The sequence below is a fragment of the Hydrogenophaga sp. 5NK40-0174 genome, from assembly GCF_040372165.1.
Classification (GTDB): Bacteria; Pseudomonadota; Gammaproteobacteria; order Burkholderiales; family Burkholderiaceae_C; genus Hydrogenophaga.
Window position 1 is genome coordinate 461,374 of the sequence record NZ_BAABWG010000001.1, and the last position, 56,482, is coordinate 517,855.

Consider the following 56,482-nt stretch of genomic DNA (forward strand, 5'->3'; position numbering starts at 1 on the left):
CCAGCCGGCATCGGCCTGATCGTGGTGGGTGACGAGATCCTGTCGGGCAAACGCCAGGACAAGCACATGCCCAAGGTCATTGAGCTGTTGCAGACGCGGGGCATGAGCCTTGACTGGTCCCGGTGCATTGGCGACGACCCTGCGCGCCTGGTGGCTGCACTGGCTGATGCCTTTGCCTCTGCCGATCTGGTGTTTTGCTGCGGTGGTATTGGCGCCACGCCTGACGACCACACCCGGCAGAGTGCGGCTGCCGCGCTGGGTGTTGATCTGGTGCTCCACCCTGAAGCAAAGGCGCTGATCGAGCAGCGGATGAGGGACATGGCGGCAGAGAAAGGCGAGGTCTACGACCCGAACCGTCCGGACAACGTACACCGGTTCAACATGGGCGTGTTCCCGGCGGGCGCAGCCATCATTGCCAACCCGTACAACCGGATTCCGGGGTTTACCGCGCAGTCTCCCAGTGGCGCCACCATTCACTTTGTGCCGGGTTTCCCGGTGATGGCCTGGCCCATGATCGAAAGCGTCCTGGACAACCAGTACGGGTATTTGCACACGACCGGGCAATGGAGCGAACGGTCGGTGATCGTGCTGGGCGCCATTGAGGCACAGCTCACACCGCTGATGCAACGCATGGAGCAGGGATTTGGTGTTCGGGTTTTCAGCCTGCCCAGCGTCGATCACCCTGAGTTCGGACGACATATTGAGCTGGGTGTGAAGGGGAGTCCTGCTCTGGTGGACCAAGCCTTTGCAGCCATGCGAGACGCCCTGAAGGAAGATGGCGTGCCATTGGGCCCCGAATTGGTGCGCGGAGAGGCTGCACCGAAATAGTGCACTTCGGTGTGATGCATTATATTGGTGCGTCGCGCCGTGTGTCCCAACGACGCCCGTCAGCCTCGAAGGCTTGTCGCGTCAGGCGACTCGGCGATAATGTGCGCGCCGAAGGCAGAAAGAGGGAACCCGATGGGGCCTTGTCAACGTGGCATGAAACCTGCTCTACCTCGGTGTTATCACGTTTTTCACCTATCCAGAAAACAGGAGCATTTGATGGCCAAGACCGTCGCTGACGTAATGAACCTGGTGAAGGAAAACGAAGTCCGTTTTGTGGACTTCCGCTTCACCGATACCCGTGGCAAAGAGCAGCACGTGACCGTGCCGGTTTCTCACTTCGATGAGGACAAGTTCGAGTCTGGCCACGCATTTGACGGCTCTTCTGTCGCAGGCTGGAAAGGCATTGAAGCATCTGACATGCTGCTCATGCCCGATCCTTCTTCCGCCAACATCGACCCATTCTTCGAAGAAACCACGCTGTTCCTGCAGTGTGATGTGATCGAGCCAGGCGATGGCAAGTCTTACGACCGCGACCCACGCTCCATCGCCAAGCGCGCTGAAGCCTACCTGAAGGCTTCCGGTCTGGGCGACACCGCTTACTTCGGCCCCGAGCCAGAGTTCTTCTTGTTCGATGGCGTTCGCTGGAGCACATCCATGGGCAAGATGAGCTTCGAACTCGAAGAGTACGAGGCTTCCTGGAGCACCGATGCCAAGCTCGAAGGCGGCAACCGCGGCCACCGTCCAACCGTCAAGGGCGGCTACTTCCCAGTGCCTCCCGTTGACAGCAACCAGGACATCCGCGCTGAAATGGTGCTGATCCTGGAAGCCCTGGGTATCCCAGTGGAAGTGTTCCACCACGAAGTGGCTGGCGCTGGCCAGAACGAAATCGGTACCAGGTTCTCCACCCTGACCGAGCGCGCCGACTGGACGCAGGTCCTGAAGTACGTGGTGTGGAACGTGGCCAATGCCTATGGCAAAACCGCGACCTTCATGCCCAAGCCTCTGGCTGGCGACAACGGTTCCGGCATGCACGTTCACCAGTCCGTCTGGAAAGACGGCAAGAACCTGTTCGCAGGCGACGGCTATGCTGGTCTGAGCGACTTCGCTCTGCACTACATCGGCGGCATCATCAAGCACGCCCGTGCCCTGAACGCCATCACCAACCCCACCACCAACTCCTACAAGCGTCTGGTGCCTGGCTTCGAAGCTCCGGTCAAGCTGGCCTACTCCAGCCGCAACCGTTCTGCTTCCATCCGTATTCCTTACGTGGCCAACCCCAAGGGTCGTCGTATCGAAGCTCGCTTCCCAGATCCAATGGCCAACCCATACCTGGCGTTCTCCGCCATGCTCATGGCCGGTCTGGACGGTGTCGAGAACAAGATCGATCCGGGCGAAGCAGCGACCAAGGACCTGTACCACCTGCCGCCGGAAGAGGACGCACTGATCCCGACCGTCTGCCACAGCCTGGATCAGGCTCTGGAGTGTCTGGACCAGGACCGCGCCTTCCTGACCAAGGGTGGCGTGTTCACCGACACCATGCTCGACGCCTACATCGAGCTGAAGATGCAGGAAGTGACCCGCTTCCGCCAGTCGCCACACCCGGTCGAGTACGACATGTACTACAGCCTGTGATGTGTTTGCTCCGGTTTCCCTCGGAGGCCGGGCAAAAGCTGGAAACGGTGCAAAAGGGGCGGTTCATACCGCCCCTTTTGTCTTGTCTGCGCCGCAATGACATGTTTCGGACTGTGCGCCCGGGCACTTGTGCACCGTTTTTGGGTCATACTTGGGAAGGCAGCAAGATCTGGGCTTGTTGCGGGACAACGAAACTTCTGGATTCGATAATGAAGCTCTCTACCTTGACATCAGGTTCGCTCGTTGGTTTGGCTCTGCTGGCGGGTGTTGGCTCTGCACATGCAGGCGACACGGTCTACCGTTGTGGAAACGAGTATCTCAACGACGCGCAGGAAGCCAAGCGTCGGGGGTGCAAGGTCATGGAAGGGGGCAACCTGACAGTGATCGAGGGTACGAGCCCGCGATCGTCCTCGTCTTCATCGAGCAGCTCCTCCTCCCGTCGCAGCCCCGCTTCGGCGCCGAAGGTGAGTTCTTCCGAACAGAAGAAACGCGATAGCGACGCCAAGGCGATTCTGGACAAGGAACTGGCCAGTGCACAGGAGCGACTGGAAAAGGCGAAGCAGGAATACGCCAATGGAGAGCCAGAGAAAGTCGGTCCCGAGCATCGCAATCACCAGATGTACCTCGATCGTGTTGAGCAGCTCAAGCAGAGAGTCGAGCGCGCTGAAAGCGATGTGTCCAGCATTCAGCGCGAGCTCGATCGCCTGAACTGATTCTTCAACCCAGGGAGGCTGGCTTTTGGCGGAGCTGCCGGCCAGCCGCACCTGTGCTTGCCCTTTTTATCTGACTGAACAGCGCTGCAAGGCTTTCAGCGCGGGTGTCTGCGCTGAGCTTGCGCTGGCGTTGCCGGTTCATATGCAATGGTGGTCTGACCATGCCAATCAATAAAGCCGCCGTGCGTTACAACGCTCTGGACATGCTGGCCACGCTGGTGGCCGTGGTGGATCTCGAGGGCATCGTCCGGTTTGCCAACGCCTCGCTCGAGGATCATCTGGGTGTTTCCAGGCGACAGATCACCGGTGCGCGTTTGCATGACTGTTTTGCCGAGCCACTGCAGCTCGAGAGTGCGCTTGCGGGTGCACAAGGCCAGGAGTATGCGGCGCTGCGGTATGACGCCTGGCTCAAACGCCCGTTGGGCGATGCCTTGCCCGTTCATGTGGTGGTGGCACCGGTAGACGGAAGCGACGAGCTGATCGTCGAACTGTTGCCGCTGGAGCAGCAGGCCCGCCAGGAGCGGGAGGAGCGTCTGGCCGATCAGGCGCAGGTCAACAAGGAGCTGGTGCGCAACCTGGCCCACGAAATCAAGAACCCGCTGGGTGGCATTCGCGGTGCAGCGCAGCTGCTGCAGATGGAGCTCGAGACCAAGGAGCTGATCGAATACACCCAGGTCATCATTCATGAGGCAGACCGCCTGCAGGCACTCGTCGACCGGCTGCTGGCGCCTCATCGACGGCCACACGTGGTCGGTGACGTCAACATTCATGAGGTATGCGAGCGCGTGCGGGCGCTCATCCTGGCCGAGTTTCCCAAGGGCCTGAAAGTGATCCGGGACTACGACACGTCCATTCCGGAGTTCAGGGGTGATCGCGAACAGCTGATTCAGGCCGTACTGAACATCACCCACAATGCCGCGCATGCATTGTCGGCTCAGGTGGCCGAGGGCAAGGGCGAAATCATCTTTCGCACGCGTGTTGGCCGCCAGCTCACTTTCAGCAAGCAGCGCTACAGGTTGGCATTGGAATTGCATGTCATCGATAACGGGCCCGGTGTGCCGGACTCGATCAAGGACCGGATCTTCTACCCCCTGGTTTCAGGCAGGGAAGGAGGCTCAGGTCTGGGGCTTACGTTGGCCCAGACGTTCGTGCAGCAGCACCACGGCCTGATCGAGTGTGACAGCGAGCCGGGAAGAACGGATTTCAAGATCCTGATCCCGTTGCCCTGACCTACACACGCCTCAAGACATACTGTCGCTGAAAGGGAATAGAAGCACATGAAGCCGATTTGGATCGTGGACGATGACCAGTCGATTCGTTTCGTGCTGGAGAAGGCACTCACACGTGAGGACTTCCCGGTCCGGAGCTTCACCAACCCTCGCGAAGTATTGGATGCACTTGAAGGTGCTGACGGCCAGGACGGGCCGCAGGTTCTTGTCAGCGATATCCGCATGCCCGGTGGCTCGGGTCTGGATTTGCTCGAGAAAGTCAAGGAAGCGCTGCCCGATTTGCCGGTCATCATCATGACGGCTTTCTCGGATCTTGATAGCGCGGTATCAGCGTTTCAGGGTGGGGCGTTCGAGTATTTGCCCAAACCATTTGACCTGCCCAAGGCGGTCGAGCTGATCCGTCGTGCGGTGGAAGAGAGCCAGCGCGAGGAAGTACTGGAAGAACGAATGTCTGTCACGCCCGAGATGCTGGGGCAGGCACCTGCGATGCAGGACGTTTTCCGTGCGATCGGGCGTTTGTCGCAGAGCAACGTGACGGTCCTCATCACGGGTGAGTCTGGCTCCGGCAAGGAGCTGGTGGCCAGAGCGCTTCACAAGCACTCGCCGCGAGCCAAAGGGCCTTTCGTGGCGATCAACACTGCGGCGATTCCCAAAGACCTGCTCGAGTCAGAGCTCTTCGGGCATGAGCGTGGCGCCTTTACCGGCGCCCAGGCCATGCGCCGGGGCCGCTTCGAGCAGGCGGAGGGCGGCACCCTGTTCCTCGACGAGATTGGCGACATGCCATTTGACTTGCAGACCCGCCTGTTGCGTGTCCTGTCTGACGGCAACTTCTACCGGGTGGGGGGGCACAGCGCTGTCCGCTCCGACGTGCGCGTGATCGCTGCCACCCACCAGAACCTGGAAGAGCGGGTCAAGCAGGGAGAATTCAGGGAAGACCTGTTTCACCGTCTGAACGTGATTCGCCTGCGTCTGCCTGCATTGCGTGAGCGGCTGGAGGATGTGCCGATGCTCACACGGAATTTCCTGCAGGCCAGTGCCAAGCAACTGGGCGTCGAGCCGAAGAGGATATCCGACGCTGCACTGGCTGCCCTGGGGCGCTTCAATTACCCCGGCAACGTCCGCCAGCTCGAGAACGTCTGCCATTGGCTCACCGTCATGGCGCCAGCCCAGGTGATCGAGGTCAAAGACCTGCCGCCAGAGGTTCTGGAGGGGCTGAAGGCCTCAGGCGGTGCCGCATCGGCTGCGACTGCGCCTGAGGCGACGGGCGCCACTGATTCGGTGGCTGCTGCCGAACCTGTCTCCAGGGTGGGTGCACCCTCCGGACTGGTGGGTGGCGATGTGATTGTTCACCCGCCTGCGACGGTGTCCGCTCAATCTGCCTCGACCGAGTCAGTGACCGGGACAGGGGCAGGCTGGGAAGCAGGGCTGCAGGCCGAAGCGCAGGCCTTGCTGGAAGAAGGGCGTCACGATGTGTGGGATGTCTTGACCCGCCGCGTTGAAACCCGGCTTATCGAGACGGCATTGGCCAACACCCGTGGCCGCCGTATAGAGGCCGCCAATCGGCTGGGAATCGGTCGCAACACCATCACGCGCAAGATTCAGGAGCTCGGGCTGGACGCCTGATCTGCTTCATTCTCCGCACAGTGCTCAGGCGCCCGAGAGGGTCAGCACCACCGGTGCATGATCGCTCGGGCGTTCGTTCTTGCGGGGCAGCTTGTCCACTGCACAGGCTTCGGCGCGGGTCTTGAGTGCATCGGTGATCAGGATGTGATCGATGCGCATGCCGTTGTTGCGGCGGAACGCAAAATTGCGATAGTCCCACCAGCTGTAGTTCTTCTCGGGCTGTGGAAAGAGGCGAACCGCATCGTGAAGGCCGAGGCCGATCAAAGCTTGCAGGTGTGTGCGCTCTTCCGTCGTGCAATGAATGGTCTCGCGCAGGCCCTCCGGGTCCCAGACGTCGAGGTCGTCAAAGGTGATGTTGTAGTCGCCCATGAGCACCAGCTGGGGGTGTGCGGTCATCTCCTGGCGCACCCATTCGCGCAGCGCTTCGAGCCAGCGCATTTTGTAGGCGAACTTGTCGGAGTCTGGCGCCTGCCCGTTGGGGAAGTAGGCGCCGATGACACGTACACCGTCGATGGTCGCGCACAGCACCCGCGACTGCTCGTCTTCAAATCCGGGGATGTTCTTGATGACGCCCTCGGCGGGGGTTTTGCTGATCAGCGCCACACCGTTATAGGTCTTCTGTCCGAACCACTGCGCCTGGTAGCCCGCTTCGGTGAAGGCATCCACCGGGAACTTGTCGTCGGTGAGCTTGAGTTCTTGGAGTGCCAGTACGTCTACCGGGTTGGCTGCCAGCCAGTCGATGACCTGCGGCAAACGAACGTTGAGTGAATTGATGTTCCAGGTGGCAAGTTGCATGGGGTGGTCGGGTTTCAGTGGCGGCGCTCGTAGGTGACGAAGGCGAACGGAAGCCCGTCGCCCGATGTGTGAGACTCGCGGGAGACGGCAGTCCATTCGCTCCCCAGCACGGGCGCGTGAGCGTCACCTTCAAAGTCGCGAGCAATTTCGGTAACGACGACGACGTCCGCCTGTGGCAATGCGAGAGCATAAATCTGTGCGCCGCCGATGACCCATGCTGTGTCGGCCTCGCCCGTTGCGGCAAGGGCGGAGGAAAAGTCGTTGGCCCGTACGGCCCCTTCTGCGGCCCAGTTGTTGTCCCGTGTGATCACGATGTTGGTGCGGCCGGGCAGGGGGCGAAAGCGGGGGGGCAGCGAGTCCCAGGTCTTGCGTCCCATGATGACCGGGCTGCCCAGTGTGGTGCGCTTGAAGTGGGCCAGATCTTCCGGCAGGTGCCAGGGCAACTGGTTGTCCTTGCCAATGACGCCATTGGCGGCACGGGCGTAAATCAGTCCAAGGCGGGGGCGGTGGGTCGTCATATTGGCTATTGTGCCTTGCGAGGTCAGGTGGCTTCAGAGCCAATCCAGGCGTTGGAGCCATGGTGCCAGGGCATGGGCCTGTTCGGCGGGCGATACGGCGAACTCATCCACACCAATGTGGTCGCGAATGTGGCCAGAGCGAGGAGGATTGGGCCAGGGCAAAGCACCGGCAGGCGCAAAGCACCGATCATGCACACACACCGAAGACCGGATCAGGGGCCAGACGCAATCGCGCAGGAAGATCTGGTCGATGTTGGGCGTCTCCATGGTGCCACTGTTGTAGCGTGCGAGCAGCTGGCGCACGGGTGGCAGTACGCCTGCCACGCCGCCCCACATGCCGGCCAGAACGAGATCGGTGTGGGTCCACCAGTCGCGCATGGCGTGGAAATGCCTGTCTCCTGCCAGCCATTCGTGAACGGCCATGGCTTCGCGCGAGGAAACCACGGAATCCGTGTCGCGCACCAGAAAGTAGCCCACTGTCGGATCATTGGCCACCTCAAAGCGCCAGCATAGGCGCTCGCGCAGCGAGTGCTGGCCCTGATGAACGATCACCGTCGCACCCAGCGCCTTCAGCTCGTCGAGAAAGGCCGCCGGCACACTGTTGTCCACATGGAAGCAGGCTTGCCAGCCCGGGTACACGCCGGGAATGGCCTGGGCGTTGCGCAAGGCGCCCCGCAGATAGCGTTTGCCGTCACCCCACAGGCTGAATGACACGACATTGGTCTTGCCGTCGATGGCATGCTGGCCTGCGTGCGGGCGCTTGGCTGGCAGGCTCCATTGCGAGATGCCAGCGGGCAATTGGCCGGCAACATGGGCGTCTTTTCGCTGCAACGCCTGTGTGCCGGCTGCTGAAGCTTCCTCCAGTCGCCCGAGACGGTACAGAGCCGCGCAAAGGGCGTCGTGTGCCAGGAAGTTGTCTGGCTGCGCGTTCAGGACTTCTTGCGAAAGCTGTGCTGCCTGGTCGTCCTGCTGCAGGCGACCGTGCAACACGGCAAGGTTGAGAGTGTTCTGGAGGTTGCTCGGATCGAGCTTGTGGGCATGCTGCAATGATGCGAGGGCAGACGGGTACTGCTGGCGCAGGAACATGTAGTAGCCCATCTGCTCATACAGGCGGGCCGAGGCCGGGGTGTTTTTCTTCACCAGTCCATTGATGTGCTGGACCAGGCTTTGCAGCGCCTGCGCCTGCTGCCCTTTCAGCCACAGCTGGTGGCTCGGGCTGTGCCAGGCCTCGGGCAGGCTCATACCGCGACGGGAGCTTTGATGGGCTCGTGGTGCTGGTAGTCCACCACTTCAAAGTCCTCGTAGGCGTAGTCGAAAATGGAATCCGGCTTGCGCTTGATGTTGAGGGTGGGGTAGGCGAAAGGCTTGCGTGTCAGCTGTAGCTCGACCTGCTCGTGGTGATTGCTGTAGATGTGGCAGTCACCGCCCGTCCAGATGAAGTCGCCCACGTCCAGGTCGCATTGCTGGGCCAGCATGTGGGTCAGCAGGGCGTAGCTCGCAATGTTGAACGGAACGCCCAGGAAGATGTCGGCGCTGCGCTGGTAGAGCTGGCAGCTGAGTTTGCCGCGCTCGCCGGGGGCCTGCGGTGGCGCCACATAGAACTGGAAGAATGCATGGCAGGGCATGAGCGCCATGTTGGGCAGGTCGGCCACGTTCCAGGCGCTGACGATGATGCGGCGGCTGTCCGGGTTGTTCTTGAGTTGGTCCACGACCTGCGAGATCTGGTCGATGTGGCCACCACCCGGTGTGGGCCAGCTGCGCCATTGCACGCCGTACACAGGGCCGAGGTCACCGTCTTCTCGTGCCCATTCGTCCCAGATGGTGCAGCCGCGTTCCTGTAGCCATTTCACGTTGCTGTCGCCACGGAGAAACCACAGCAATTCGATGATGATGGCCTTGAGGAACACCTTCTTGGTGGTGACCAGGGGGAAGCCCTCGCTCAGGTCGAAGCGCATCTGATGCCCGAACACGCTGCGCGTGCCGGTGCCCGTGCGATCCGTTTTCTCCACGCCGTTTTCGTAGACGTGGCGCATGAAGTCTTCGTATTGGGAGCGCACCGGGCGCTGGGGGGCTTGGCTTCCTGGCATGGGTCGATAGGGGGTACAGTTCGAAGGACCAACCCCCATTTTGCCCTAGCCCCGATCGGCGTGCTCTGCGCACCGCCATTCCCGCGATCGGCAACTTCTGAAGGAGTGACCATGCCGGCTTTGACCCTGTACACCAACCCCATGTCGCGCGGCACCATTGCCCACTGGATGATGGAAGAGGTGGCTGAACCATACGAAACCGTATGGCTGGATTTGGCGACCACAGCCAAGACGCCCGACTATTTGGCCATCAATCCCATGGGCAAAGTGCCGGCCTTGGTCTGCGATGGACAAGTGGTGACGGAGGCTGCCGCCATTTGCGCATTCATGGGGGACCGCTTCCCGGAAAAGGGGCTGGCGCCGGCTTTCGACGCACCTGGACGGGCGGCGTATGTGCGCTGGCTGTTCTTTGCCGCCGGGCCGCTTGAGCAAGCGATCACCGCCAAGGCCATGGGCTGGGAAGTGCCGCCCGGGCGAGAAGGCACGGTGGGGTTTGGCACCCATCAGCGCACGATCGATGCTTTGCAGACGGCTCTGGAGCCGGGGCCTTTTGTCTGCGGGGAGCAATTCACGGCGGCCGATGTGTATGTGGGCTCAGCGGTGTTGTGGGGCCTGCAGTTCGGCACCATCGAAAAGCGACCTGTGTTCGAAGCCTATGCCCAGAGGCTGAGCGCCAGGCCTGCCTACCAGCGTTATGCAGCCATCTGTGCGGATCGCCGTGCAGCCGGCTAAGGCTGAGTTACCGGTCAGGCCAGCACGCGGCCCGGGTTGAGAATGCCTTGCGGGTCCAGCGACTGCTTGATGGCCCGCATCAGGTCGAGGGCCACTTTGTCCTTGTAGCGGGGCAGGGTGCTCGCTTTGAGGCTGCCGATGCCGTGCTCGGCGCTGATGGAGCCGCCGAATTGCACCACCGCATTGAACACCAGCTCGTTGATGCGCTTTTCGTGGCTGATGAGGAAGTCCGCTGCGTCGCCGCCTTCGGGTGCCTGCACGTTGTAATGCAGGTTGCCATCTCCCAGGTGGCCGAAGTTGACCAGCCGGATGCCCGCCATATAGGTTTGAAGAGCGCGGTCGGTGGCGGCACAGAAATCAGCGATGGCGGACACCGGCACGCTGATGTCGTGCTTGATGTTCAGGCCTTCTTCGGCCTGCGCCAACGGAATGCTCTCACGAATGTGCCAGAACTGTCGCGCGTGCGCGATGTTCTGGGCCACCACGGCATCGGTCAGGACTTCGGCTGCCAAAGCGGACTCCAGCAGATGCTCGAAGCGCTCGCGGGCGTGGGTCTCAGACTCCGCATCGCTGATCTCGAGCAAGACGCACCATGGCGTTTGCTGCCAGAACGGGACGTGCAGCTGCGGGAAATGCTTGTCGACCAGGCTGAGGGAGAACTGGTTCATGACCTCAAAGCCGGTGAGGCTGGCGCTCAGGTTCTGGTGGGCCATGCCGAGCAGTTCTGAGGCCTTCTCCAGTCCGGGAACGGCGGCCCAGGCCGTGAGGCGGGCAACAGGCTGTGGGTAGAGCTTGAGCGTGGCCCCGGTGATCACGCCCAGGGTGCCTTCGCTGCCAATGAACAGGTCACGCAGGTCGTAGCCGGTGTTGTCTTTGCGCAGGCCCGACAGACCATTCCAGATCTCGCCTTGTGCGGTCACCACTTCCAGCCCCAGGCACAGATCCCGGGCATTGCCATAGCGCAGCACTTGCGTGCCACCAGCATTGGTGGAGAGGTTGCCGCCAATCGTGCAACTGCCTTCGGCTGCCAGCGAAAGAGGAAAGAGCAAGCCTGCTTCGGCAGCCGCCTCCTGCACGTTCTGGAGAATGCATCCAGCGTCCACGGTGCAGGTGAGGTTGGCGGCGTCGATCGCCCGGATCTTGTTGAGCCGCTTGAGACTGAGAACCACCTGCTGGCCCGACGTATCAGGCACGGAGCCCACCACGAGGCCGGTGTTGCCGCCTTGAGGAACAACGCTGGCACGGTGCGTCTGGCAGGCCCTCAGAACTGCCGCGACCTCATCCACGCTGGCAGGGCAAACGACGGCAAGGGCTTCGCCTTTGGCTCGCTTGCGCCAGTCCTGCTCGAAAGCTGCCATGTCGTTCGCATGGCGGTCACGGGTCAGGACGTGGGTGTCGCCCACGCAGGCACGCAGGGCAGTCAGCAGGTCTCGGTTGTCTTGGCTCATGGACGATGGCCAGTCATTGTTTGCCTGGCGGAACGGGATCTTTTGCGGCGCCAAATTGTTCAGCATAGGCCGCAGCATCGGCAGCAATGGCTTCTTTGCCCGCGCTGCGCAGGCGGATGCGCACATGCAGCGCGCAGGCGACGAACAGCTCAACGCACAGAACGACCTGCACAAATGCCAGCACGGCCGACAGGCCCGTGTCGCTGTAGGCTCGGACAGCACCCTCGGTGAAATACAGCCAGACCAGCAGACTCACCCATCGGTAGGTGTACATCCGGTTCTTGAGCAGGCCACCCAGAGGCAGGGTCAGGGGCAGCACTTTGAGCGCCCACCAGGACCCCCCGGGCCGCAATGGTGCCAGCCACAATTCCCATGCCAGTCCCAGCAGAATGAGGCTGACCAATGCCGTGACGGCCATCAGTCGCGTGATCGCAATGGCCTTGCGGGGAGGGAGGGGGGAAGCAGGTGTGTTGTCGGGAGCAGTCATGTGTCTCGGATGGGGACTGGGCTTGAGGCCCGGCAGTGGCATGATACTGGCATGAACGATAGTGACCGTTTTGATCAGGTCAAAACCTTTTTGTCGGCCTTGTGGCAGGCGCTGCTCAAGTTTCCGTGGCGCAATACTGCAGATACGCTGCAGGAGCGTTTTCGCGAGGACCGGCTGGGCCTGACCGCGAGCAGCCTGACGTTCACCACCACCATCTCTCTGGTGCCGCTGTTTACCTTGGCGCTGGCGGTATTCAGCGCGTTTCCGATGTTTGCGCGCATGCAGGCGGACTTGCAGTCATGGCTGGTCAGGGGCCTGGTGCCGGACAACATTGCCAAGCAAGTCATCAGCTACCTGGGGCAGTTTTCCTCCAAGGCAGGGCAGATGGGCTGGGTGGGCGCCGCAGCCTTGCTGGTCACTGCGCTGGCCCTGATTCTCACCATTGACCGCAAACTCAACGACATCTGGCGCGTGCGCAAGACCCGGGGTTTTACGCAACGGGTGCTGGTGTACTGGGCGGTCTTGACGCTGGGGCCGTTGTTGCTGGCGGGCAGCCTGTCCATCACTTCCTATGCCATTTCCGCCTCAGCAGGTCTGATTGCCTCCAAAGGGGCGATTGGTGTGGTGCTCGATACGGTTCAGTTCAGTCTGGCGGTGCTGGGCATGGCAGCGCTGTTCAAGTACGTGCCGAACACCAAGGTGCGCTGGACCCATGCCCTGACTGGGGGCTTGTTCGTGGCCACAGGTCTGGAGCTGGCCAAGAAGCTGCTGGCCTTGTACCTGAGTTCCGTGCCCACGTATTCCGTGGTGTATGGCACTTTTGCCACCGTGCCCATTCTGCTGGTCTGGATTTACCTGGTGTGGGTGATCGTGCTGCTGGGGGCGGTGGTCACGGCTTATCTGCCCAGCCTGCTCGCCGGCATTGCGCGGCGGGGTGGGTCGCCCGGCTGGAACGTTCAGCTGGCACTGGAAGTGGTGGGGCAGTTGGTGTCAGTCAAGGATGCGCCGCAGCGTGGCTTCAGTTTGCAGGAGCTGGCACAGCGCCTGAGGGTGGACCCGCTGCAGCTGGAGGAGCCCATGGGCGCCCTGTCGGACCTCGACTGGGTGGGGCGGCTCGACGAGGACGACGAGCGCTACGTACTGCTCGCAGACCCATCGATCACAGTGGCCGCGCCGCTGCTGGAGAAGCTCCTGCTCGACTACAACGCCAGCACGGCGGCACTGTGGAACGCCTCAGGCCTTTCCGGCCTGAGTCTGCAGCAGGTACTGGCTCGGCACCCGGCCATGATGCCGCTGCCACTGGAAGAGTTCAACTAACCGGTTGCGCAGGCGGAGCATCAGCCCTGCAGGAATTCCCGCAAATGCTGCAGGGTGGCGTCCGGTGCTTCCGTCATTTCGTGGTGTCCCACAGGCACGGTGTTCACGCTGAAACGCTTGCCGTGCTCTTTGGCCGCACCGATGAGGCCCTTGGCCGCCTTGGGATGGGTCATCTGGTCACGATCGCCCAGCAGGAACAACACAGGGCAAGTGACCTGGGCCATGGCCTCCAGGCCGTTCGCATAGCTGTCGCAGGCCTTGAAGCCGCGATGAAAGACGTTGACGCTGCTGTTGCTGCGCAGGACCTTGCGGCCAAGCGCCATGCTGGCGCCGTAGATCCAGGTGCCAGGGCCGAGCGCGGAAGGTGGCGGCGCCAATGTGGACCACGAGAACACGTTGATCATCTTGAGTGCTTTTTCGGGCTCGTTCTGCGATGCGTCGAGCAAGGCTTCTGACACTTTCATGGGGTAGGCCGTGCCGACCATGCCCAGGTGCGTGGCGCGATTGCCCAGGCGGGCGGCAGCCTCCAGTGCGATGAGTGATCCCCAGCTGTGGCCCACCAAGGCTGCCCGCTCAATGCCGGCAGCGTCCAGCAGCGCGACAACGAAATCGGCAGCTTCTTCCACGGAGGCAGGTGCTTCGCCTTCGCTGCGGCAATGGCCGGGCAGGTCGACCGCCAGCACGTTCCAGCCGTGGTTGGCGAGGAAACGGCTTTGCAGAATCCAGACGCTGTGGTCATTGAGCACTCCGTGGATGAAGACCACGGAGGGCTTGGCCGGATCGATCGTTTTGCCACCGGTGTAGCAGTAGGTGTTGGCGCCGTTGACGGTCAGTTGCATGGGTGTGTGCCTCCAATACGTGAATCGGGCGTCAGAGTGTTGTTGTTCATGCTGCCTTCTCCGCTGCTTTGAGTGCACGCTTGAGGTCATCGATCAGGTCGGCCGGATCTTCCAGACCGATGGACAGGCGGATGGTGCCAGGCCCGATGCCGCCCGCCGCCAGCGCCTCGTCCGTCATGCGGAAGTGCGTGGTGGACGCCGGGTGAATCACCAGCGAACGGGCATCGCCCACGTTGGCCAGGTGGCTGAAAATTCTCAAGGCCTCGATGAAGGCTTTGCCTTGCTCGCGCGAACCTTTGATGTCAAAGCTGAACACGGCGCCTGCTCCCTTGGCGCCATGGCGGAACAGGCGTTCGGCCAGTGCATGGCTGGGGTGGCTTTCCAGCAATGGGTGGCCCACCCGCGAGACCATGGGATGTGCGGCCAGAAACTCCACCACCTTCTCGGTGTTGGACAAGTGACGCTCCATGCGCAGGGAAAGTGTCTCCAGGCCTTGCAGGATCAGCCAGGCGCTGTGAGGTGAGAGGCAAGCGCCGAAGTCGCGCAGGCCTTCGCGGCGCGCCCGCAGCAGAAATGCGCCCACGGTGCTTTCCTCGGTGAACACCATGCCATGGAAGCCGTCGTAGGGATCGCTCAGCTCGGGGAAATGGCCACTGGCGTCCCAGTCGAACGATCCGCCGTCCACCACCACACCACCGATGACGGTGCCGTGGCCTGAGAGAAATTTGGTGGCGGAGTGGTAGACAAGATCGGCGCCTTGCGAGAGCGGCTGCGTGATGTAAGGGGTGGTGAGAGTGGAATCCACCAGCAACGGCACTTTGGCTGCGTGGGCAATTTCGGCGATGGCGGGTACGTCCAGCACGTCCAGGCCGGGGTTGCCGACGGTTTCCCCAAACAGCAGTCGTGTATTGGGCCGGATGGCGCTGCGCCAGGCGTCCAGATCGCCAGGGGGCACAAAGGTGGTCTCGATGCCGAATCGGCGCAAGGTGAAGTGCAAGAGGTTGTGGCTGCCTCCGTAGAGCGCAGTGGAGGCCACGATGTGCCCGCCTGCACCCATGAGGGTGGAAATCACGAGGTGCAAGGCGGCCTGGCCGCTGGCGGTGGCAATGGCGCCGATGCCGCCGTCCAGCGCTGCCACGCGCTGCTCCAGCACGGCGTTGGTGGGGTTGCTGATGCGGCTGTACACATGGCCCGCACGCTCCTGGTTGAACAGGGCAGCTGCCTGCTCGCTCGACTCGAACACAAAGGAGGTGCTCAGGTGAATGGGCACGGCTCGGGCGCCGGTAGTGGGATCAGGCGCGGCGCCTGCGTGCAGTTGCAGTGTGGAAAAGCCGGGGTCGGAATAGCCGGACATGGTGAATGTGTCTCCTGGTAGCCTGTCTCACCCTGGGGCGCCGCCATTAAGCGGTACGGGTATGTCTGTAGGACATGGAAAACATGTCTCCTGGCCCATTGTGGGCTATATTTGCATTCAAGAGCACGGTCATAGGTGACAGTGCTGCTGAGCATTTGAGGAGAACAGCCATGAAAGTGAGTGACATCCTGCGCGTCAAGGGCGGAACGCTCTACACCATCTCGCCCGAGGAGTCCCTGATTCGGGCCATCGAGACCATGGCCGAGTTCGACATCGGCTCACTGGCCGTGATGGACCACGGTGATCTGGTGGGCATGCTGACGTTTCGCGAGGTCATGCATACCATCGCCAAGAATGGCGGCAGCACGGGAGGCGTACGCGTGCGCTCTGTGATGGATGACCACCCCATGAGCTGCACCCCCGAGACCGAGCTGGATCAGGTGCGCCCCATGATGCTGGAGAAGCACACCCGCTACATGCCGGTCATGGACAAGAAAATGCTCATGGGCGTGATCAGCTTCTACGACGTGGCCAAGGCCGTGGTGGATAGCCAGAACTTTGAGAACAAGATGCTCAAGGCCTATATCCGCGACTGGCCGGAAGAGGAAACAGGCGAGGCTGGCAAGGCCTGAGCCGCACCGGAGCTCTTCAGCGGCTGCATTCGTTTGCCTGGTGACGGAAGCAGCCCGCCGGTCTGGGATAATCTCGTCCCATGAGCGGTAATACATTCGGCACCCTTTTTCGCGTCACCAACTTCGGTGAGTCCCACGGCCCGGCCATTGGCTGTGTGATCGACGGCTGCCCGCCGGGCATGCCGCTGTCAGAGGGTGATATCCAGACCGATCTGGACCGTCGCCGCCCTGGCACCAGCAAGTTCGTGACCCAGCGCAACGAGCCCGATACGGTGGAAATTCTCTCCGGCGTGTACGAGGGGAAAACCACGGGCACGCCGATCGCACTGGTGATCCGCAACACCAACCAGCGCAGCAAGGACTACGGGGACATTCTGCAGACGTTCCGCCCTGGCCATGCCGACTACACCATGTGGCAAAAGTTCGGCATCCGCGACCCGCGTGGAGGTGGCCGCAGCTCGGCCCGCCTGACGGCACCAACCGTGGCCGCTGGCGCTGTGGCCAAGAAGTGGCTCAAGCAGAAGTTCGGCACCGACTTCCGTGGCTGCATGACGCAGATCGGCACCGAGACCATTGGCTTTGAGAGCTGGGACCATGTGCCCGACAATCCTTTCTTTGCACCGGTGGCCGACGTGTCTGCACTGGAGGCCTACATGGATGCATTGCGCAAGAGCGGTGATTCCTGCGGCGCCAGGCTGCGTGTGACCGCTTCAGGCATGCCGGTGGGCCTGGGTCAGCCGATTTATGACAAGCTCGATGCCGATATCGCCTACGCCATGATGGGGCTCAACGCCGTCAAGGGGGTGGAGATCGGTGCTGGTTTTGGCAGCGTGACCCAACTGGGCAGTGAGCACGGCGACGCGCTCAGGCCGAACGGCTTCGCCACCAACAATGCGGGTGGCGTGTTGGGAGGCATCAGCTCCGGGCAAGACCTGGAGGTGAGCCTGGCCATCAAACCCACCAGTTCCATCCTGGTGCCACGCCCGTCCATCGACGTCAACGGCGAACCCACCGAGCTGATCACCAAGGGCCGTCACGACCCCTGCGTGGGCATCCGCGCCACTCCGATTGCCGAAGCCTTGCTGGCTTTGGTGGTGATGGACCATGCGCTCCTGCACCGTGCCCAGTGTGGTGACGTGCAGACCGGAACGCCAGACATCGCTGCTGCCGGCCGGGGCTGATGCCGTCGGAGGGCAAGGCGGGCGATGCTGCGCCCCGGCACCACCTGCTCAGCTTTGCCGCGCTGTCTGCGAGCTATTTCGCCCACATCGGGTTTTTCAATCCCTACCTGTCCCTCTGGTTGAAAGACCTGGGTTTTGGCCTGCTGGCGATCAGCGTGCTGGGCTCGGTGCAATCGGCCACGCGGCTGTTTGCGCCTTATGCCTGGGGATGGCTGAGCGACCACAGTGGTGAGCGCGTCAAGCTGCTGCGGTATGGGGCAACGGCCGCAATGTTGCTCTCCCTGGGGTTGTGGCTGGAACCTGGTGCGGTGCCGCTGTTCTTCCTGCTGCTGCTCATGTTTACCCACACCAGCGGCATGATGCCCATGAGCGAGGCCGCACTGGCGCACTTGGTGAGCGAAGGCGGGGCGTTTGATGCCCGCCGGTATGGACGCGTGCGGCTATGGGGGTCACTGGGTTTCTTGCTGACTGTGACGGCGGCCGGATGGTGGTTTGAGCACCGTGGCATGGGTGACTTCCCGGCCTGGACACTGGCCACGCTTGGTGCCGTGGCACTGAGCAGCTGGTGGTTGCCCGACCACCGCGAGCCCATGCCCGCCAATGCCGTGGCGCGTCCACCCATCTGGCCCGTGCTTCGGCAGCCCGCCGTCCGATGGCTGCTGGCTTCAGCGTTCTTTCATGTGTTGGCGCATATCTTCATCTACGTGTTCTTCTCGCTGTATCTGGATTCGCTGGGCTACAGTAAATCCACCATTGGCATCCTCTGGGCAGTGTCTGTGGTGGTGGAGATCAGCTGGTTCTTCACGCAGGGTCGCTGGCTGCCCCGCCTGCCTTTGACAGGGTGGCTGCTGCTGGCTGCGGTGTTGATGACGGTGCGCATGGTCATCACGGCTGGCGCGCCCCTGGTCTGGCCGCTGTTGCTGCTGGCGCAAGCCTTGCACGCGGTGACCTTTGCCACCCATCACACCGTCTGCATTGCGCTTGTCTCACACCATTTCCCCGGTCGCCTGCGGGGCAGGGGGCAAGCGCTCTATACCGTCGTGGCATATGGCTCTTCCGGCATTCTGGGGGGGCTGGCTGGTGGATTGATCTCTTCCCGCTGGGGCTTGGGCACCGTGTTCTGGGTCTCCGCGGCGTGTGCCCTGGTCGCGAGCTTGTGCGCCTGGCGTCTGATGCGGATCGAGCATGCCTCTCGATAATCCATCCCTTCTCGGGTGACTTTCCCTGAGGGGGAGTCGGTTCGTCCTCGTTCATGATGGAAAACCCTTGGATGCGGTTGCTCCATAATTAATGTACGATCTGGTTAGTTTACTGAGAGTTGGCTCTCAGCACTGATCAGGAGACACATGCCGTGAGCGATCTGCTTTTGAAAACGCCTCAGGCCCGAGAGCCGCTGCAGGCTTCGTTCAGCGATGCCGCCAACCCCATCGGTCTGGACGGTATTGAGTTCATCGAATACGCGACGGCTGAACCCCAGGCCCTGGGGCAAGTGCTGGAGATGATGGGGTTTCGCCCCGTGGCACGGCACCGCTCGCGCGAGGTGCTGCTGTATCGTCAGGGAGACCTCAATGTGGTGGTCAACGCCAACCCGGACGATGCGCCGAGTGCCAATCACGGCCATCGATGGCCGAGGATTTCAGCCATTGCGCTGCGCGTGCGCGATGCCAGAGCCGCTTTTGACTTTGTGGTGGAGCGGGGAGCCTGGGGCGTGCCGACGCACCCGCAGGTGATGGAGCTGAACATCCCGGCCATTCATGGCGCGGGCGGCAGCAGGATCTACTTTGTCGACCGCTACCGCGACTTCTCCATCTATGACGTCGACTTTGTGCCCATCCCGTCTGTGGACCAGCATCCGCCTTCAGTGGCTGGCATCGATTTCTTTGGTGTGGTCCAGTACATCGGGCCGGAGCGAAGCAACGACTGGATCGAGTTCTATGGAGAATTGTTTGGCGCCGAGCTGATTCCCGACGAGGAGCGATTTGGCATCATGCCCAAAGGCACCTTGCTGCGCGCGCCAGCGCTTTCCCCTGAGAAGCGGTTCATGCTTCAGCTGGTGGAGCCTGACCTGCATGTGCACGACGCCGACGAGTGCCTGCAACGCATTGGCCTGGGTGTGCCCGATGTTCATGCCGCTGTCCATGCACTGAGGCAGCTTGGCGTGGAGTTCGTGGAGACGGAGGCGGCGCACACCGAACAAAGGGGAGCCATCAGCAAGACATATCTGGGTTCAGTGGTGTTCGAGCTGGTGCACCGGGAAGCCAAGCCCGTGGCCGCAGCAGGAAAACCATCATGCTGAAGGCGCAGTCCAACGCCGCCATGCGCTGCTTTGGCATGGACACCATTTCCCTGGCAGGCCCGCTGGAGGCCAAGCTGGAGGCGATGAAGAATGCCGGCTTCACGCAGGTGATGCTCAAGGCCAACGACCTGGTCGGGCACCCTGGCGGCTTGAACGCTGCGGTACAGGCCGTGCGCGACAGCGGTTTGCGCGGTACGGGCTTTCAGGTGCTGCGGGATTTTGAGGGCCTCTCTGGCCATTTGCATCACTACAAAGTCGACATTGCCAAGTCCATGCTGGAGATGTGTTCGGCACTGGGTTGCAAGGTCTTGCTGGCCTGTTCTTCCACCTCTGCTCACGCCACGGGTGATGTGGACCAGCTGGCCAAGGACCTGCGCAAACTGGCCATGCTGGCCTTGCCGCTGGGGATCAAGATTGCGTATGAGGCCTTGTCATGGGGAAGGCATGTGAACGAGTTTCCTGCTGCCTGGGATGTGGTCAGCCGTGCAGACTGCCCCAATCTCGGACTCGGCATCGACTCGTATCACATCTTCGCCACAGAGACGTCTCTGGACGAGTTGGACTATGTCGATCCGTCGCGCATCTTCCTCGTGCAACTGGCCGACTTCATGTGGCAGGAAGTGAAAACACCCGAAGAACGCATGGCCACAGCGCGCACCTTTCGCGTGTTTCCGGGTGAGGGCGTGCACACGCCGCAGCTGGTGGAGTTGGTGCTTAAACTGGACGCACTGGGCTACAGCGGCGACTACAGCTTTGAAGTGTTCAACGACGACTACCTGCAGATGCCGCTGCCCATGGTGGCCGATCGGGCTCGGCGCTCTGCGTTGTGGCTGGCCGAAGATGTGCTGCGTCTGTCTGTGCCGTTGCCGAACCAGATGCGCTTGCGCACGGGTCCGGCTTAGGTTCGGTTCAGTCGGTGTTGGCCGTGCCCGCCGCAACGGTCGCGCCACCGGCCTCTATCCAGGCAGCTATCCCGCCCTCAAGGAAGCGCGCATCGGCGCCCATGACCCGCATGACCGTGGTCAACCCCTGGCTGATTTCCTGACCATGCGCGCACGCCAGTACAAGGGGTATGCCTCGGCTGGCGATGTCATCTTTCCATTGCAGCCAGTGCTCTGGGTCGCGCCAGATGGCGCCGGGCATGTCACGCCCTGAGGTTGCGCGCGCCTCTTTGCGGCGCACGTCGACAATCAATGGCGCACTGCCGGCGATCAAGGCTTGGAGGTCTGATACTGAAACCGATACCGTGGCTTCCGAGTGAATAGACTGATCTTGCTTGTTCATCTGGCTCTCCCTCAGGCGACAAAGGCGTGAACGGCCAACCCCATCAGGGCGCAGGCAGCGATGACTTCCATGGGCGAGCGTTTGAAGCGAATCAATGCCAGTCCAGCCATGACGGACAACGCAACAGGGACAGCGGCGACGCCGCCCTCCCAGCCCGCAGGCCACCAGGTGTGCCACGCAAAGAACAAGGCAAGGTTGAGCACCACTCCCACCACCGCGGCTGTGATGGCGGCCAGTGGTGCAGTGAACTTGATGTCGTGACGTGTGGATTCCACCAGCGGGGCACCGGCGAGAATGAAAATGAAGGACGGCAGGAAGGTGAACCATGTGACGATGAGCGCTGCCACCACGCCACCCATCAGTGCCGATGCGCCCTCCAGTGGCTGAAGAACGTATCCGCCCACGAAGGCCACAAACGACACCACCATGATCAACGGCCCGGGGGTGGTCTCGCCCAGTGCGAGGCCATCCATCATCTGCGTGGGCGTGAGCCAGCCGTGGCTGACGACGGCCCCTTGGTACACGTAGGGCAGAACGGCATAGGCCCCGCCGAACGTGAGCAATGCGGCTTTGGTGAAGAAGCCTGCCATCAGGGTGTAGGGGTGCGTCGCACCCAGTGCCCAGGCCAGCAAACCCATGGGTGCTGCCCACAACAGCAATCCGGTGGCGACCACCCACGCAAAGCGGGTCCACCGAAACCGTGTGTGCTCAGCCAGCGGTGTGTCGTCATCGATCAGTGCCGGTGCATGTGAAGGTTTCGCTTTGCTCGCCTGGTGAGCAGAGCCAGACCCAGACCCGGACCCAAAAGCGGAAGGCGCCAAGCGGCCTCTCAGCCACCCCAGCGCGCCAGCGACGGCCACGATGGCGGGGAACGGCACATGCAATACAAACATGGCCACAAACGAAGCCACCGCGATCGACCACAACCAGGCGTTGCTGAGCGTGCGCGAGCCTATGCGGACCACCGCCTGCACCACCAATGCCACGACAGCCGGTTTGATGCCGAAGAAAAGGCCAGCCACCAGAGTGGTATGGCCATACGCCATGTACACCCAGGACAGAGCAATGAGAATGAACAGGGAGGGCAGCACGAACAAGGCGCCGGCCAGAATGCCGCCCCAGGTGCGGTGCATCAGCCAGCCCATGTACGTCGCCAACTGCTGGGCTTCAGGCCCTGGCAGCAGCATGCAGTAGTTCAGTGCATGAAGAAAGCGCTTCTCCGAGATCCAGCGCTTGTCGTCCACCAGGTCTCGGTGCATGAGCGCGATCTGGCCCGCTGGCCCGCCAAAACTGATGAAGCCGAGCTTGAGCCAGTAGCGCAACGCCTGGCCCAGGCTGATCACGCCGGCGAAGCGAGAGCCCGAGGCTGGATCGGCGCGGGTGAGGGAAATACCGGTGTTTCGTTCTGTGTTGTCCATGCGAACTCCGTTGACGGATCGACTCGTCTCGGCGATCCGTGGTGGAGCAGACCTTGGACGCGAACGTCTTGAATCGGGGAGGCTGCGGAGTCCCCTGAATGGAAGCAGATATTAGCGCAGATTCTGGGACGTTTCCGTGACGCACTGATGACCCGCACCTTTGCGCCGGATCGCGATCATTCCCCCAGCCGCCCATCCCGAAAATCTGCCAGCGCCTGATAGATCTCTTCCTTGGTGTTCATCACGAACGGCCCATACTGAACAATGGGCTCCTTCAGTGGGCGCCCGGCAATGATCAGGGCGCGTGTCGGCTCGCTGGCTGATGGGGCGGCAGTGATGCGCACACCACTGCGGCCAGGGCTGGTGGCCAGGATGGCCATCTGACCCCGGGGCACGGGCTTGTCGCCGACCATGGCGCTTCCACGGTAGAGCACCACAAACGCATTGTGCTCAGGCGGCAGGTCCTGCTCGAACGAGGTGCCTGCGGGCAGGTGGACGTCCAGGTAACGCACCTGCGTGGCGTCGCGTGAAACGGCGCCTTGTGTGCCTTTGCTCTCTCCTGCGATGACGATGACTTCTGCGCCCCCTGTATCCGTATAGCGTGGCAGTGCCTCGTGCTTGAAGTCGCGGTACCAGGGCGCGGCCATCTTGTCTTTGGCGGGCAGATTGAGCCAAAGTTGAGAGCCTTCCATCACGCCGTCTTCCTGCTGGGGGATTTCGGAATGGATCACGCCTTTGGCAGCGGTCATCCATTGCACGTCACCGTTTTCCAGCAAGCCTTTGTTGCCGGCGCTGTCCCGGTGCAACATGCGGCCCGCGATCATGTAGGTCACGGTTTCGAAACCACGGTGCGGATGGTCGGGAAACCCGGCAATGTAGTCATCCGGGTCGTCGCTGCCAAAGGCGTCCAGCATCAGGAACGGGTCCAGGCGATGCTGCAGGTCTTGCGTGAGCAAGCGGGTGAGTGATACGCCGGCGCCGTCGGACGTGGCCATGCCGGCGACGAGACGTTCGACGCCTCTCGGGACAAAGGTGCTTTGCATGTGTTTCGAATCAGCCATGGGCCGACTGTAGCGCTACGCCGGCAACCGCGGAGCCAGTGGGTGTTTGAGATGAAGAAGGGCGGGCTGGTCTCGCATGCAGTAACTGGCTGTTGCCTGTGCCGGATGCCTGACTGTCAATGGACTGGTCGATACAAAGGGTTGCAAATTTGGAAGATTGGCCGTCATACGTCCCAATGATTGCCATTCCCGCGCCGGCGGTGCGTTTCCGCGTTGCGTGGCATGGGGGCGGGGTGCGCACTTGTCTCGTCCGGGACCGCGACTCAGGGTCTACCCCAGTGCAGCTTGGGAGCGCCTCACTAGAGTGGCGGATGGCACGGCTTGAATGATGCAGCTTCGCTGCGCCTTGCGTGAACCACAACACGGAGACAACCCCATGGTGACTTTGAATGTGAACGGGAAGGCGGCATCCGTCGATGCCGACCCCGACATGCCCTTGCTCTGGGCATTGCGTGAAGACCTCCAACTGACCGGCACCAAGTTTGGCTGCGGCATGTCTCTGTGCGGAGCATGCACCGTGCATGTGGACGGCCAGGCCGTGCGTTCCTGTGTGACGCCCATTTCATCGGTGCAAGGCAAGACGATCACGACGATCGAGGCTGTGAGTGCCACGCCGCAAGGCAAGGCAGTGCAGGCTGCCTGGGTGGCGAACGATGTGCCGCAGTGCGGCTACTGCCAGTCCGGCCAGGTGATGAGTGCTTGCGCTTTGCTCAAGTCCAAGGCCAAACCCACTGATGCCGACATCGAAGAAGCCATGAGCGGCAACATTTGCCGCTGCGGCACTTACAACCAGATCAAGGCGGCCATCAAGGTGGCCTCGGTCACGCTGAGCAAGGGAGGCTGATCATGATTCACGTTCAAGACCAGGATCAGGGCCGAGCATTCGCAGGGGCAAGCGCATCCGATGACGCGCCTGCTGCTTCCATCGTTTCCACCACGCGGCGGGGTTTTCTGGCCAGCGCTGGCGCCACTGCGCTGGTGATTGGCTTCACCTTGCCCACATCGGGCCGTGCACTGGCCGCCGCCGACAAAAACTTTGCGCCCAATGCCTGGCTGCGCATCACGCCCGACAACCACATCACGGTGGTGTGTGGGTCGTCCGAGATGGGCCAGGGCGTTCTGACCGCCATTCCGCAATTGCTGGCCGAGGAGCTGGACGCTGACTGGACGAAGGTGGGCGTGGAGCAAGCGCCGGTGAGCGCCTCTTACAACAACCCCGCCTTCGGCATGCAAGCCACCGGTGGCTCCACCACAGTGCGTGGGCACTGGGAGGTGGTGCGCCGAGCCGGCGGCACGGCGCGCGCCATGCTCATCGCTGCGGCTGCTCAGCAATGGAAAGTGCCGGCAAGCGAATGCAGCACGGCCAACAGCCATGTCATGCACAAGGCCAGTGGCAAGAAGCTCAGCTACGGCGAGCTGGTGGGCGCAGCTGCCCAGCAGAAGCCGCCAGAGAAAGTGGAGCTCAAGCCCAAGTCCGACTTCAAAATTCTGGGGCAACGCAAGCACCGGCTCGATACCAAAGGCAAGACCGACGGTTCAGCGAAATACGGCCTGGACGTGAACCTGCCCGGCATGCTGGTGGCCGTGATGGCACGTGCGCCGATGCCGGGTGCCAAAGCGGCCAAGGTGGACGACGCTGCGGCCAAGGCCACCAAGGGTGTCAAGGCAGTGATTCCGCTGGACAGCGGCGTGGCTGTGCTGGCCACTGGCTACTGGGCAGCCAAAAAAGGGCGCGACGCGCTCAAGATCGATTGGGACCTCGGCCCCAACACGGGCCTGGACAATGCCAAGGTCACCGCCATGCTGACCGAAGGCGCCAACAAGGCCGAGGCCATCGCGCGCAAGGAAGGCGATGTGGCGTCTGCCAAGGCTGCGAAGACCATCAAGGCCACTTACGACGCCCCCTACCTGGCGCATGCTTGCATGGAGCCGATGAACTGCACATCGTGGGTCAAGGCAGACAAGGGCGAGGTGGAGATCTGGGCGGGCACGCAAAGCCAGGGGCCTGTGCAAGGCATTCTGAGCCAGGTGGCCTCTGTTGACCCGGGCAAGGTCAAGGTCAACACCATGATGCTCGGCGGCGGCTTCGGCCGGCGCTTCGCACCAGACTTTGTCATCGACGCCACGGTGCTCTCCAAGATCAGTGGTGCACCCGTCAAGCTCATGTACACACGCGAAGACGACATGGCAGCAGGCTTCTACCGGCCAGCCGCTGTGGCGCAATTCGAGGGCGGTTTGTCTGACGATGGCAAGCCGGTGTCCTTCACCGCCGGAGTGGGCTCGCCTTCCATCATGGCCGCCTCGGGCTTCATGAAGATTCCCGAGACCGGTGTGGACAGCTTTGCGATGGAAGGCATCAATGACCACCCATATGACATCCCGCACCAGCGCATCGCCTATGGCCGGCAGGAGCCGGGGCCGCAGGTGTGGTTCTGGCGCTCGGTCGGCCACTCGCAAAACATCTTCTTCAGCGAGAGCTTCATCGACGAGATGGCAGCCGCCGCTGGCAAGGATCCATTCGAGTTCCGTCGCGGCTTGATGAGCAAACAGCCGCGCTACAAGCAGGTGCTGGAGCTGGCTGCCGAGAAGGCTGGCTGGGGCAAGCCGCTACCGGCCGGTGTTCACCGCGGCATTGCCGTGGCACAGAGCTTTGGCAGCTATGTGGCCGAGGTTGCAGAAGTGTCAGTTGGAGCCGATGGCAAGCCCAAGGTGCACCGCGTGGTTGCGGCAGTGGACTGCGGCATGACGGTCAACCCCACCATCATCGAGCGGCAGATCGAAGGCGCCATCGTCTTTGGTTTGACGGCGGCGCTCTACGGCAAGCTCGACATCAAAGACGGCCGTGTGCAGCAAAGCAACTTCCACGATTACCAGATGCTCCGCGCCAACGAAATGCCCAAGGTGGAAGTTCACATCGTGGACAGCACGGAAGCGCCTGGCGGTATTGGCGAGCCCGGCACACCGCCGATTGCACCAGCGGTGGCAAACGCCATCTTCGCGGCAACGGGCAAGCGCTTGCGGAGTTTGCCGTTTGATACGGAAGCTTTGAAGAAGGGGTGATTCTTCACGTGGCCACCTGGCCGCTTTTGCTCGCCAGGGAGACGCCGAAAGGCGTCTCCCTTTCCTTTTTGTGGTGGCCCTGCATCAGTCATACCCCGAAATCGGTGCGACACAAGAAAAGACGCACGGTTGTGGGGTGTGGATACGGCCGTTGAGCGCGCGGAGCAACAAGCGCGGCCTATGATCGGACTTGAAGACTGCCTGGGCCGAATCGTATGACCCAGAGCAACAGGGAGGAACAACATGTACGACAAAGACGGAAGACCCATCGTCATTCCGATGAAAGAGCGCCCCGCGGCGAGGCGCTTCTTTGCTACGTCCCATGGCTGGGCAGGTCTGGGTTGTTTTGGCGCTGCCATTCTTTTTGCGTTTCAGCCCAGTTCAACTCCAAGCGGCGGAAGGACTGCGCTTTTCTCTCAGCTGATTCATGAAGTGTTGGGTCCGATGTTTGGCGGCTACGCCTACACGGCGTTCTTTGCCATCGCAGGGCTGGGGTTTGCCTGGTCCGGTGTGCGGAAGGCAATGAACTGGACTGAAAGCGTGAACTGGAAGTGATGATTTTTTCCGTGATTTTCAGTCGAGTGTTCTCTGGACCGGCACTGCACGGCTTGTTGCAATGCGACGGTGAAAGATGGGCTTTCGGTGGTCAAGGCTGCTGACTGTTTAACGAGAGCAGCCAGATGATTCATCCTGTGCATTGCCCCACTTGCGAGACAGAGCTCTGGACGCCATGCGAGGGTGCCAGCGTCTTGGTGTGCAACCACTGCACCACAATGGTCGTGCGCAACCAAGAGGCTTGGTCCTACGTTGGACGGTCGGGAAAGTCGTTCACTGGCGCCGGTTCGTTGCGCATGAAACAAGCGGGCGAGTTGGGTGGCCAGCGTTTCCGGTTGCAAGGGCAAGAAGAGCATTCGGACGAAGCTGGCAACGTCCAATGTGATTGGTTTGCCTGTTATGACGATGGACGGATGGCGTTACTGAGTACATCGGCCGATGGGAGTGCCCGATGGTTTACGCCTCTTGGATCCAAAGCAGCGCTTCCGCCGTTTGACCAGTGGATTGAAGGCGCGACCGCGCGGTTGAATGGCGTTTCATACCGCGTGGTGGCGAAGCAGATGAGGCGGCAGACGAGTGCGCGTGGCGCTGTTACCCGGCCGCTGAAGTCAGAGGATACGTTTGGGCTGGTGACACTGATGAGCGCGGGCAGGGGCTGGCTTTGGGTGGACTACTCTCGCAAGGATCCTCGAATTTGGTTGGGCAGGGAAGTTTCGCTGGAACGCTTGGGTCTCCTTGAAAACCAGGGAATGCTATCTGCAGGTTCGGTCGCCTCTGGCTTGGTCGCCGCCGGTGTGGCGTCGGCTGTGGGCGGTCTTGCTTCTGAGGGCCTTTCCGCCGAGTCAGCCCCTTGGCCCAGCAAACTGGTAGATGACACAGGCTCGCCGCCAATGCCGCGCTTGCTCCTGGATGCATTTGGCTATTTTGAGAAAGCCGACCGGCGCGTGACCAAGGTCGACCGGATCTCTCTCCAGAATGGACAAGGCGCGTTCGGCTGGACCCAGTATCAACTGACAGACTTTCGCGGACGCACCGCCATGCTGGTGGACCGTGGGGACGATTGGCATTTTTTGAAGGAGTTGCGCGAAGCATTCCCGTTGAGCACTGATGGTGCGTCCCTGATGGTCGATGTGAGGGAGTATGGCTTAACCGGCAAGTACCGGGCGACGATCGCTTGTCTGGGGAATGATACAGAGGAAGAAGCGCAAGTGCTTCCAAGTGCAGCTGAGACCGAGCTTCGAGTCTTCCGGCAGGTAGCTGCAGAGAGTGGCGAAGAGGCCATCGTGTGGTGGGCGGGGGGCGGCGGCTCTGCGGATCGCATGTGGATCGGAAAAGAGGTAGCGCAGGACGATGTGTCTGCTGCCTTTGCGGTGATTGATTTCGACAATCCAGCCACTAGGCATCAGGGCGAAGAATGTGCTGGGGTACCTTTGGTGCTTCCAGACATCGGCTATGACTCCGCATTGGTCAATAATGCGCGCCCCCTCGATTGGCAAGACCTTCGTAGGCGAGTCGGGATGGGGGTGATAGGGGTATTGTTTCTAGCGTGGGGTATCAGACTCTGGACGATGAACGCCCAATCTCCCATCGCCATCACTTTGCTGGTGTGTGCCGCGTTGGCTTTGGTGGGTTCCATATTCGGGAACCGACTGCAGGAGCTCGTGCGAAGCGGTGCAGAGTCTCTACTGAGCTCCATGCGGAGGGAGTGATCACACGATGACCACAGAATTGAACTTGGAGCCCAAAGCAGATGAACGGACACGCAGCGCTCTTTGTCCTGGCTGCGGTACCCGTCTCGATTTCAGCAGCTCGGCTGTTCGATTTGTTGTATGCGCCCATTGCGGTTCGACCTTGGCTAGGCGCTCGAAGAGCTGGTCCCGAGTGGGGCGATCTGGCGACGAGTTCTTGGGCCACAGTCAGCTTCGACTGAACCAGGAGGGCGAGCGAATCGGGGTCCCGTTTCGGCTTGTGGGCCGTGAGCAGTTTGAGGACGACAACACCTGGCACACAGATTGGCATGTGGCCAGAGATGATGGACGGGTGTCGCAACTCAGTGAAACGGACGGGGGCTACGTCTGGTATGAGTTCCTGGGTCAGCAGGTGGCCCAGTTGCCGCTGGATGCTTGGGTGCTGGGCCAGTCCATCTGGCTCAATCGGCTTGAATTCAAGGTGGGCGCCATTCGCACATGCTCGCAAGGAGGCGCGGAAGGTGAGGTAGGGCATGCATTGCTTCCTGGCGAAACGTTTGGCTTGATCGAGCTGCGCAGCAATACAGGCAAAGTGCTGCGCATTGACTACGCTGTAGAGCAGCCAGCGTTCTGGTTGGGTGATCGGGTGAGCTTGAATAGGTTGAAGCTCGACGCCGACCTCCCGGACGGCGACAACACTGCCAACATCGAGAGAATTTCATGTCCGTCCTGCGGAGGACGAGTGGATGTGTATGCAAAAAGCGCGTCTTCGGCGACGTGTGTGTCTTGTGGCACCTTGATCGACTTGAGCGACTTCAGCATGTTGTCGGGTGAACGGGCGTCTTTGGCAGCAGGCTTTGCGCCATTGATCCCTCTGGGGACGACGGGTGACCTTCAGGGCAAAACCTGGGAGGTTGTTGGCTATGAAAAAAGGGTAGGGGATTCGTCTCTCGATGCCTTCGTCTGGTCTCACTACCACCTCTACAACCGCGATGAAGGCTTCGCGCAATTGATCGAGTTGCGCGGTACTTGGCGTTTGTTTCGACGATCGGCCGGAGCGCCATCCCTATCTGTCACCCGCGGTAAGGCCTCCTTTCAAGGCAATGAGTACTACCGCGTCAACCAGTTCGGGGCTTCCACGTCCAACGCGATTGGCGAGTTTGCCAGGCGGGTGCGCTTGGAACGAAATGTTGTGTGCATGGACTACCGCCACTCCCCTGTGGAAGGCACCATGCGCTTTCTGTTCGGTGAAATGGATGGTGACGAGGAGTACTGGCTGGAAGGGCAGACTGTCAAGCGGGAAGAAGTGGGCAACGCATTTCCTCAACTCAATGAGGCGCTGTCGATGAGCGTGGTTGAGAGCGCTTCCATGCTTCAACCAGGGCAAATGATCGATGCGATCGGCGTGATTGAAGGCTCGGAGTGGACAGTTGTTGGCTATGAAAGGTTTGGTCCGAAGGAAAAGCCGGCAGACAAGACCGCCAAATCCATGACCACTCAATTCCAGTTGCGATCGGATTCGGGTGGCGAAGCACTGCTGGTGCAAAGAGGTCACGACTGGCAGTTTTTGCGAGCCATTCATGACCACGACGTCAAGGTCTCAAGAGAGAAGGGACATTTGAGCCATAGTGGGGCGAAATACGAGTTTTCAGACGAGAAAGAGGTTACCTGTCATTTCGTTCACGGGGAAATGGGCTACCCACATGCGGTTGGAGAGAGGCTGCGGTTCAAGGAGGCGTGGCAGGGCCGTAGCGAAGATGCGCCGGCTTTTCTGCGAGTCGACCAATTGCCGGGAGACAAGAAACGCTGGTGGTCGGGCATGTGCCTGTCGACGAGCGAAATTGTGATCGCCTTTGGCGTGAAAGTGGCTGCACCACCGCCGCCGCCTCGGTCTGATACCGGTTACAGCGACTCAAGCGTCTCTTCGATGTATGGGTCTAAGGAGACCCTTTGGTCCATGGTGAGGGATGCGCCATTCCTGGGCCTGATCGGAGGACCATTGATGTCGCTGGGTGGATGGTCCTTGATCCAATGGATGTTGAACTTTACGCACTCTGGCGACTGGAGTGCTGGAGGCGCCATTCTTATCCCCGTTTGGTTGGTTGGCGTGATGTCTATTCCCATGGGGATCGGTGTCTTCTTAATGGGCATTGTGGCTCTGTTGTCGCAGGGAAGGTAGGGTGGTGTGCCGCTTTGAGTGACTCGGGGGCCCCAACTCAGATGCACTGACAGTAGCGTCTGCAATCGCCGCGACCGAGCTGGAACAGGCCTTTGTTCCTGACCCACACTCAATCTGCATTCGCACACTGCCCAAGGCGGCACAGGCGCTTGCGACTCAATCGATTGAAGCGGTGATGCCGGCGTAGAAAGAACCTTTGGTGAAACACGAGGGGATGCGCTTGAGTGGGCTTCCCCTTTGTTTTGGTTTATGGTGCCAATGCAAGCGCATGGCTGCCCTCTGGATGTGGGGGGAAGGTTCAGTGGATCTTGTGAGCAGGGAGGGATATGAACAACAGCACACGTTCACGCGTGCAAAGAGTTGCCGCTTGGTATGCTGCCTGGGCGGTGGTCAATGTTGGTGTTGCATGGTTTCACATCGGTGATGGCGGTGCGGGCGTTCATCTTGCCTTGATGTTCTCTGGCTTTCCTGCGGCGACAGGTTCGCTCTTGTTGGATCATGGGTCGATGGTGGCAGTGGTTTCAGCTGCCTTGCTGGGATTGGTGCAGTGGTGCCTGGTGGCGTTGCTATGGGTATGGGCCTACCCGGAGAGATAGCGCATGACAGACAACAATGAGTTCGCAAATGATGCGCGGCCAAAAGGTAGCGCCCCCAGCGTGACAAAGCCAGAGCGTCGTGCCGGAGCTTTGTGGCAATCGCCTTTGGTCTACTTGCTGGTGATAGGTGTGCCGTCGCCGGCGGTTGTGATTGCAATGATCTGGTCGGACCTTGTCGCCGTCGCCGAAGGCCGTGGTGTGGACATCTTTCGCAACTGTGGCTGGTCGAGTACGACCACATCGGTTCGCTGGTCTTTTGGCTTGGCCTCGCCGTGGTGCTGGCAGGTGGGGCCGTTGTGACTTGGCGGATGCATCGGCGGGATCGCCGTGAGATGGATGAGCTGGCGCGAAAGTACGGTTTCAGGGATGACGCGAATCAAGGCAGCGAGACAGACGGAAATCCCCTCTAAGCGCTTGACGTTCGGTCGGGTGCGGAATGGTGGGGCGATGGCTGTTCCGGGATGGATGCTGACCGATGTCTGAGTCAGTTAGAAAAACCGGTTCGGATTTGCTTCATACCCCAGCCAATGCCAACGCCATCGGAAGACTCAATGCGGCCAACGCCGTAGAGACCGTGACCAGCGAGGCCACATAGGGCCCGTCGTATCCCATGCGCGTCGCCAGCACGTAGCAGCTCGACGCGGTGGGCACAGCGCTGAACAGAAGGAGGACGGTCTGTTCTGATGTATTCAGTCCGAACAGGGACCCCATGGCCCAGGCGGCAAGTGGCAGCGATGCGTGCTTGATGAAGAGGACGGCCGTGGCCAGGCGTTTGGCTTGCGCCAGGGAGGCGAGGCGCATGCCCGCGCCAGCGGCCATCAGGCCCAGTGGCAGTGACGATTGGCCAATGCGTTCCAGTGTGGGTGCCATCCATTCGGGAATGCTCAAGCCCCCCAGGTTGGCGAGCAAGCCAGAGAGTGTGCCAATGATCAACGGGTTGCGCGCCAGCTCGCGACCAAAACCGCGCCCGGAATGCTTTGCCATGGGCCAGACGGCGGCGGTGTTGAAAATGGGTACGCAGACGCCGACCAGCACGGAGACCAAGGCCAAGCCTTCGCTGCCAAGCAGTCGCTGTGACAGAGCCAGGGCGATGAAAGAGTTGAACCGAAAGGCAACCTGAGCGCTGGCGGCGTGGCGACGCGGGTCAAATGTCTTTCCCCAGATGGGCCAGTAGGGCAGGGAGTAGGCCAGGGCGATGCCTGTCAATGCCAATGCCACGCCAGCGCCCATCAGGCCGGACATTGCGCCCAGGTCCAAAGGACGACTGATGATGGCCTGGAACAGCAAAACAGGGAACAGGAAATAGTAGACGAGTGCTTCGACTGGCTCCCACACACGGCGGTCCAAAGCGGTGTGTCGGCACAAAAGCGCGCCGCATGCAATCAGCGCGAAGTCGGGCGCGAGCAGGGGAATGAAGTTGGTCACTGCAGCGGCTTTGTCAACCTGTATGGGGCGCTTCAGCGACGAGGTGCAGCTGGCCGTGGTGCCCGGCAAGGCCGCAACAGGGTAATGCCACCATCGCTGAGGAGCAGTTCACCCATGGGCTGGCACTGCTTGTCCGCTGAGCACCATTCGTAGTCGGCTGTGTAAGGCGAGCGGGTCAGGCGCTGCTCATAGGGGCTCGGTGTCTTTGGATGGTAGTGGTACCAGCCGTCCTTGAGCACGGCATCGGCGGGGGGCTCCATGCCGGCGCCGGTACCCCGAATGCGGGCAGCTTCAATGAGCAGTTGCGGGCGCTCACTGGAGCCATGCACCTTGGGTACAACGATCCGATAGTCTTCCTCCCAGCGCACCTTTTCAATCGAGTGCGTCCAGGCCAGCGTGAATCGTTCGCCAGGCATGAACACCTCCTGTGCGGTGGCGTTCACGCCGGGCGCCGCTGTTTGTGCGGTGGCCAGGACCAGGCAGGCGCCCAGTTCTCCCAGTGTTTCTACAGCCGAACCACTCATGCGGTGGCGGCAGACTGGCGTGTGCGCCAGATGTGCCAGACCACGAAAGCGGTCACCGCACCGAGGCCGATCTCATCGGTGAGCGGCAGGGCCACCACCAGGCAACTGGCTGAAGCGAATGCGATGACGCGTTCCCACCAGCGCAATGGGCCCACCAGGTGCCCGATGGCGGCGGCACCCCACATGCCGATAGCGACCAGCGCCTTGAACACGACCCACGCGGTGGCGACCATGCTGTCGCCCTGCAGCATCAACGCAGGGCTGTAGACAGCCATGTAAGGCATGATGAAGCCGGCGATGGCCACGCGTATGGCCTGGAAGCTGATCTTCAGGCCGGACTCTTTTGCAATGGGGGCTGCAGCGAAGGCCGCCAGTGCCACGGGTGGCGTGAGGTCGGCCATGATGCCGAAGTAGAAGACGAACATGTGCGAGACCACCAGCGGCACACCCAGCTCCAGCAGCACGGGTGCGGCCAGCGAGCTGGTGATGATGTAGTTGGGAATGGTGGGAATGCCCATGCCCAGCACCAGGCAGGTGATCATGGTGAGGAACAGTGCCAGAAACAGATTGCTCTCACCGATGGCAATGATGCGGCCACCCAGCTCGGTGGCAACGCCGGTGAGGTTGATGACACCGATGATCACGCCCACCAAGGCGCAGGCAATGGCCACAGGCAGCGCGTGGCGGGCACCGTCAACCAGCGCCTTGACGGCGAGTTGGCGCGCGTCAGCGCCTGTGCGTCGGATGTAAGTCAGCGCCACCAGAATGGCGGTGAGCACGAAGAAAGTGCCCACGCCAAACGTGAAGAATCCAGAGCAGGCGATGGCCAGCAAGACCCAGAAGATGCCCCGTAAGGCCAGCCCCTGGACGCCCGTCATCACGGCGGCACCGAAGATGAGAATGACCGTCAGCCCCAGGCCCACCGTTCCGGAAAAGAGCGGTGTGTAGCCGGAGAACAGCAGGCCCACCAGGCCGGCCAGCGGCAGTAGCAAGTGCCAGCGCTCTCGCATGGCTGTCCATGGGCTGGGGCATTCTGATTTGGGCAAGCCCAGCAAGCCCTTGCGTCCTGCTTCCAGGTGCACCATCCAGAAGGCGGTGACGAAGTACAGGATGGCGGGAATCAGAGCTGCCTTGACGATCTCGACGTACTCCACGTCGATGGTCTCGGCCATGATGAAGGCCACGGCCCCCATCACCGGCGGCATGATTTGTCCGCCCATGCTGGCGGTGGCCTCCACGCCGCCGGCAAAAGCCGAGCTGTAGCCGAAGCGCTTCATGAGCGGAATGGTGAACTGGCCGGTAGTGACAACGTTGGCCACGCCAGAGCCGTTGATGGTGCCCATCAGGCCGGAGGAAATCACAGACACCTTGGCTGGCCCACCCTTGGTGTGGCCGACCGTGCCCATGGCGAAATCGTTGAACAGGCGAATCATGCCGGCCTGCTCCAGGAAGGAGCCGAACAGGATGAACAGGAAGATGTACGTGGATGAAACGTAGGTAGGGGTGCCGTAGATGCCCTCTGTGCCGAAGCTCAGCGTGCTGATGACCTGGTCCATGCCGTAGCCGCGGTGGGCGAAAGCGCCTGGCAGGAGGTCGCCCCAGATGGCATAGGCCAGGAAGATGCCGCAGATCAGTGGCAGACCCCAGCCCATGACGCGCCGCGCCGCTTCAAACACCATGGCCAGCAGAACCGTGCCGATGACCCAGTCGGCCTCGATCAGTTCACCGGCGCGCAAGGTCAGGTCGTCTTCATACACCCAGTGGTAGAAGCTGAATGCAAAACCCACCACGCCCAGCGTCCAGCCGATGATGCGACCAACATGCCCCAGGCCACCCAGATGCCCCCTGAAGTAGGGGAAGAGGGTGAAGATCAGGAGCAACACGAAGCCAACGTGGATGGCGCGCACCACCTGGCTCGACATCGGGCTGAAGGCGGCTGTGACGATCTGGAAGCAGGAGAAAGCGATGGCTATCCAGAAAATGAGGCCTCGATCGATGTCGGGCGTGTGCTGGTGTGACGGAGATTCTTCTTCGTGCATGACTTGAACTCGGCGCTGGCAAAACGGAAAACGGCCCCATCAGGGGCCGGGATTGGTGAAGTGATCAGATCACTTGATCACGCCTTTTTCCTTGTAGTAGCGCTCTGCGCCAGGGTGCAGTGGTACAGGCATGCCCTTGGTGGCGCCTTCGAGCTTGATCACCTTGGCAGCATTGTGGGCTGCGTAGAGGGTGTCCAGGTTTTCGTACATGGCCTTGGTCATGGCGTAGGCCAGATCGTCAGACACGCCGGAGTGTGTCACCAGGTAGTTGGCGATGGCAGCGGTAGGGACGTCAGCAGTCTGGCCGTCATAGGTGCCGGCAGGAATGACGGCTGGCTGGTAAGCCGCGCTGCCAACCTTGCTGACCACGTCGGCGGGTACCGGAATCACCACGATCTTGACCGAGGTGGCCAGGTCACGAATGGACGCCACGCCCAGGCCGGCCGATTGCAGGGTGGCGTCGAGCTGGCGGTTCTTGATGAGTTCAACCGACTGACCAAAAGGCAGGTACTCGGTCTTGGACAGATCTTCATACGACAGGCCGGCTGCCTTGAAGATGGCGCGGGCGTTGAGCTCGGTACCGGATTTGGCCGCACCGACCGACACACGCTTGCCCTTGAGGTCAGCCAGGGACTTGATGCCGGACTCTTCGCTGGCCACGATCTGGATGTAGTTGCTGTAGGTGGCCGAAAGACCGCGCAGCTTGTCAAGCTTGGTCTTGAAGCCAGCTTCTTCGTTGCCTTCCCATGCGTACGACACGGCATCACCCAGTGCAATGGCCAGCTCGCCACGGCCAGCCTGCAGCAGGTTCAGGTTCTCGGCAGAGGCCTTGGTCACCTGTGCGGTAGGGCGGGAGTCCGGAATGGCTTTGCTGAAGATCTGGGAGAGCGCAACTCCGATCGGGTAGTACACACCGCTTTGCCCGCCAGTGAGCACGTTGATGAATTGCTGTTTCTGGGCTACGGCGGCACCGCTGACCAGGGCTGCCGAGATGGCCAGACCCAGTCCGAATTTGTGCATCAGACGCATGATGGTTGTCTCCTCAAGAAAAAAAGTGAAAGGCGTCCCCGGGGATATCCCGACCATTGTGGGCGCCACGATTCAGAATACTCCAATCCCCCCTGTTCAAGGCTGGCAAACCCCTGTCATTTGGGGGCGGGGTTTTCCCCGATGGGCATGCAAGCTTGCTTTCAAAATGTTGCGGCTGCTTGCCTGCTTTTCCTCTTTCGAGGCCTGGCGCCATGCCCTGGGGGTGCCACAATGGACCGAATCTGCTTGGGCGCCATCGGCGGCGAGCCGCTGGCGAAGGACGAACCGATCTTCTCTCGCATGATGAACTCACCTCGCATGTCTGAACTCATCGCCTCGAAGGTGCCGGGGCGGTGGCAGGTGAGCGCCTTGCAGGCCAGCAGCTTTTGCCAGACGTATCGTGCCAAGGCGCCGGGCCAGCCCGACCTGTTCGTCAAAGCAATGCCGACGAGCGAGCGCGGGGATGTGCTGGCGGCCGAGGCGGATGGCCTGAGCGCGATCGCCGCCACGGCCACCATACGTGTGCCAAGGCTGGTGGCGGTCTATGAGGCAGAGGCCTGGTCCGTGCTTGCCCTGGAGTGGCTGCCACTCTCCGGGGCGGGAGGGCCGGAGTTTGGTGAGCGCTTCGGTCACGCGCTGGCCAGCCTGCACGCATTAGCTCCGCCGGGCGATGGCCGTTATGGCTGGCACCGCAATAACTGGCTGGGCAGCACACCGCAGGACAATGCCTGGTCTGTAGTGGGGGGACGAGAGGGGTGGCTGGACTTTCTGGCCAACCAGAGGCTCCTGCCCATGGCGAATGGTCTGGGTGCCGAGCTGATCGGTGCCGTGGGGCGAGTCGTGCACGAAGTCTTGCCGCGGCTGTTCGATATCGACGACTACGAGCCGAGGGCGTCACTGATTCATGGTGATCTGTGGAGCGGCAACTGGTCCGCTGTCGGTGGAGAAGCCGAGAGTGCCAACGCAGGTCAGCCCGTTGTCTTTGATCCTGCCGTCTCGGTTTCTGACCCGGAAGCCGAACTGGCCATGATGGAGCTTTTCGGTTTGCCTCCTTCCGGCTTCTGGAGTGCCTACGGCGAAGTGCTGCCAGTGGCAGAGGGCTATGCGCAGCGCAAACGCGTCTATCAGCTGGTACACCTGCTCAACCATGCCCGGCTGTTTGGCGGCGGGTACGACACACAGTGCCTGATGCTTGCCAGGCGAATTGTCGAATCGTGTCGATGATGGGGGAGCGAGAGGCTACTTTGTCCTCGTACCCAGCCAGGCACACACCACGATCAGCGCAATGCCGCCCCAGGTCCAGGCATCGGGTATGTAGCCGAAGACCAGTGCCCCCAGCAAGGTGGCGAATGCAATCTGTGCGTACAGGAACGGCGTGACCTTCGACGCGGGTGCAAACCCGTATGCGCGAATCAGCAGGTAATGGCCCAGCGAACCGAAAACGCCGAGCAAGCCCACCAGAAACCACAGTCTGGGCTCTGCCAGTGGTTCCCATGTCCAGGGCAGCAAGACGGTTCCCAGTGTGAGACCGGTCAGTCCGGTATAGAAGTGCATGGTGCCCGGGTCTTCGGTGCGGACCATCTTGCTTGTCACCACCTGATAGGCGGCGTTGACCAACACCAGCAGCAGCGGCAAGAGGAGACCGAGGTGAAGCTCTCCGTCCTTGGGGTACACCACGATCAATGCGCCCAGCATGCCGCCGGCGACGAGCAGCCAGGCCAGGGCGGAGACCTTTTCGCGCAACAGGAAAGAGGCCAGCAGAGTGATCACAAGCGGCGTGAGCATGAGTACCGCGGTGAACTCACCGACCGGTACATGACGCAGACTGATGAAAGCGACCACGCCGGAGGTGACCATCAGCGTGCCGCGCAGGGCTTGCCAACCGGGCGCCTGCGTCTTGAACAGCCTTGAGCGCTTCTGTGGCCAGAGGAGGACAACCGTCATGAGAGTCTGGACGGTAAAGCGCAGCCACACCGCCATGAACACAGGCACGGCCTTGCCCACGAACTGCGACGTCGTGTCCAGAGAAGCAAAGCAGGCAGTCGCCAGGGTGGCGAGCAGGATGCCGCGCGTGAGGTGTGGATGATCCAAGGCAGGGGCAGGGTATGACAGACACAAGACCATCGGCGTGCGCGGCGCCGCACATGATGGTCAGGCGTGGGATCATTTTGGGGCAGCGCCGCCATGGACGTGCTGACGAAGCACTGACGCAACACCCGGTACTCTGTCACGCAGGGCTTCAGTACACTGGAGTGCATTCGCGCCAGCGCTGATCGTCAGCTTCACGGGTGGCAGGCGATGCATACGGTGAGGAGGCACCGAGTCAATGAAACTGTTTGGGGGGAAGTTGGGCCGCGTCCTGAAGTGGCTGGCCAAGGCGGTGTTCCTGGTCCTGGTGGTCGTGCCGCTGGTGTTCGCCGCGGCATTCCTGGGGATTCAGGAGGCCAGCGAGCGTGAGTGGCTGGGCCGCGCGCCTTCGCATCCGGCCATTGACGTGCGTTCTCAGGAACCGCACCAGGTCATGCTGCTGGATGTGGGTTTTGACTCGCTTGCCGAACGCCTGCGAATGATTGACTCCGCCACGCAGTCCATCGAGCTGGAGTTCTTCATCTACGAAATCGACGAAGCGAGCCGGCTCATCTCGCAGGCCTTGGCACGCAAGGCCAGAGAGGGCGTGAAGGTCCGCATTCTGGTGGACTTTGCAACCCCTGTGTTCAAGCTGGCGCCGGAGTATGTCAAATCGCTGGAGAAGGCCGGCGTGGAGGTGCGCTACTACAACACCACGGGCCTGGCGCGCATCTTCGCCTCACAGCACCGTACCCATCGCAAGCTGCTGGTGGTGGACCGTCACTCGGCCATCATCGGTGGCCGCAACATCGGCAATGACTACTTTGACATTTCCGAGCACTACAACTTTCTCGACAGTGATCTGCGCCTGGACGGGCCTGTGGCAGCGGCCATTGCCGATTCCTTTGAGCTGTACTGGGCGTCCGACTGGGTCACAGACCCGAAAGATCTGCGCGAGGAAGAGGTGGTGGTCACCGGTGGTGGGCTGCTGGGACAGCTCAGTGCCCACGAGGCCGCACTGCTGGCCGAGTTGGACGAACACAAACCGTCCCTGAATGTCTCCACGTGCCCTGACCTGCACTTCATCACTGACTATCCAGGCTCGGGCGTGGAGCGGCGGCGGGTGTTCAATGCGGTTTCCAGGCTGGTCGACGAGGCGGACGAGGCGATTTTTGTCGAAAGCCCTTACCTCGTGCTCAGGGCCGATGGTGCAGAGGTGATGAAGGCCGTGACGCGCAAGGGTGCAAAGCTGACTTTTCTGACCAACAGCCTGTATTCGACGGATGCGTTCTACACCGTGGCCAATCTTGCTGATTCGTTGGACATGCTGAAAGTGCCGGGCATCGAGGTCTGGGCGTACAAAGGGCAGCCACTCCAAGGCAGCGTCCGCCCGCCGGCATCTCAACGCTGGGGCGTGCACTCCAAACGGGCCGTGGTGGATGACGACACCGTGGTGATCGGCACCTACAACATCGATCCGCGCTCGGCCAATCTGAATTCAGAGCTGATTGTCATCTGCCGTGGCAACGAGACACTCGCCGCTGAGGTCAAAGCCAGCCAGCAGGCCCGTCTCGCGCAGTCCGTGCCCATTACCGGCACGCCTGATGCCGGTGGCTACAACGCGCTCATTGAGGGAGCGGATGGCTTTACGGTCTGGAAGATGCGCATGTCGGCTCCCTTTGCCGACTTTCTCGACTTTTTGCTATGAGTCGGGCGCCGCTGTAGATCCAGCGTCAGACTGAGGCTGCCGCCTGGGCAGAGGCTGTAGCAGAGGCTGCTGGATCGAGCTGGGCCAGTGAGCGCAGCGTGGCCGCGTCTGTGCTGGGCAGGTCAAAGAACTCCAGGTAGGCCGGTATTTGCTCGAACAGCATGTCGGCGCCAATCTGAACGGTACAGCCCTTGGCCTGCGCCGCCTGCAGAAAAGCCGTCATTTCCTGGCTGAGCACCACTTCGCCGACCATGGTGCCCGGGCTGAGCCGGTCAACGTCGACAGGCAGCGGGTCGCCCGGCTTCATGCCCAGCGGTGTGGCATTGACGACAAGCTCGAACCCCTCAGGATCGCTGCGTCCTGTGCGCACTTCAACCGCCGGAAAATGCTGGCGAATGCGGGCAGCCAAGGCATTGGCGGCACCGGGCTGAACGTCGAACAACGCCAGTTCTGCCACACCAGCGGCAGCCAGAGATGCGGCGATGGCCGAGCCTACGCCGCCGGCCCCCACCACCAGGGCACGTTTGCCAACAGGGTCCTGCCCTTTGGTGCGCAAGCCGCGCACAAAGCCTTCGCCGTCAAACATGTCGCCCAGCAAACGTCCGTCGGGCATGCGGCGAACCGCGTTGCATGCACCTGCCACACGTGCGGCAGGACTCATGTCGTCGACCAGGTCACACACAGCCACCTTGTGCGGCATGGTGATCAGTGCTCCCACCAGGTTTTGCAGCCGAAAGACGGCAGGCAGGAAGGCGGCAAAGTCCTCCTTCTGGCAGGCCATTGGCACAACGACGGTATCCACACCCGCCTGGTCGAACCAGGGGTTGTATATCTGGGGCGACTTGAACGTGAATGTGGGGTAGCCGATATGGGCGATAAAGGTCGTCAGACCGGTGATCATGGTGGCACTCTGGTTGGCCTTGCCAGAACACCCGGACGTCAGCAGAGCCGCCCCCTGTGCCTTGGCGGCAAGGGCGGACAGTCAGCGACGGGCAGTCCTGGCAGTGCTTAAGGTTGCGTTCGTGCGACCGATTGCGTGGTCTTGCGCACCAGGCCATCCATGGCCACGAGATAGCCGTCGACGCCAAACCCCACCACGATGCCGGCGGCCACGGGGGAGACCCATGACTGATGGCGAAACGCTTCACGCGCGTGGACGTTGGAGATGTGGCATTCGATGACGGGCAGGCCGCCGACACCTGCAATGGCGTCGTGCAGCGCGATCGAGGTGTGGGTCAGGGCACCGGGGTTGAACACGCAACCGAGGGCCTTGCCTTCCTTGAACAGCTTTCCGTACTCGTGGATCTTGTCGATCAGCGCGCCTTCCCAGTTGCTCTGGAAACACTCCACCTCATAACCCAGCTTCTCGCCGTGGGCCATACAGAAGCCCTCGACATCAGTGAGCGTGGTGTAGCCGTACTGCGCGGGTTCGCGCGTACCGAGCAGGTTCAGGTTGGGGCCGTTGAGGACAAGAATCTTTTGCTTCATGGCTCAAGTGTCGCAGAAACCGCGTGGAGCAGGCCAGTCAGAGACGGGTCTGCTCCGCTTCGGTCGTTGCTTATTTGCGCAGTTTGGCCAGTTCAGCCTGCAGCGCTTCCACGGTTTCCTTGCCCACCTTGTCGGCGTGCTTCTCCACCACTGGCTTCATCTTCTCTTGCAGCTTGGCCACTTCAGCCGCTGGCAGTTCGGTCACTTGCATGCCGTTCTGCTTGAGCGTATCGAGCGCGCCGTCCACAGCTGCACGGGCTTGCTTGCGCTGGAACACGGCAGACTCTGCCACTGCTTCGCGGATGACTTTCTGTTCTTCGGCAGAGAGTTTCTCCCAGAACTTTTTGCTCACCACGACAGATTGCGGGTTGTACTGGTGGTTGGTCAGGGCGATGTGCTTTTGCACTTCGTAGAACTTGGCACCCAGGATGGTGGCCACCGGGTTTTCCTGTCCGTCAACGGCACCTTGCTCCAGTGCGGCATACACCTCTGGCCATGGCAGCGGGGTAGGGTTGGCGCCGAGGGCCTTGACCCAGTCCACGTTGATCGGGTTGGGAATCACGCGCAGCTTCAGGCCTTCGATGTCGGCCACGGTGTTGATGGCACGCTTGCCGTTGGTGATGTTGCGAAAGCCCAGCTCGTAATAGCCCAGGCCAACAATGCCTTTGGGCTCAAGTTTGGCGTGCAGCTTCTGGCCGAAATCGCCATCGACCACTTTGTCAGCTTCCTGGCCGTTGCGGAACATGAACGGGAAATCGAAGATGGCCATCTCTGGCGTGAGGCTGGCGAAAATGCCCGAGTTCATGGACGCCATCTCAATGGTGCCAGCCTGCAGAGCGGTGACGTTGGCCTGGTCGCTGCCAAGCTGACCAGAGGGGAACACCTTGACCTTGAGCTTGCCGCCCGACTTGGCGTCCACCAGCTCGGCGAACTTCTCCATGCCCTGAATGATGGGGTGGCCGGCAGCGTTCTGGTTGGCGAACTTGATGGTTTTCTCTGCCATGGCCAGGCTGCTGCCAGCAAGCGCAACAGCGGCAATGACGGTTTTGACGAACAAGCGGTTCATGGAGTTGTCTCCTTGTGCGGGTGGGTCGCTTTCAAAAGGCGATTCGGCAGGGGCGAACCCGTGACCTGCCGAGCCGTTGTTTCATGAGAGATGGACAAGCCTGATGCCAGTTCCACCTCCACGTCCATGTGTGTGTTCAAAGTGTCAAGACAAATCAAATGCAAATTCAAACTCAAATGCAAATTCAAATGCCAGGCTGCATCAGCGAAGCGGTTTTGACTATTGAGGGGGAGCGCTTCATCCGTAGAACCACTTCAGTGGCGTGAGCACCAGCTGCGGGAACAGGACCAGCAGCACCAGCACCAGAATCTGCGCCAGCATGAAAGGCCATACGCCCCGCGCTACATGGTCGATCCGCATGCGGCCCACACCTGCCACCACGTTGAGCACGGTGCCCACCGGCGGCGTGACCAGTCCAATCACGCCGTTGATGACAAACAGGACGCCAAAGTAGATCGGGTCGATGCCAGCGGCCTTGACGACCGGGACCATCACAGGGGCCAGGATCAGAATCGTGGGGGTGATGTCCATGGCCATGCCGACCAGTAGCAATATCGCCATGAGAACCAGCAGCAGCAATGTGGGGCTGTCCATGAACGGTTCGAGCAGCTCGATGAGCTGAGCGGGCAGGCTGGCGACCGTGATCAGCCAGGCACTGACGCCGGCGGCAGCGACGAGGAACATGATCACGGCAGTGGTTTTGGCGGCGCCAAGAAACACCCCATATAGCTGCGAGAGTTTCATCTCACGGTAGATCACCGTGGCCACGAACAACGCATAGACCGCTGCAACGACGGCTGCCTCCGTGGGAGTGAAGACGCCGAACTTGAGCCCCACCAGAACGATGAGGGGCAGAAAGAGCGCCCAGACCGATTCGCGCAGAGCTGACATCCGCTCCGCGCGGGACTTGGCAGGCGTCGGCTCCACGCCTTCCTGGCGTGTGGTGATCCACCAGGCTGCGGCGATGGCCAGGCCCATGAGCACACCGGGCACCAGGCCGGCCATGAAGAGCTTGCCAATGGACAGGTTGGTGGTGACGCCGAAGATCACAAAGGGGATTGATGGCGGGATGATGGGTGCAATGATGCCGGCTGTGGCAATGAGTCCGCCTGATCGGGCTTTGTCGTGTCCGGCTTTGACCATCATGGGCAGCAGCAGCGCGGTCAACGCTGCCGTATCCGCGACGGCGGAGCCCGACAACGATGCCATGAGGCAGGCCGCCACAATGGTCACGTAGCCCAGGCCGCCGCGCACATGGCCCACCCAGGTCATGGCCAGATTGACAATGCGCTTGGACAAGCCGCCCACGTTCATGATCTCGCCAGCGAGCATGAAGAAAGGGACGGCCAGCAGTGGGAAGCTGTTGGCGCCTTCGAGCACGTTCTGGGCAAGAATCTGCGCTTCGAGCAAGTCCATGTGCCACATCAGAGCCACGCCGGCGAGCAGCAGTGCGTATGCAATGGGAATACCGATGGCGATGCAGCCGATCAGCGATCCCAGAAAAACAAGAATGGTCATGTCAGCAAGAGGCGAAAGAAGTGGGTGTTGGGCGAGAGGTCAGGTTTTGGGCTGGCGCACATGGGCGTTTTGTCGGTGTGACCGGACTCAGGCGCTGCAACAGGTGTCGGTGTCGTGCAAGATGGGGTTCAGTTGCGGTTTTCGTGCGCCGCCAGGTCTGCTTCGGTGGGCTCCAGCCCTGCCGGGTTGTGCAGCGCTTCAGGGTCGAGTTGGCCGGTCATCAGCCGAACAATGTCCAGCACGAGCAGCAGGCCGCAAGAGACGGCGAACACCAGGCCAGAGCCGTCGGCCCATGCTTGGGAGTAGCCCGAGACAGGGGCTTCCACGTCCCAGTTCAGCTGAACCTGCATCCAGCTGCCGCTGAACATCAGCCAGGTGGCGTAGAGCATCAGGCCATGGCCGGCAATGAGCACGAGGCGGTGAAGCGGGCGGGGCAGGCGGGCCACCAGCATGTCGGTGCCCATGTGGCTGCGGTCACGCCAGGCCACAGTGGCACCCAGGAACACCACCCACATGAATAGCCAGCGCGAGATTTCCTCTGCAATGACAATGCCGGAATCGAATGCGTAGCGCAGCACCACGTTCGAGAACACAAGCACCACCATGACGACCAGGCACAGGACCATGATCAGTGAGAGCAGACGGCAGTAGCCGTTGATGATTTTGTCGAGCATCCGATTTGTCTCCAATGCGTGCAATTATGTACGAACTGGTTAGTTCTGAAGAATCAGGGTTTTCCAGGGGGTGGCATTCGCTGGGCAAGCCGCAGACAAAAAGAGGCCACCCGCAGGTGGCCTCTCTGAGATCGATTTGATCTGCTGTATCTTGCGTCGTGCCGGCTGGCGTCAGATGCGCACATAGCGCTCGATCATGTCCACCACGCCTTGACGGCGGCGTGAGACCCAATCCTGGCCTGCGGTGTCAATCTTGAAGATCAGCCCGAACGTGTGTTGGTTGGACACGTTGAAGAAAGTCAGTGCCGAGATGGACGCGTGTATCTCCACTGGGTCGAGGCCGGGGCGGAAGACACCCTCGGCCAGGCCACGCTGGTAGAGCTTTTCAATGGAAGAGATTGCCGGCACATTGAGTTCCTGTATGTACTGGCTGCGTGCCAGGGTCTGCCCCCGGTTGATGTTCTCGGTCATGATCAGCCGGGCGTAGTCTTCATGCTGCCATTGGCGGTCGAAGGTGTGGCTGACCAGCGTGCGAAGGGCTTCGAGAGGCGGGAGGTTGTCCAGCTTGAGATCGGCTTCCTGCTCGCGCATCTCCCGGTATGCCGCTTCCAGAACGGCCAGGTACAGGCCTTCCTTGTTCTGGAAGTAGTAGTAGATCATTCGCTTGCTCGTCTGGGTGGCGGCAGCAATTTCGTCGATACGCGCACCGGCCAGGCCCTTTTCGGCAAATTCGGTCCGGGCCACGGCCAGGATGTTGGCCATGGTGCGGGCTGGGTCGTTGGTGCGGCCTGTGGTGGCCTGCGCCTTGTCGGCGGACTCTGTGGCGTCTGTCATGGAGCAAGAGGAAAGTGCTGAAAGCGTCGTTGGCATTGTCGCCGATGCGGTGGCATCGGCAATAACCCTGAAAAATGAACGAACTGTTCCGTTATTTATACATCTATCAGCTATTCATGAATTAACTTGTTCGTATGTTTTGACAGTCGGTGTAATGGCAAGGCCCGATCAGGGTATGCGAAGCCGTCATGCAGATAGCGTGCGGATCGCCAACCTGAAACGGCCACGTCTGCCAAGTGGGTCAGGCGTGCATACACAACTTCTGGAGACATCAACATGAAATTGAAATGGATGGCCGTCGCGGCCATGGCAGCAGCAGGCGGCATGGCGCATGCCGACTCGTCAGTCACGCTTTACGGCGTGCTGGATGTGAGCGTTGGCCGCACCACGGGTGGGCAAGTGGCGATCAATGGCGGACGTGGCAATGCAGCCTCTGCACAGAGCTACCACACACCATCGCGTATCGGCTTCAAGGGCACAGAAGACATGGGTGGCGGGCTCGCTGCCAATTTCGGCCTGGAGACCGGCGGCATTTCCCTCGTCGACGGCGGGCCAGGGCTGAGCTTCACGCGTGAGGCATGGGTTGGGCTCTCTGGCGGCTTTGGCGCCACCCGGTTTGGCTTGACGTCCTCGGTGGCGACGCAAGGCCATGCGCGCTTCGACCTCAACGGCATTTCCGGATCTTCCGCCATGGCCAATGCCGGCGTCAGCCCTGTGACCTGGTACAGCTCCTCACGCCGTCCTTCGCAGATTCAGTACGTCACGCCCAACATGGGAGGAGCTGATGTCGGCCTGGGCTATGTGCTCGCCGGCAACAACGAGGATCAGGCCAGCCTGCAGGTGCGCGTGAACTACGGAACCGGGCCGTTTGCAGTGGGCTATGTGGCTGAGACCAAGCGAGTGGCGGGCAACCGCACCGCTCAAGCCATTGCTGGCAGCTATGACTTCCAGGTGGCCAAGCTGGTTGCTGGTTACGTGGTTCGTGAAAGCGAAGCACTGGGCAAAGGCGCCTATGTGGGGGCATCGGCTCCGTTCGGTCCTGTCACAGTGGGCCTGCAGCATGCGCGCAATACCGGCACGGAAGCCGACGCGACGGAGCTGTTTGCCAATTACGCCATGTCCAAGCGGACCAAGGTCTATCTGGACTATGTGAAGAAGGGTGGCAGCGCGTCTGGCTACTCCTACGCGCTGGGTCTTCTGCACTCGTTCTGAGTCGGACACACCCGCACCCGGCTGGCTTTGGCCAGCCCGTTTCCAAGGTATTTGGCATGGGCGCAGGCGCCCATGCTTTTTTTTTGGGGGGGCGTGGAGTGGTTGCCTCAGACCAGCGGTACGGTCAGTGCCTTGATCACGCCTGCCGTATCGGGCCTGACGCCACGCCACCAGGCAAACGCCTCAGCGGCCTGTTCGACCAGCATGCCCACACCATCGGCCACGGCGGTCACGCCGGCGGCCTGTGCTTGCCGCAGGAAAGACGTGAGGCCCTTGCCGTACACCAGCTCGTAGGCCAGCGCATCGCTGGCAAAAACGCCCGGGGGCAGCGGCAGCGCGTCCTGGCCCAGGCCGGTGGAGGTGGCGTTGAGGATCACGTCGAAGGACTCACCTTGCAAGTCCTCGTATCCGCAGCCCGACAGTTGGGTGCGATCAGAGAACTCTTTGGCCAGCGCCGCAGCCTTGGCCGACGTGCGATTGGCGATCACGAGCGATGCGGGCGATTGTGCTGCGATGGGCAGGATGGCACCTCGTGTGGCGCCACCAGCGCCGCAGATCAATACGCGCTTGCTCTGAAGTGATACGCCAAGGTTGTGCTGGATGTCGTTGACCAGCCCGATGCCGTCGAAGTTCTCGGCCAGGATGCGGTCGCCTTCAAACTTCAACGCGTTAGCGGCCCCCGCGAGGCGCGCGGACTCTTGTGGATCGGTCGCCAACTCAAACGCCTGCACCTTGAACGGCAAGGTCACGTTGACGCCTTTGCCACCTTCAGCAATGAACTGCGTCACTGTGCTGCGAAACCCGTCCAGCGGAGCCTCCATGGCGACATAGCTCATGTCCTGCCCCGTGGCGGCAGCGAAAGCGGCGTGAATATGTGGAGACTTGCTGTGGCCAATGGGGTGGCCGATGACGGCGTAACGGTCAATCATTTGTCGAGGGGCTGTGCTGGAGAGGTGGCGAGATCAGGGACAGGCAATTGCCTGCGTCACCACGGTGGTGACAGGCGGGCTTTCGCTGCCTCATCGAAGCCGGCCATTGCGTTTTCACACCACGAGGTCGGTGCCCGCCTATTGTCCTTGATCTGTGCCCTTATCCCCACAATGAAAAGGAACATGAGGAATTTTCTATCGCGTCCACTGTGATGCCGCTACTATCGCGCCTTATGAGTCTCGGCAGTACCACTTCATCAGCGCCTGGCAATATTCGCGTCGATTTCATCTCTGACGTGACGTGTCCATGGTGCGCCATCGGGCTTGCGTCCTTCGAGGAAGCGCTGCGTTCCGTTGGTGGGTCGGTCCAGGTGGACTTGCGTTTCCAGCCGTTTGAGTTGAACCCGGACATGGGGCCGGAGGGGCAAGATGTCTCCGAGTATCTTGGCGAGAAATACGGCAGCACCCAGGAAGAGCAGGCGCAGGTGCACGAGTCCATCCGCCAGCGCGGCGCCGAAGTGGGGTTCCAGTTTGCCCCAGGCGGTCGAGGCCGTGTGTGGAATACCTTTGACGCCCACCGCCTGATCTACTGGGCCGGGGCCGAGGCCCGCTCCGGACAGCAATTGATGCTCAAGCGATCGCTCATGGAGGGTTACCATGGTCGTGGCGAGAGTCCTGCAGACAGGTCCGTGTTGCTCAAGGCGGTTGTCCATGCCGGATTGAGCGAGCGACGAGCGGGCGAAGTGCTCGACAGTGACGAATTTGCGCACAGCGTGCGTGAACGCGAAAACTTTTACGCGGCCAATGGCATACGGTCGGTTCCCTCTGTTGTGCTCAACGGTCGATATCTGGTCACGGGGGGACAACCACCCTCGGTCTTTGAGCAAATGCTCAGGCAATTGCAACAGGAGCTGGAGGCACCCAGGGCTTGATGTGAAGGCGCTGCGAGTGGCTGGCCTTCAGCAGTGCGCCATCGATGCAGTGCGTCCAGGTCGATTTCTCGGCGGAGTCCTTGTCCGCTGAACAGGAGGCAAACCCATGAGTGTGGGCATGACGCTCATTGGCTGGTACCTGCGTTACAGCCGCAAACCCATATGGAGCAACGCGTCCAGATTCCTGGCCAACGAGGCCGGACCGAAGGCGAATCCCGAGCCGCCTGAAACACTGACCAGGGTCCACGAAATCACGAAGCGCACCATTGCAGGCTTCGTGACCTATACCGTCAAGCCTCGGCAGCCTTCAGGTGTGATTCGCGCAGTGATGTACCTGCACGGCGGTGGCTACGTCAATGAAATCGCGCCGCAGCACTGGGCGCTGATAGGCCGCATGGCCGATGCAGGGCTCACGGTCGAGGTGCCCATTTACGGACTGATGCCCACCTGTACCTGGGCCGATGCATACCGCTTCGTGCCAGCCGTCTACCAGGAGATGCTGCGGCGGCACGGTGAAGGCAATGTGATCCTGGCGGGCGATTCCGCCGGTGGAGGCCTGGCGCTCGGGCTCACCAGCGTGTTGCCCGATCTGAAAATGCCTGCGCCGCACTCACTGATGCTCATCTCGCCCTGGCTGGACGTGACCTGCAGCAACCCGGAGATCCATGCTGTCGAGCCCAGGGACCCCTGGCTGGGGCTGGTCGGTGCCCGGATCGCAGGAGAGCACTGGTCAAGAGATGGCGACCCGCTTGACCCGCGCATCAGTCCATTGCACATGGACATCAGTCGATTGCCTCCCACCACCATTTATTGCGGCACCCACGACATCGTCTATCCGGATATCCGGTTGTTCCGGGGGCGTAGCCCGAAGGTCGATCTCATCACCTGCGATGGTGCCTGCCATGTCTACCCACTCTTGCCAGTGCCTGAGGGAAAGCAGGCTGCGCAAGAAATCGTGGAGCAACTGACCAAGGCTGCGCGGGCCTGAAACCAGGGCCTTTGTTAGAGTGTTGTTCTGAAAGGGTATGGTGCCGAGCGGTCCAGTGCCGGCCCGGCCATGAATTCTGGGGAGAACAACTCTATGGGCGATCGATCGACAGCCTTGCAACTGCCAACTCTGGCCTTCGCGGCCTTCTTCTTTTGGTTCATCGGGGCCGGGGATGCGGCCGCCATCAACCGGTGCGAAGGCCCGGGCGGGCGTGTCACGTTCCAGGACGGGCCGTGTGAAGGCAAGGGTCGCCAGATCACCGTGCGGCCATCACGGGGCAAGGTCAAAGAGCCGGAGCCGCTTGGCGCTGCGTCTGCTCCGAGCGCCAAGCCTGCAGACGACAGCGGTGACCCGGGCATGAGCCGTGCCGAGCGGATCAACGCGAGTGTCGAGGAGAGCCAGCGCCAGCGGCGTCTGGACAACCTGAAAGGCCGCCTGATTCCCCGCGAGGAAAAGCTCATGAGGGGGCTCGAGCAAACCTGCGACAGAGAGCACGCGAAACTGCAAAAGCTGCGCGAGAAAGACCCCACCAACGAAATCCATATTGCAGACCAGCTGACCCTGGCCCACCGTTGCAACACCAAACAGCGTGGGCACCTCAAACGCATCGAGAAGCTCAAGGAAGAGTGCAAGAGCCTGTTTGGCGACTGCTGAAAAGTTTGTTGTGCGCCACCGTTCGTTGTCTGCAACGCTGCAACAGCACCACCTCTTTGGGATAGACGCTGACACACTCCACTTGTAAGCTCTCGGTACGTTTAATTACCGCCGGTGTCTGCCGGTATCACCTTTCAAGGCAAGGAAGACAAAGTGGAAAACGACCAGCACCCTCAAAACTCCGCAGACAGCTCTGCGGCAAACCCAGCCACTGCTTCCGGGGCCACTCATGAGAGCGCCCAGGACCCGATCGAGATGGAGCCTGACCTGGCCAGCCGCGGCAACCGGTTTCTGGCGGCGCTTGTCGATGGGCTGATCATGCTGGCCGTGCTGATTCCCGTCATGTTCCTCACCGGTGGATTCGGCGGCGGCTCGTCCATGGGCTACTCGTTCATGATGACCCTGGTGAGCATCGTCATCTTTGTGCTCATCAACGGCAAGTCACTGGCCGCCAACGGGCAGACCGTTGGCAAAAAGGTCATGAACATCAAGATCGTGGCTGAGAGCGGTGCACCCGCTGACGTCAAGGAGCATTTGCTCAAGCGCTATGGCTTTGCTTGGGTGCTCGGGCTCATTCCATGGATCGGTGGGCTTTTGGGGCTGGTCAATATCCTGCTCATCTTCGGCGACAAGCGTCAGTGCGGGCACGACATGGTGGCCAAGACCATCGTCGTCAACGCCTGAGCAGCCAACGAACCAGGCCGTGAGGCGTCGGCCTGGTTGGCCCGGCTTGTCGTGCGTGTTTCGATGCAACGGCAAGGCGTTGTATGAGATGAGGGCAGGGCGAGCCGTTTACCTTGTTGCAACCTTGGCGTGAGACTGTATTGAAGATGAAACATCGGATATCTGCTGGCGCTCTGGTTGAAGAGCATGGGCGGCTTCTGCTGGTTCGCCACCGGCGCCCAAAGGTCTATGATTTCTGGGTCGCGCCCGGGGGTGGCGTCAAAGGCACGGAGACGCTTGCCGCTGCGGCCGAGCGGGAGGTGCGAGAGGAGACCGGTCTTTCCGTGGTGGCCCAGAAACTGGTGTACGTCGAGGAGTTCTTCAACCCCGAAACCCGGTACTGCAAGTTCTGGTTTGTCGCCCGTCTCGCCGGCGGTGAGCTTTCAGTCGACAACCCTGAAGCCGCGGCCGAGCAAATTGTTGACGCAGCCTGGCACACAGAAGAACAGGTGCGCAGTCTTCAAGTCTTCCCCGCCGTGCTTCACGGGCGTTTCTGGAAAGACCGCGCGGCCGGCTTTCCTTGCTTGGAACACCTGGGGCAACGCGAGATGGCGTTCTGGTGAGCGCTGCACAAGCATCGCTGCGCGGCCTATGCCATCCACACACCCACCCGTCCCACCCGAAGTGAAAGCGGCGCTCGACCGCGGGAACAAGATCGAGGCGATCAAGCTTCTGCGAGAAGCCACCGGGCTGGGCCTGAAAGAGGCCAAAGATGCGGTTGACCAGATCGAAGCCGGCGGCGAGTTGTGCATGAACATACCCATACCGCAGAAGGCTTTCACGGGCGAAGGCAGCGACGACATCAGCCGCCTGCTTCAGCAAGGCAAAACCATCCAGGCCATCCGCCTGTATCGCGAGCAGAAAGGCGTCAGCCTGAAAGCAGCCAAAGCGGCTGTGGAGGCCATGCAGGCGAGCCAGGGTCACCACACGAGCTCAGGCCTGGCGCCCGGCGAGGTCAAACGCTCGTCGGGCCTCCTGTGGTTGTGGTTGGCCTTGGGCATCATCGCGGCTGTCTACTTCTTCTCGTGACGGAAGGCTCGTGGTTGCGGCGCTTTTGGCATGCCTGGCCAAGCTTGGCGCCGAGCTCGTGAAGTCTCCTCGCGCCGGCACAACAGATGAGGCGGGGAAAAGTGGACGGTAGCTTGGTCTGGCTGTAAGCTGCAATGTATTCGGCATTGCATTCATCCACCTCGGAAGACGATGAAGAAAAAAAATGTGAAGAGGTGTGGTGAGTGGCGCTGTTCTGTTCTGCTGATCAGCCACCGAACCGGCCCGGGAGGAGCCAGTCGGGTTTGTCGATTTTGTTATACCTGAACAAGTGCACATGAATATGCGCTACAGGATTGATTTTAAACGATATTTTCGAACCTTGCATGACTTTGTTTAACGGCAAGCATTGTGGGTATCCGGCGTTTTGCCGTTTAAATCAAAGTTGGGCATCTTGAGCCATGTCGCTAGGGGATCTACATAACCCAAAGGCAGCAGCCGATCTAATCGCGAATTTTCGCAAGCGATTCAGCACGAAGGTGTGCATGGCACCGCAGACAGACCATGCAGGAGGTATCGTCTCTGCACATACGCTTTCTAGTCAGGCGGTCCTGCGAAAGCTCAGTGTGGACGGCCATGTTTATGCACCGAATCACTCCGGGCGTTTCTCACCCGATGCACACCCAATTGAAATCAAACGCTCGGGCCTTCGTGATGTCTCTGTGTTCAACGGCTTTTGCGCCAAACATGATGCGGAGCTTTTCAGTTGTATTGAGAACGAACCTTTCCGTTTCCGCCGAGAGCAGTGCTTCATGCTTGCGTATCGCGCAACTGCACGCGAGTGCTACCTCAAACGGAAACAATATGAGTCACTCCCGGCCCCCGAGGAAATTCAGGCAATACACGGCATCGACGAACAACTAACTTACAGCGAATACACGCTCGTCTTTCAAGCCGCCTCCCTTCGGGGCGCCGAGGAAGTCGAAGGGTTCAAGGCGAAACTTGATGGATACCTCGTTCAGAAGGCATGGGATCGTTTGGTTACATATGCCGTGCTCTTCCCACAAACACCGAATGTTGTAGCGAGCTTCGCGTTTCAACCGTTTCATGACATGAACGGAATTCAGTTGCAGGACTACGAAGACCTGAGCGCTGATATGAGCCAGCTTGTGGTTAATCTGCTTCCTCTAGAACAAGGGGGAGCAGCAATATTTTCGTGGCTCGACTCTGCGAACTCGGCTCCCCGTCGATTCTTCGAATCAGTGGTCAGTAGTGACAATTTGACGTCATCCGTAATCCACGCGGTGATCGATAACAGCGAGAACTTTGCGTTTGCACCCGTGTGGTACGAAGCACTTTCCGAAGAAATCAAAGCCTATCTGTTCTCACGCATCATGCTTCTCGAAGCGAGCATTGCCTATTCGAATCAGAGTCGTCCAGACTCCTCGGCTCCCTTTCTCGATCATTGGGGTATCGGTAGTGTCGCCCAGTTCTGACGCCCGATGCCCAACCCATCATTCCACCGGACCTGCGCGAAAAGCCGCGCAGGTCGGTGAATTGAGACGTTAAGTGAGTCAAATCAAGAATTCGTATAAGGATAAATAGTATGTACAAGATTCAGAGTGTCAATATCGATGGATTTTGGCATAGATGTAATGCTTCCTGTGAGTTTAATGACGAAGTGAATATCGTCATAGGTAAAAACGGAACGGGGAAAACTACATTTATGAACATACTACATTCAGTTTTGGTTGTTGATCTGGATGGATTGGGAACGAATGACTTTGACTCCGTAGAGATTCAGCTCGCGAAGGGAGGTAAGAAAAGGACTATTAAGGCACGAAAAGTAGATGATGATAATTTTCCTTTTCTATTCATTGAATACCAAGTTTCTCAAAGAAAGTACAAAATACGGATATTGCCTTCTGGAGATATGCGCATGTCCTTAAATATTCGCCGACATATACAAGAAGAATCCGTCAAGGTCAGAAAAATCTTAGATGAGATTGTAAGTGTTTCTTCCCTCTCTGTTTATAGGCTCAGAAATGATGATGAGTATGAGGTTCGCGATAGACATGGCTCTAGAGTTGTTTCACCAGTAGATTTTCGTCTTGGTGAAGTCCTACGAGGATTAACTCATTATCAGTTGGCGTTATCACAAAAAGCTAGGGAAATATCTTCACGCCTCCAAAAGGATGTGCTGGCCTCAATTTTGTACGGCGAAGAGGATGCTAAACAATCTGGTTATACTTTGGAGTTTGAAAAAGAGAAGGAAAAAACAAATCTTATCTCTGCATACACGCAGTTAAATGCAATTGATTCAGAAATAAGAAAAAAAATTACTTTTCATGTTAACTCAATTGATAAAGCGCTTTCAGAGATAAAACATAGTTTCGAGAATAAAGATGATGCTGAACCCGTTGCTGATGCATTTAGATCATTAGAAGCACTTAGAAAGTCGAGAAAAATTGTAGAAATGTCTCTGCTTTCCGAGAGGCAAGTTAAAGATATATATTCTCAAATAAATCTATTTCTTAATATCGTAAAGTCTTTTATTAAAGACAAAGAGTTTGCTTTCGAATCAGGTGATTTGATTATATCGAATCAGCAGGGATCTATACCTCACTCTCGTCTGTCATCAGGAGAAAAACAGCTTTTAATCTTGTTAACTGAAGCTCTATTGCAAAATCAGAGCCCACATATATACCTTGCAGACGAACCAGAAATATCACTGCATATTGAGTGGCAGAGAATGGTAATTCCAGCAATAAGAAAGCTGAATCCAAATGCTCAAGTAATTGCTGCCACTCACTCACCAGAAGTGGCAGCGAATTATGGAGACTGCTTGCTAAATATGGAGGAAATCATTAGTGAGTAGTCTCGAATATTCTAATGCAGCGAAGAATATACTAAATCGATTCTATAGTGTCGAAGTAATGCTTTATGTCGAAGGTGATGACGATATTCCTTTTTGGGAATATATGTTTTCTAAATTCTCTGAGCATCAGGTAAAAGTTCAGCAAGTTGGTGGAAAGAAAAACTTAGAAAAATACGCGGACGATGTGTTTTCCAATAGGGTGAATGCCCTGATTGCTATGGATTCTGACCTTTCAATATTTGAAGATGAGATCGCTCATCCAAACATCATAAAGACCTACGGTTACTCTATTGAAAATACTCTAATATTTGAGGAAACGATTCAAGGAGTTATCCGAGCAATTGGAAGGCTATCTCGTAAATCAATCACAATTGATGAATGTAGAGAATGGCTTGATAAAATTAATGTGGCGATTTTGCCATTGCTGATTGGTGCAATTAAGAATGAAAAAGATTCATCTGGCGTGTCTGTATATGGTGACAATGCCTGTAAGTTTCTAAAAGGACAAAAAACTCCGGAGCTGTGTTCCAATAAAATATCTAGCCATCTTGAGCGTATTGGATTCGATATTCTTGACGACAAGGCGCGGGAAATAGAAGCCGATATTCTTAGTAAGATAGATAGACCTATTTATCTGCTCAACGGACATTTTCTTTTTTCGGCATTATTATCTTTTGTTTCAAACACGATTAGAAAGATTAGAAGCAAGGTCAGTATCTCTAATGAGTCTTTGTTTGGATCACTTCTTCTCGCATTCGAATCAGCATTCGGGGAGGATCACCCCCACTATGCTCATTATAGAAATTGCATTAGCGGTGTGAGTATCACTTAACAAGTGGGTGCATGGGAAGCCACTACGTTGCGCTATTTTCTGCGTTTGCTTCGCAAATTATCGCAAAAAATAGCTCCACTCCATGTCTCCCATGACCCAGGCGTTAAACATCGTCATAGGGAGTATTCATGTTTGGCTTGTTCAAGCCAGAGCCATTTGCCGATGACGCTCTTGGCTCCTTCAAGAAAAGCGGAAGTTACTGGATTGGTGCGGTTGACCTTGCGCCTCACGGGGCTATGGAGCTGCGCCTTGCAGGTGACCGAAAGGGTCCGTATGCTTCGGCCCTTGCTCTTGCCCAAGAACTGCCAACTCGCTACGCGTCTCACATCAATCAGATTGAGGCCGCGCTTTACGATCACTTCTTAGCCGTAGCCGAAGCTAATGCCCGGGGTGACCTTGGGGCGCTAGAGGAGCCGTTTCCAG

The 56,482-nt window shown here is 60.1% G+C and carries 55 protein-coding genes (2 of these 55 running past the window's edge); 32 read left to right on the forward strand and 23 right to left on the reverse strand.

All coding sequences use genetic code 11. The annotated features are described in order from the left end of the window. The 5 genes from ABWV89_RS02095 to ntrC all read left to right on the forward strand — a co-directional run. Positions 1–828, forward strand: partial view of a competence/damage-inducible protein A gene (locus tag ABWV89_RS02095; protein ID WP_353393727.1) — the 3' portion only. It extends 39 nt beyond the left edge of the window; the window shows 828 of its 867 coding nt (coding positions 40–867); its start codon lies beyond the left edge, outside the window; it ends in the stop codon at positions 826–828. Between the two features lie 216 nt (positions 829–1,044). Beyond that, on the forward strand, positions 1,045–2,460 hold the full coding sequence (gene glnA, locus ABWV89_RS02100) for a type I glutamate--ammonia ligase (RefSeq protein WP_353393729.1): 1,416 nt from the start codon (positions 1,045–1,047) through the stop codon (positions 2,458–2,460). 209 nt (positions 2,461–2,669) lie between these two features. Then, positions 2,670–3,173 carry a hypothetical protein gene (locus ABWV89_RS02105; protein WP_353393731.1) on the forward strand — a complete coding sequence of 168 codons (504 nt, stop codon included), beginning with the start codon at positions 2,670–2,672 and terminating at the stop codon, positions 3,171–3,173. A gap of 161 nt (positions 3,174–3,334) precedes the next feature. Then, positions 3,335–4,402: a nitrogen regulation protein NR(II) gene (gene glnL / locus ABWV89_RS02110; protein WP_353393733.1), complete on the forward strand. Its 1,068-nt coding sequence runs from the start codon at positions 3,335–3,337 to the stop codon at positions 4,400–4,402. Between the two features lie 48 nt (positions 4,403–4,450). Continuing rightward, positions 4,451–6,025 (forward strand): nitrogen regulation protein NR(I), encoded by a 1,575-nt coding sequence (ntrC, locus tag ABWV89_RS02115; RefSeq protein ID WP_353393735.1) that lies wholly within the window; start codon positions 4,451–4,453, stop codon positions 6,023–6,025. A 24-nt stretch (positions 6,026–6,049) separates the two neighbouring features. Here the strand turns inward: ntrC and xth are convergent, their stop codons facing one another. From xth to ABWV89_RS02135, 4 genes are read right to left on the reverse strand one after another with little or no spacing between them, the layout of a single operon-like run. Continuing rightward, positions 6,050–6,820, reverse strand: a complete 771-nt coding sequence (gene xth, locus ABWV89_RS02120) for an exodeoxyribonuclease III (protein WP_353393737.1) — start codon at positions 6,818–6,820, stop codon at positions 6,050–6,052. Positions 6,821–6,834: 14 nt separating this feature from the next. Continuing rightward, complete coding sequence (locus tag ABWV89_RS02125; RefSeq protein WP_353393739.1) at positions 6,835–7,338, reverse strand: dihydrofolate reductase; 504 nt, start codon at positions 7,336–7,338, stop codon at positions 6,835–6,837. Positions 7,339–7,371: 33 nt separating this feature from the next. Continuing rightward, positions 7,372–8,580 carry a tetratricopeptide repeat protein gene (locus ABWV89_RS02130; RefSeq protein WP_353393741.1) on the reverse strand — a complete coding sequence of 403 codons (1,209 nt, stop codon included), beginning with the start codon at positions 8,578–8,580 and terminating at the stop codon, positions 7,372–7,374. After that, entirely contained in the window at positions 8,577–9,425 is an 849-nt protein-coding gene (locus ABWV89_RS02135) for a thymidylate synthase (protein ID WP_353393743.1), read from the reverse strand. The genes ABWV89_RS02130 and ABWV89_RS02135 overlap by 4 nt, the downstream gene beginning before the upstream one ends. A gap of 111 nt (positions 9,426–9,536) precedes the next feature. Here ABWV89_RS02135 and ABWV89_RS02140 point away from each other — a divergent pair, with 111 nt between their 5' ends. Next, positions 9,537–10,157, forward strand: coding sequence for a glutathione S-transferase family protein (locus ABWV89_RS02140; RefSeq protein ID WP_353393745.1), 621 nt, complete (start codon positions 9,537–9,539; stop codon positions 10,155–10,157). A gap of 14 nt (positions 10,158–10,171) precedes the next feature. Here ABWV89_RS02140 and ABWV89_RS02145 read toward each other — a convergent pair whose 3' ends face one another. Continuing rightward, positions 10,172–11,605 carry an FAD-binding oxidoreductase gene (locus ABWV89_RS02145; RefSeq protein WP_353393747.1) on the reverse strand — a complete coding sequence of 478 codons (1,434 nt, stop codon included), beginning with the start codon at positions 11,603–11,605 and terminating at the stop codon, positions 10,172–10,174. A 13-nt stretch (positions 11,606–11,618) separates the two neighbouring features. After that, positions 11,619–12,092: a DUF2069 domain-containing protein gene (locus tag ABWV89_RS02150; RefSeq protein ID WP_353393749.1), complete on the reverse strand. Its 474-nt coding sequence runs from the start codon at positions 12,090–12,092 to the stop codon at positions 11,619–11,621. Positions 12,093–12,143: 51 nt separating this feature from the next. On the opposite strand from ABWV89_RS02150, the gene ABWV89_RS02155 reads away from it, so the two are divergent. Next, entirely contained in the window at positions 12,144–13,409 is a 1,266-nt protein-coding gene (locus ABWV89_RS02155; RefSeq protein ID WP_353393751.1) for a YihY family inner membrane protein, read from the forward strand. Positions 13,410–13,429: 20 nt separating this feature from the next. On the opposite strand, the gene ABWV89_RS02160 is transcribed toward ABWV89_RS02155, so the two are convergent. Together ABWV89_RS02160 and ABWV89_RS02165 are read right to left on the reverse strand one after the other, a co-directional pair. After that, positions 13,430–14,248, reverse strand: a complete 819-nt coding sequence (locus tag ABWV89_RS02160; protein ID WP_353393753.1) for an alpha/beta fold hydrolase — start codon at positions 14,246–14,248, stop codon at positions 13,430–13,432. 46 nt (positions 14,249–14,294) lie between these two features. Then, positions 14,295–15,602, reverse strand: a complete 1,308-nt coding sequence (locus ABWV89_RS02165) for an O-acetylhomoserine aminocarboxypropyltransferase (RefSeq protein ID WP_353393755.1) — start codon at positions 15,600–15,602, stop codon at positions 14,295–14,297. A gap of 170 nt (positions 15,603–15,772) precedes the next feature. On the opposite strand from ABWV89_RS02165, the gene ABWV89_RS02170 reads away from it, so the two are divergent. From ABWV89_RS02170 to ABWV89_RS02190, 5 genes are all read left to right on the forward strand, one after another. Continuing rightward, positions 15,773–16,234: a CBS domain-containing protein gene (locus ABWV89_RS02170; RefSeq protein WP_353393757.1), complete on the forward strand. Its 462-nt coding sequence runs from the start codon at positions 15,773–15,775 to the stop codon at positions 16,232–16,234. An 80-nt stretch (positions 16,235–16,314) separates the two neighbouring features. Further along, the gene (gene aroC / locus ABWV89_RS02175; protein ID WP_353393759.1) at positions 16,315–17,415 is read left to right on the forward strand and encodes a chorismate synthase; all 1,101 of its coding nucleotides are present in this window, start codon (positions 16,315–16,317) and stop codon (positions 17,413–17,415) included. Then, positions 17,415–18,614, forward strand: a complete 1,200-nt coding sequence (locus tag ABWV89_RS02180) for an MFS transporter (protein WP_353393761.1) — start codon at positions 17,415–17,417, stop codon at positions 18,612–18,614. The genes aroC and ABWV89_RS02180 overlap by 1 nt, the downstream gene beginning before the upstream one ends. A gap of 152 nt (positions 18,615–18,766) precedes the next feature. Then, on the forward strand, positions 18,767–19,711 hold the full coding sequence (locus ABWV89_RS02185) for a VOC family protein (protein WP_502903117.1): 945 nt from the start codon (positions 18,767–18,769) through the stop codon (positions 19,709–19,711). After that, a complete protein-coding gene (locus tag ABWV89_RS02190; RefSeq protein WP_353393763.1) occupies positions 19,705–20,613 on the forward strand; it encodes a sugar phosphate isomerase/epimerase family protein in 909 nt (302 codons plus the stop codon). Before ABWV89_RS02185 ends, ABWV89_RS02190 begins: the two co-directional genes overlap by 7 nt. A gap of 7 nt (positions 20,614–20,620) precedes the next feature. Here the strand turns inward: ABWV89_RS02190 and ABWV89_RS02195 are convergent, their stop codons facing one another. From ABWV89_RS02195 to ABWV89_RS02205, 3 genes are all read right to left on the reverse strand, one after another. Next, entirely contained in the window at positions 20,621–20,995 is a 375-nt protein-coding gene (locus ABWV89_RS02195; RefSeq protein ID WP_353393765.1) for a rhodanese-like domain-containing protein, read from the reverse strand. Between the two features lie 11 nt (positions 20,996–21,006). Beyond that, positions 21,007–22,413 carry a chromate efflux transporter gene (chrA, locus tag ABWV89_RS02200; protein WP_353393767.1) on the reverse strand — a complete coding sequence of 469 codons (1,407 nt, stop codon included), beginning with the start codon at positions 22,411–22,413 and terminating at the stop codon, positions 21,007–21,009. 176 nt (positions 22,414–22,589) lie between these two features. After that, positions 22,590–23,474 (reverse strand): pirin family protein, encoded by an 885-nt coding sequence (locus tag ABWV89_RS02205; RefSeq protein ID WP_353393769.1) that lies wholly within the window; start codon positions 23,472–23,474, stop codon positions 22,590–22,592. 376 nt (positions 23,475–23,850) lie between these two features. Here ABWV89_RS02205 and ABWV89_RS02210 point away from each other — a divergent pair, with 376 nt between their 5' ends. The 6 genes from ABWV89_RS02210 (at position 23,851) to ABWV89_RS02235 (ending at position 31,552) form a co-directional block, all read left to right on the forward strand. Beyond that, a complete protein-coding gene (locus tag ABWV89_RS02210; RefSeq protein WP_353393771.1) occupies positions 23,851–24,318 on the forward strand; it encodes a (2Fe-2S)-binding protein in 468 nt (155 codons plus the stop codon). Positions 24,319–24,320: 2 nt separating this feature from the next. Continuing rightward, on the forward strand, positions 24,321–26,534 hold the full coding sequence (locus tag ABWV89_RS02215; protein ID WP_353393773.1) for a xanthine dehydrogenase family protein molybdopterin-binding subunit: 2,214 nt from the start codon (positions 24,321–24,323) through the stop codon (positions 26,532–26,534). Between the two features lie 243 nt (positions 26,535–26,777). Further along, on the forward strand, positions 26,778–27,089 hold the full coding sequence (locus ABWV89_RS02220; RefSeq protein ID WP_353393775.1) for a hypothetical protein: 312 nt from the start codon (positions 26,778–26,780) through the stop codon (positions 27,087–27,089). A 296-nt stretch (positions 27,090–27,385) separates the two neighbouring features. Further along, entirely contained in the window at positions 27,386–28,798 is a 1,413-nt protein-coding gene (locus ABWV89_RS02225) for a hypothetical protein (protein WP_353393777.1), read from the forward strand. A 196-nt stretch (positions 28,799–28,994) separates the two neighbouring features. Beyond that, positions 28,995–30,956 (forward strand): DUF4178 domain-containing protein, encoded by a 1,962-nt coding sequence (locus ABWV89_RS02230; protein ID WP_353393779.1) that lies wholly within the window; start codon positions 28,995–28,997, stop codon positions 30,954–30,956. Positions 30,957–31,282: 326 nt separating this feature from the next. Further along, complete coding sequence (locus tag ABWV89_RS02235; RefSeq protein ID WP_353393781.1) at positions 31,283–31,552, forward strand: hypothetical protein; 270 nt, start codon at positions 31,283–31,285, stop codon at positions 31,550–31,552. Positions 31,553–32,065: 513 nt separating this feature from the next. On the opposite strand, the gene ABWV89_RS02240 is transcribed toward ABWV89_RS02235, so the two are convergent. The 4 genes from ABWV89_RS02240 to ABWV89_RS02255 all read right to left on the reverse strand — a co-directional run bounded on the left by ABWV89_RS02240 (position 32,066) and on the right by ABWV89_RS02255 (position 36,569). Further along, on the reverse strand, positions 32,066–32,977 hold the full coding sequence (locus tag ABWV89_RS02240) for an AEC family transporter (RefSeq protein ID WP_353393783.1): 912 nt from the start codon (positions 32,975–32,977) through the stop codon (positions 32,066–32,068). Positions 32,978–33,009: 32 nt separating this feature from the next. Beyond that, entirely contained in the window at positions 33,010–33,501 is a 492-nt protein-coding gene (locus tag ABWV89_RS02245) for a DUF1850 domain-containing protein (RefSeq protein ID WP_353393785.1), read from the reverse strand. Next, positions 33,498–35,540, reverse strand: a complete 2,043-nt coding sequence (locus tag ABWV89_RS02250) for a TRAP transporter permease (protein ID WP_353393787.1) — start codon at positions 35,538–35,540, stop codon at positions 33,498–33,500. The genes ABWV89_RS02245 and ABWV89_RS02250 overlap by 4 nt, the downstream gene beginning before the upstream one ends. A gap of 69 nt (positions 35,541–35,609) precedes the next feature. After that, positions 35,610–36,569: a TAXI family TRAP transporter solute-binding subunit gene (locus ABWV89_RS02255; RefSeq protein WP_353393789.1), complete on the reverse strand. Its 960-nt coding sequence runs from the start codon at positions 36,567–36,569 to the stop codon at positions 35,610–35,612. A 318-nt stretch (positions 36,570–36,887) separates the two neighbouring features. Here ABWV89_RS02255 and ABWV89_RS02260 point away from each other — a divergent pair, with 318 nt between their 5' ends. Next, on the forward strand, positions 36,888–37,793 hold the full coding sequence (locus ABWV89_RS02260; RefSeq protein ID WP_353393791.1) for a fructosamine kinase family protein: 906 nt from the start codon (positions 36,888–36,890) through the stop codon (positions 37,791–37,793). A gap of 15 nt (positions 37,794–37,808) precedes the next feature. On the opposite strand, the gene ABWV89_RS02265 is transcribed toward ABWV89_RS02260, so the two are convergent. Then, complete coding sequence (locus ABWV89_RS02265) at positions 37,809–38,660, reverse strand: DMT family transporter (protein WP_353393793.1); 852 nt, start codon at positions 38,658–38,660, stop codon at positions 37,809–37,811. 235 nt (positions 38,661–38,895) lie between these two features. On the opposite strand from ABWV89_RS02265, the gene ABWV89_RS02270 reads away from it, so the two are divergent. Continuing rightward, the gene (locus tag ABWV89_RS02270; RefSeq protein ID WP_353393795.1) at positions 38,896–40,344 is read left to right on the forward strand and encodes a phospholipase D-like domain-containing protein; all 1,449 of its coding nucleotides are present in this window, start codon (positions 38,896–38,898) and stop codon (positions 40,342–40,344) included. A gap of 25 nt (positions 40,345–40,369) precedes the next feature. On the opposite strand, the gene ABWV89_RS02275 is transcribed toward ABWV89_RS02270, so the two are convergent. The 6 genes from ABWV89_RS02275 to ABWV89_RS02300 all read right to left on the reverse strand — a co-directional run bounded on the left by ABWV89_RS02275 (position 40,370) and on the right by ABWV89_RS02300 (position 45,924). Beyond that, the gene (locus ABWV89_RS02275) at positions 40,370–41,245 is read right to left on the reverse strand and encodes a shikimate dehydrogenase family protein (RefSeq protein ID WP_353393797.1); all 876 of its coding nucleotides are present in this window, start codon (positions 41,243–41,245) and stop codon (positions 40,370–40,372) included. A 107-nt stretch (positions 41,246–41,352) separates the two neighbouring features. Continuing rightward, entirely contained in the window at positions 41,353–41,832 is a 480-nt protein-coding gene (gene aroQ / locus ABWV89_RS02280) for a type II 3-dehydroquinate dehydratase (RefSeq protein WP_353393799.1), read from the reverse strand. 70 nt (positions 41,833–41,902) lie between these two features. Then, positions 41,903–42,898, reverse strand: coding sequence for a TRAP transporter substrate-binding protein (locus ABWV89_RS02285; RefSeq protein WP_353393801.1), 996 nt, complete (start codon positions 42,896–42,898; stop codon positions 41,903–41,905). Between the two features lie 237 nt (positions 42,899–43,135). Beyond that, complete coding sequence (locus ABWV89_RS02290; RefSeq protein ID WP_353393803.1) at positions 43,136–44,416, reverse strand: TRAP transporter large permease subunit; 1,281 nt, start codon at positions 44,414–44,416, stop codon at positions 43,136–43,138. 128 nt (positions 44,417–44,544) lie between these two features. After that, positions 44,545–45,090 carry a TRAP transporter small permease gene (locus ABWV89_RS02295; RefSeq protein ID WP_353393804.1) on the reverse strand — a complete coding sequence of 182 codons (546 nt, stop codon included), beginning with the start codon at positions 45,088–45,090 and terminating at the stop codon, positions 44,545–44,547. A gap of 171 nt (positions 45,091–45,261) precedes the next feature. Beyond that, positions 45,262–45,924 (reverse strand): TetR family transcriptional regulator, encoded by a 663-nt coding sequence (locus tag ABWV89_RS02300; RefSeq protein ID WP_353393806.1) that lies wholly within the window; start codon positions 45,922–45,924, stop codon positions 45,262–45,264. Between ABWV89_RS02300 and ABWV89_RS02305 the strand changes: the two genes are divergently transcribed. Both ABWV89_RS02305 and ABWV89_RS02310 read left to right on the forward strand, forming a co-directional pair. Then, entirely contained in the window at positions 45,923–46,204 is a 282-nt protein-coding gene (locus tag ABWV89_RS02305; RefSeq protein WP_353393808.1) for a hypothetical protein, read from the forward strand. The genes ABWV89_RS02300 and ABWV89_RS02305 overlap by 2 nt on opposite strands. Beyond that, on the forward strand, positions 46,201–47,136 hold the full coding sequence (locus ABWV89_RS02310; RefSeq protein WP_353393810.1) for a porin: 936 nt from the start codon (positions 46,201–46,203) through the stop codon (positions 47,134–47,136). The genes ABWV89_RS02305 and ABWV89_RS02310 overlap by 4 nt, the downstream gene beginning before the upstream one ends. A gap of 107 nt (positions 47,137–47,243) precedes the next feature. On the opposite strand, the gene aroE is transcribed toward ABWV89_RS02310, so the two are convergent. After that, complete coding sequence (aroE, locus tag ABWV89_RS02315; protein ID WP_353393812.1) at positions 47,244–48,065, reverse strand: shikimate dehydrogenase; 822 nt, start codon at positions 48,063–48,065, stop codon at positions 47,244–47,246. Positions 48,066–48,298: 233 nt separating this feature from the next. On the opposite strand from aroE, the gene ABWV89_RS02320 reads away from it, so the two are divergent. From ABWV89_RS02320 to ABWV89_RS02365, 10 genes are all read left to right on the forward strand, one after another. Next, positions 48,299–48,997, forward strand: a complete 699-nt coding sequence (locus ABWV89_RS02320; protein ID WP_353393814.1) for a DsbA family oxidoreductase — start codon at positions 48,299–48,301, stop codon at positions 48,995–48,997. A gap of 106 nt (positions 48,998–49,103) precedes the next feature. Continuing rightward, positions 49,104–49,985: an alpha/beta hydrolase gene (locus ABWV89_RS02325; RefSeq protein ID WP_353393816.1), complete on the forward strand. Its 882-nt coding sequence runs from the start codon at positions 49,104–49,106 to the stop codon at positions 49,983–49,985. A 93-nt stretch (positions 49,986–50,078) separates the two neighbouring features. Beyond that, the gene (locus ABWV89_RS02330; RefSeq protein ID WP_353393818.1) at positions 50,079–50,639 is read left to right on the forward strand and encodes a DUF4124 domain-containing protein; all 561 of its coding nucleotides are present in this window, start codon (positions 50,079–50,081) and stop codon (positions 50,637–50,639) included. A 255-nt stretch (positions 50,640–50,894) separates the two neighbouring features. Beyond that, positions 50,895–51,323 (forward strand): RDD family protein, encoded by a 429-nt coding sequence (locus ABWV89_RS02335; RefSeq protein WP_353393820.1) that lies wholly within the window; start codon positions 50,895–50,897, stop codon positions 51,321–51,323. A gap of 146 nt (positions 51,324–51,469) precedes the next feature. Next, positions 51,470–51,925: an NUDIX domain-containing protein gene (locus ABWV89_RS02340; RefSeq protein WP_353393822.1), complete on the forward strand. Its 456-nt coding sequence runs from the start codon at positions 51,470–51,472 to the stop codon at positions 51,923–51,925. A gap of 28 nt (positions 51,926–51,953) precedes the next feature. Beyond that, positions 51,954–52,391, forward strand: coding sequence for a ribosomal protein L7/L12 (locus tag ABWV89_RS02345; protein WP_353393824.1), 438 nt, complete (start codon positions 51,954–51,956; stop codon positions 52,389–52,391). A gap of 503 nt (positions 52,392–52,894) precedes the next feature. Continuing rightward, complete coding sequence (locus tag ABWV89_RS02350; RefSeq protein WP_353393825.1) at positions 52,895–53,845, forward strand: hypothetical protein; 951 nt, start codon at positions 52,895–52,897, stop codon at positions 53,843–53,845. Between the two features lie 110 nt (positions 53,846–53,955). Next, positions 53,956–55,227, forward strand: coding sequence for an AAA family ATPase (locus ABWV89_RS02355; protein WP_353393827.1), 1,272 nt, complete (start codon positions 53,956–53,958; stop codon positions 55,225–55,227). Beyond that, a complete protein-coding gene (locus ABWV89_RS02360) occupies positions 55,220–56,059 on the forward strand; it encodes a DUF4435 domain-containing protein (RefSeq protein WP_353393829.1) in 840 nt (279 codons plus the stop codon). Before ABWV89_RS02355 ends, ABWV89_RS02360 begins: the two co-directional genes overlap by 8 nt. 128 nt (positions 56,060–56,187) lie before the next feature. Beyond that, positions 56,188–56,482: the 5' portion of a DUF6985 domain-containing protein gene (locus tag ABWV89_RS02365; protein ID WP_353393831.1), read on the forward strand. Its footprint extends 176 nt past the window's final position; only the first 295 of its 471 coding nucleotides appear in the window; the start codon lies at positions 56,188–56,190; the stop codon falls past the right edge of the window.

Coding starts and splice junctions, on each gene's coding strand:
- glnA (WP_353393729.1), top strand. CDS start 1,045: ATGGCCAAGACCGTCGCTGACGTAATGAACCTGGTGAAGGAAAACGAA.
- ABWV89_RS02105 (WP_353393731.1), top strand. CDS start 2,670: ATGAAGCTCTCTACCTTGACATCAGGTTCGCTCGTTGGTTTGGCTCTG.
- glnL (WP_353393733.1), top strand. CDS start 3,335: ATGCCAATCAATAAAGCCGCCGTGCGTTACAACGCTCTGGACATGCTG.
- ntrC (WP_353393735.1), top strand. CDS start 4,451: ATGAAGCCGATTTGGATCGTGGACGATGACCAGTCGATTCGTTTCGTG.
- xth (WP_353393737.1), bottom strand. CDS start 6,820: ATGCAACTTGCCACCTGGAACATCAATTCACTCAACGTTCGTTTGCCG.
- ABWV89_RS02125 (WP_353393739.1), bottom strand. CDS start 7,338: ATGACGACCCACCGCCCCCGCCTTGGACTGATTTACGCCCGTGCCGCC.
- ABWV89_RS02130 (WP_353393741.1), bottom strand. CDS start 8,580: ATGAGCCTGCCCGAGGCCTGGCACAGCCCGAGCCACCAGCTGTGGCTG.
- ABWV89_RS02135 (WP_353393743.1), bottom strand. CDS start 9,425: ATGCCAGGAAGCCAAGCCCCCCAGCGCCCGGTGCGCTCCCAATACGAA.
- ABWV89_RS02140 (WP_353393745.1), top strand. CDS start 9,537: ATGCCGGCTTTGACCCTGTACACCAACCCCATGTCGCGCGGCACCATT.
- ABWV89_RS02145 (WP_353393747.1), bottom strand. CDS start 11,605: ATGAGCCAAGACAACCGAGACCTGCTGACTGCCCTGCGTGCCTGCGTG.
- ABWV89_RS02150 (WP_353393749.1), bottom strand. CDS start 12,092: ATGACTGCTCCCGACAACACACCTGCTTCCCCCCTCCCTCCCCGCAAG.
- ABWV89_RS02155 (WP_353393751.1), top strand. CDS start 12,144: ATGAACGATAGTGACCGTTTTGATCAGGTCAAAACCTTTTTGTCGGCC.
- ABWV89_RS02160 (WP_353393753.1), bottom strand. CDS start 14,248: ATGCAACTGACCGTCAACGGCGCCAACACCTACTGCTACACCGGTGGC.
- ABWV89_RS02165 (WP_353393755.1), bottom strand. CDS start 15,602: ATGTCCGGCTATTCCGACCCCGGCTTTTCCACACTGCAACTGCACGCA.
- ABWV89_RS02170 (WP_353393757.1), top strand. CDS start 15,773: ATGAAAGTGAGTGACATCCTGCGCGTCAAGGGCGGAACGCTCTACACC.
- aroC (WP_353393759.1), top strand. CDS start 16,315: ATGAGCGGTAATACATTCGGCACCCTTTTTCGCGTCACCAACTTCGGT.
- ABWV89_RS02180 (WP_353393761.1), top strand. CDS start 17,415: ATGCCGTCGGAGGGCAAGGCGGGCGATGCTGCGCCCCGGCACCACCTG.
- ABWV89_RS02190 (WP_353393763.1), top strand. CDS start 19,705: ATGCTGAAGGCGCAGTCCAACGCCGCCATGCGCTGCTTTGGCATGGAC.
- ABWV89_RS02195 (WP_353393765.1), bottom strand. CDS start 20,995: ATGAACAAGCAAGATCAGTCTATTCACTCGGAAGCCACGGTATCGGTT.
- chrA (WP_353393767.1), bottom strand. CDS start 22,413: ATGGACAACACAGAACGAAACACCGGTATTTCCCTCACCCGCGCCGAT.
- ABWV89_RS02205 (WP_353393769.1), bottom strand. CDS start 23,474: ATGGCTGATTCGAAACACATGCAAAGCACCTTTGTCCCGAGAGGCGTC.
- ABWV89_RS02210 (WP_353393771.1), top strand. CDS start 23,851: ATGGTGACTTTGAATGTGAACGGGAAGGCGGCATCCGTCGATGCCGAC.
- ABWV89_RS02215 (WP_353393773.1), top strand. CDS start 24,321: ATGATTCACGTTCAAGACCAGGATCAGGGCCGAGCATTCGCAGGGGCA.
- ABWV89_RS02220 (WP_353393775.1), top strand. CDS start 26,778: ATGTACGACAAAGACGGAAGACCCATCGTCATTCCGATGAAAGAGCGC.
- ABWV89_RS02225 (WP_353393777.1), top strand. CDS start 27,386: ATGAAACAAGCGGGCGAGTTGGGTGGCCAGCGTTTCCGGTTGCAAGGG.
- ABWV89_RS02235 (WP_353393781.1), top strand. CDS start 31,283: ATGAACAACAGCACACGTTCACGCGTGCAAAGAGTTGCCGCTTGGTAT.
- ABWV89_RS02245 (WP_353393785.1), bottom strand. CDS start 33,501: ATGAGTGGTTCGGCTGTAGAAACACTGGGAGAACTGGGCGCCTGCCTG.
- ABWV89_RS02250 (WP_353393787.1), bottom strand. CDS start 35,540: ATGCACGAAGAAGAATCTCCGTCACACCAGCACACGCCCGACATCGAT.
- ABWV89_RS02255 (WP_353393789.1), bottom strand. CDS start 36,569: ATGCGTCTGATGCACAAATTCGGACTGGGTCTGGCCATCTCGGCAGCC.
- ABWV89_RS02260 (WP_353393791.1), top strand. CDS start 36,888: ATGTCTGAACTCATCGCCTCGAAGGTGCCGGGGCGGTGGCAGGTGAGC.
- ABWV89_RS02270 (WP_353393795.1), top strand. CDS start 38,896: ATGAAACTGTTTGGGGGGAAGTTGGGCCGCGTCCTGAAGTGGCTGGCC.
- ABWV89_RS02275 (WP_353393797.1), bottom strand. CDS start 41,245: ATGATCACCGGTCTGACGACCTTTATCGCCCATATCGGCTACCCCACA.
- aroQ (WP_353393799.1), bottom strand. CDS start 41,832: ATGAAGCAAAAGATTCTTGTCCTCAACGGCCCCAACCTGAACCTGCTC.
- ABWV89_RS02285 (WP_353393801.1), bottom strand. CDS start 42,898: ATGAACCGCTTGTTCGTCAAAACCGTCATTGCCGCTGTTGCGCTTGCT.
- ABWV89_RS02290 (WP_353393803.1), bottom strand. CDS start 44,416: ATGACCATTCTTGTTTTTCTGGGATCGCTGATCGGCTGCATCGCCATC.
- ABWV89_RS02295 (WP_353393804.1), bottom strand. CDS start 45,090: ATGCTCGACAAAATCATCAACGGCTACTGCCGTCTGCTCTCACTGATC.
- ABWV89_RS02305 (WP_353393808.1), top strand. CDS start 45,923: ATGGAGCAAGAGGAAAGTGCTGAAAGCGTCGTTGGCATTGTCGCCGAT.
- ABWV89_RS02300 (WP_353393806.1), bottom strand. CDS start 45,924: ATGACAGACGCCACAGAGTCCGCCGACAAGGCGCAGGCCACCACAGGC.
- ABWV89_RS02310 (WP_353393810.1), top strand. CDS start 46,201: ATGAAATTGAAATGGATGGCCGTCGCGGCCATGGCAGCAGCAGGCGGC.
- aroE (WP_353393812.1), bottom strand. CDS start 48,065: ATGATTGACCGTTACGCCGTCATCGGCCACCCCATTGGCCACAGCAAG.
- ABWV89_RS02320 (WP_353393814.1), top strand. CDS start 48,299: ATGAGTCTCGGCAGTACCACTTCATCAGCGCCTGGCAATATTCGCGTC.
- ABWV89_RS02325 (WP_353393816.1), top strand. CDS start 49,104: ATGAGTGTGGGCATGACGCTCATTGGCTGGTACCTGCGTTACAGCCGC.
- ABWV89_RS02330 (WP_353393818.1), top strand. CDS start 50,079: ATGGGCGATCGATCGACAGCCTTGCAACTGCCAACTCTGGCCTTCGCG.
- ABWV89_RS02335 (WP_353393820.1), top strand. CDS start 50,895: ATGGAGCCTGACCTGGCCAGCCGCGGCAACCGGTTTCTGGCGGCGCTT.
- ABWV89_RS02340 (WP_353393822.1), top strand. CDS start 51,470: ATGAAACATCGGATATCTGCTGGCGCTCTGGTTGAAGAGCATGGGCGG.
- ABWV89_RS02345 (WP_353393824.1), top strand. CDS start 51,954: ATGCCATCCACACACCCACCCGTCCCACCCGAAGTGAAAGCGGCGCTC.
- ABWV89_RS02350 (WP_353393825.1), top strand. CDS start 52,895: ATGGCACCGCAGACAGACCATGCAGGAGGTATCGTCTCTGCACATACG.
- ABWV89_RS02355 (WP_353393827.1), top strand. CDS start 53,956: ATGTACAAGATTCAGAGTGTCAATATCGATGGATTTTGGCATAGATGT.